At 68.3% G+C, this 55,348-nt stretch carries 54 protein-coding genes and 14 pseudogenes (1 of these 68 cut by a window edge); 33 read left to right on the forward strand and 35 right to left on the reverse strand.

All coding sequences use genetic code 11. From position 1 onward, the window contains the following. Positions 1-475: 475 nt before the first annotated feature. The 4 genes from ACZ4MU_RS31910 (at position 476) to ACZ4MU_RS31925 (ending at position 3,369) form a co-directional block, all read left to right on the forward strand. Positions 476-640, forward strand: a complete 165-nt coding sequence (locus ACZ4MU_RS31910) for a hypothetical protein (protein ID WP_467883033.1) — start codon at positions 476-478, stop codon at positions 638-640. Next, complete coding sequence (locus ACZ4MU_RS31915) at positions 625-1,413, forward strand: class I SAM-dependent DNA methyltransferase (protein WP_467883034.1); 789 nt, start codon at positions 625-627, stop codon at positions 1,411-1,413. Before ACZ4MU_RS31910 ends, ACZ4MU_RS31915 begins: the two co-directional genes overlap by 16 nt. Positions 1,414-1,673: 260 nt before the next feature. After that, the gene (locus tag ACZ4MU_RS31920) at positions 1,674-1,913 is read left to right on the forward strand and encodes a hypothetical protein (protein WP_467883035.1); all 240 of its coding nucleotides are present in this window, start codon (positions 1,674-1,676) and stop codon (positions 1,911-1,913) included. An 895-nt stretch (positions 1,914-2,808) separates the two neighbouring features. After that, entirely contained in the window at positions 2,809-3,369 is a 561-nt protein-coding gene (locus ACZ4MU_RS31925; protein ID WP_467883036.1) for a nitroreductase family protein, read from the forward strand. Here ACZ4MU_RS31925 and ACZ4MU_RS31930 read toward each other — a convergent pair. The 5 genes and pseudogenes from ACZ4MU_RS31930 to ACZ4MU_RS31950 form a co-directional block, all read right to left on the reverse strand. After that, positions 3,355-3,879 carry a transposase gene (locus ACZ4MU_RS31930; RefSeq protein WP_467883037.1) on the reverse strand — a complete coding sequence of 175 codons (525 nt, stop codon included), beginning with the start codon at positions 3,877-3,879 and terminating at the stop codon, positions 3,355-3,357. The genes ACZ4MU_RS31925 and ACZ4MU_RS31930 overlap by 15 nt on opposite strands. Before the next feature lie 284 nt (positions 3,880-4,163). After that, positions 4,164-4,520 (reverse strand): darcynin family protein, encoded by a 357-nt coding sequence (locus tag ACZ4MU_RS31935; protein WP_467883038.1) that lies wholly within the window; start codon positions 4,518-4,520, stop codon positions 4,164-4,166. Between the two features lie 597 nt (positions 4,521-5,117). Next, positions 5,118-5,459: pseudogene (locus tag ACZ4MU_RS31940) on the reverse strand (IS6 family transposase); the annotation flags it as partial. Positions 5,460-5,646: 187 nt separating this feature from the next. Continuing rightward, positions 5,647-6,198 (reverse strand): EF-hand domain-containing protein, encoded by a 552-nt coding sequence (locus tag ACZ4MU_RS31945; RefSeq protein ID WP_467883039.1) that lies wholly within the window; start codon positions 6,196-6,198, stop codon positions 5,647-5,649. A gap of 134 nt (positions 6,199-6,332) precedes the next feature. Further along, positions 6,333-8,642 (reverse strand): molybdopterin-dependent oxidoreductase, encoded by a 2,310-nt coding sequence (locus tag ACZ4MU_RS31950; RefSeq protein WP_467883040.1) that lies wholly within the window; start codon positions 8,640-8,642, stop codon positions 6,333-6,335. Positions 8,643-9,058: 416 nt separating this feature from the next. Here ACZ4MU_RS31950 and ACZ4MU_RS31955 point away from each other — a divergent pair. The 5 genes and pseudogenes from ACZ4MU_RS31955 to ACZ4MU_RS31975 all read left to right on the forward strand — a co-directional run. Then, positions 9,059-9,734 (forward strand): annotated as a pseudogene (locus tag ACZ4MU_RS31955) (IS5 family transposase); the annotation flags it as partial. 491 nt (positions 9,735-10,225) lie between these two features. Beyond that, on the forward strand, positions 10,226-10,840 hold the full coding sequence (locus ACZ4MU_RS31960; RefSeq protein WP_467883041.1) for a hypothetical protein: 615 nt from the start codon (positions 10,226-10,228) through the stop codon (positions 10,838-10,840). A 9-nt stretch (positions 10,841-10,849) separates the two neighbouring features. After that, positions 10,850-11,239: a hypothetical protein gene (locus ACZ4MU_RS31965; protein WP_467883042.1), complete on the forward strand. Its 390-nt coding sequence runs from the start codon at positions 10,850-10,852 to the stop codon at positions 11,237-11,239. Positions 11,240-11,423: 184 nt separating this feature from the next. Beyond that, positions 11,424-12,116, forward strand: a pseudogene (locus ACZ4MU_RS31970) (transposase). Positions 12,117-12,228: 112 nt separating this feature from the next. Continuing rightward, positions 12,229-12,726, forward strand: a complete 498-nt coding sequence (locus tag ACZ4MU_RS31975; RefSeq protein WP_467883043.1) for a DUF6924 domain-containing protein — start codon at positions 12,229-12,231, stop codon at positions 12,724-12,726. 405 nt (positions 12,727-13,131) lie between these two features. On the opposite strand, the gene ACZ4MU_RS31980 is transcribed toward ACZ4MU_RS31975, so the two are convergent. Then, entirely contained in the window at positions 13,132-13,698 is a 567-nt protein-coding gene (locus tag ACZ4MU_RS31980; RefSeq protein ID WP_467883044.1) for an RICIN domain-containing protein, read from the reverse strand. 906 nt (positions 13,699-14,604) lie between these two features. Then, entirely contained in the window at positions 14,605-14,970 is a 366-nt protein-coding gene (locus ACZ4MU_RS31985; protein ID WP_467883045.1) for a putative quinol monooxygenase, read from the reverse strand. A gap of 60 nt (positions 14,971-15,030) precedes the next feature. On the opposite strand from ACZ4MU_RS31985, the gene ACZ4MU_RS31990 reads away from it, so the two are divergent. After that, the gene (locus ACZ4MU_RS31990) at positions 15,031-15,390 is read left to right on the forward strand and encodes a MerR family transcriptional regulator (RefSeq protein ID WP_467883046.1); all 360 of its coding nucleotides are present in this window, start codon (positions 15,031-15,033) and stop codon (positions 15,388-15,390) included. A 322-nt stretch (positions 15,391-15,712) separates the two neighbouring features. Further along, the gene (locus tag ACZ4MU_RS31995; RefSeq protein ID WP_467883047.1) at positions 15,713-16,144 is read left to right on the forward strand and encodes a VOC family protein; all 432 of its coding nucleotides are present in this window, start codon (positions 15,713-15,715) and stop codon (positions 16,142-16,144) included. 70 nt (positions 16,145-16,214) lie between these two features. Here the strand turns inward: ACZ4MU_RS31995 and ACZ4MU_RS32000 are convergent. Continuing rightward, a pseudogene (locus ACZ4MU_RS32000) lies at positions 16,215-16,612 on the reverse strand (transposase); the annotation flags it as partial. A 314-nt stretch (positions 16,613-16,926) separates the two neighbouring features. Here ACZ4MU_RS32000 and ACZ4MU_RS32005 point away from each other — a divergent pair. The 5 genes from ACZ4MU_RS32005 to ACZ4MU_RS32025 all read left to right on the forward strand — a co-directional run bounded on the left by ACZ4MU_RS32005 (position 16,927) and on the right by ACZ4MU_RS32025 (position 20,605). Continuing rightward, the gene (locus ACZ4MU_RS32005) at positions 16,927-17,754 is read left to right on the forward strand and encodes an IS110 family transposase (RefSeq protein WP_467883092.1); all 828 of its coding nucleotides are present in this window, start codon (positions 16,927-16,929) and stop codon (positions 17,752-17,754) included. 409 nt (positions 17,755-18,163) lie between these two features. Beyond that, positions 18,164-18,934 (forward strand): TauD/TfdA family dioxygenase, encoded by a 771-nt coding sequence (locus tag ACZ4MU_RS32010; protein ID WP_467883093.1) that lies wholly within the window; start codon positions 18,164-18,166, stop codon positions 18,932-18,934. A gap of 532 nt (positions 18,935-19,466) precedes the next feature. Further along, on the forward strand, positions 19,467-19,919 hold the full coding sequence (locus ACZ4MU_RS32015) for an ankyrin repeat domain-containing protein (protein WP_467883048.1): 453 nt from the start codon (positions 19,467-19,469) through the stop codon (positions 19,917-19,919). A gap of 364 nt (positions 19,920-20,283) precedes the next feature. Further along, positions 20,284-20,424, forward strand: a complete 141-nt coding sequence (locus tag ACZ4MU_RS32020; protein ID WP_467883049.1) for a transposase — start codon at positions 20,284-20,286, stop codon at positions 20,422-20,424. Positions 20,425-20,440: 16 nt separating this feature from the next. Beyond that, complete coding sequence (locus ACZ4MU_RS32025; RefSeq protein ID WP_467883050.1) at positions 20,441-20,605, forward strand: hypothetical protein; 165 nt, start codon at positions 20,441-20,443, stop codon at positions 20,603-20,605. A gap of 112 nt (positions 20,606-20,717) precedes the next feature. Here the strand turns inward: ACZ4MU_RS32025 and ACZ4MU_RS32030 are convergent. From ACZ4MU_RS32030 to ACZ4MU_RS32080, 11 genes and pseudogenes are all read right to left on the reverse strand, one after another. After that, positions 20,718-20,936: pseudogene (locus tag ACZ4MU_RS32030) on the reverse strand (NAD(P)-binding domain-containing protein); the annotation flags it as partial. Then, positions 20,933-21,291 (reverse strand): annotated as a pseudogene (locus ACZ4MU_RS32035) (enoyl-CoA hydratase/isomerase family protein); the annotation flags it as partial. The pseudogenes ACZ4MU_RS32035 and ACZ4MU_RS32030, both read right to left, overlap by 4 nt. A 922-nt stretch (positions 21,292-22,213) precedes the next feature. Then, positions 22,214-22,704, reverse strand: a pseudogene (locus ACZ4MU_RS32040) (helix-turn-helix domain-containing protein). 51 nt (positions 22,705-22,755) lie between these two features. Next, positions 22,756-23,082, reverse strand: a pseudogene (locus tag ACZ4MU_RS32045) (helix-turn-helix domain-containing protein); the annotation flags it as partial. Positions 23,083-23,090: 8 nt separating this feature from the next. Continuing rightward, positions 23,091-24,107, reverse strand: a complete 1,017-nt coding sequence (locus ACZ4MU_RS32050) for an NADPH:quinone oxidoreductase family protein (protein ID WP_467883051.1) — start codon at positions 24,105-24,107, stop codon at positions 23,091-23,093. 45 nt (positions 24,108-24,152) lie between these two features. After that, complete coding sequence (locus ACZ4MU_RS32055; protein WP_467883052.1) at positions 24,153-24,518, reverse strand: MerR family transcriptional regulator; 366 nt, start codon at positions 24,516-24,518, stop codon at positions 24,153-24,155. A 78-nt stretch (positions 24,519-24,596) separates the two neighbouring features. Continuing rightward, positions 24,597-24,725, reverse strand: a pseudogene (locus ACZ4MU_RS32060) (dehydrogenase); the annotation flags it as partial. Between the two features lie 484 nt (positions 24,726-25,209). Next, positions 25,210-26,085 (reverse strand): ribosome-inactivating family protein, encoded by an 876-nt coding sequence (locus ACZ4MU_RS32065; protein WP_467883053.1) that lies wholly within the window; start codon positions 26,083-26,085, stop codon positions 25,210-25,212. A 55-nt stretch (positions 26,086-26,140) separates the two neighbouring features. Further along, positions 26,141-27,058 (reverse strand): Crystal protein ET79, encoded by a 918-nt coding sequence (locus tag ACZ4MU_RS32070; RefSeq protein ID WP_467883054.1) that lies wholly within the window; start codon positions 27,056-27,058, stop codon positions 26,141-26,143. A gap of 124 nt (positions 27,059-27,182) precedes the next feature. After that, entirely contained in the window at positions 27,183-27,407 is a 225-nt protein-coding gene (locus ACZ4MU_RS32075; RefSeq protein ID WP_358991193.1) for a hypothetical protein, read from the reverse strand. 115 nt (positions 27,408-27,522) lie between these two features. Continuing rightward, positions 27,523-30,477 carry an AfsR/SARP family transcriptional regulator gene (locus tag ACZ4MU_RS32080; RefSeq protein ID WP_467883055.1) on the reverse strand — a complete coding sequence of 985 codons (2,955 nt, stop codon included), beginning with the start codon at positions 30,475-30,477 and terminating at the stop codon, positions 27,523-27,525. Positions 30,478-31,718: 1,241 nt separating this feature from the next. Between ACZ4MU_RS32080 and ACZ4MU_RS32085 the strand changes: the two genes are divergently transcribed. From ACZ4MU_RS32085 to ACZ4MU_RS32095, 3 genes are all read left to right on the forward strand, one after another. Next, positions 31,719-33,143, forward strand: coding sequence for a PP2C family protein-serine/threonine phosphatase (locus ACZ4MU_RS32085; RefSeq protein ID WP_467883056.1), 1,425 nt, complete (start codon positions 31,719-31,721; stop codon positions 33,141-33,143). Continuing rightward, complete coding sequence (locus ACZ4MU_RS32090; RefSeq protein WP_467883057.1) at positions 33,140-33,508, forward strand: STAS domain-containing protein; 369 nt, start codon at positions 33,140-33,142, stop codon at positions 33,506-33,508. The genes ACZ4MU_RS32085 and ACZ4MU_RS32090 overlap by 4 nt, the downstream gene beginning before the upstream one ends. A gap of 579 nt (positions 33,509-34,087) precedes the next feature. Next, positions 34,088-34,525, forward strand: coding sequence for a hypothetical protein (locus tag ACZ4MU_RS32095; RefSeq protein WP_467883058.1), 438 nt, complete (start codon positions 34,088-34,090; stop codon positions 34,523-34,525). A gap of 546 nt (positions 34,526-35,071) precedes the next feature. On the opposite strand, the gene ACZ4MU_RS32100 is transcribed toward ACZ4MU_RS32095, so the two are convergent. The 3 genes from ACZ4MU_RS32100 to ACZ4MU_RS32110 all read right to left on the reverse strand — a co-directional run bounded on the left by ACZ4MU_RS32100 (position 35,072) and on the right by ACZ4MU_RS32110 (position 37,376). Then, a complete protein-coding gene (locus ACZ4MU_RS32100; RefSeq protein ID WP_467883059.1) occupies positions 35,072-35,626 on the reverse strand; it encodes a hypothetical protein in 555 nt (184 codons plus the stop codon). 394 nt (positions 35,627-36,020) lie between these two features. Continuing rightward, positions 36,021-36,329 (reverse strand): hypothetical protein, encoded by a 309-nt coding sequence (locus tag ACZ4MU_RS32105; RefSeq protein WP_467883060.1) that lies wholly within the window; start codon positions 36,327-36,329, stop codon positions 36,021-36,023. A gap of 843 nt (positions 36,330-37,172) precedes the next feature. After that, a complete protein-coding gene (locus ACZ4MU_RS32110; RefSeq protein ID WP_467883061.1) occupies positions 37,173-37,376 on the reverse strand; it encodes a hypothetical protein in 204 nt (67 codons plus the stop codon). A gap of 112 nt (positions 37,377-37,488) precedes the next feature. Between ACZ4MU_RS32110 and ACZ4MU_RS32115 the strand changes: the two genes are divergently transcribed. The 8 genes and pseudogenes from ACZ4MU_RS32115 (at position 37,489) to ACZ4MU_RS32150 (ending at position 43,198) form a co-directional block, all read left to right on the forward strand. Then, positions 37,489-37,701 carry a hypothetical protein gene (locus ACZ4MU_RS32115; protein ID WP_467883062.1) on the forward strand — a complete coding sequence of 71 codons (213 nt, stop codon included), beginning with the start codon at positions 37,489-37,491 and terminating at the stop codon, positions 37,699-37,701. Between the two features lie 531 nt (positions 37,702-38,232). Further along, positions 38,233-38,370, forward strand: coding sequence for a hypothetical protein (locus ACZ4MU_RS32120; RefSeq protein WP_467883063.1), 138 nt, complete (start codon positions 38,233-38,235; stop codon positions 38,368-38,370). 260 nt (positions 38,371-38,630) lie between these two features. Beyond that, entirely contained in the window at positions 38,631-39,782 is a 1,152-nt protein-coding gene (locus ACZ4MU_RS32125) for a pentapeptide repeat-containing protein (RefSeq protein ID WP_467883064.1), read from the forward strand. An 863-nt stretch (positions 39,783-40,645) separates the two neighbouring features. Further along, on the forward strand, positions 40,646-40,900 hold the full coding sequence (locus ACZ4MU_RS32130) for a hypothetical protein (protein WP_467883065.1): 255 nt from the start codon (positions 40,646-40,648) through the stop codon (positions 40,898-40,900). Positions 40,901-40,909: 9 nt separating this feature from the next. Beyond that, positions 40,910-41,211 (forward strand): annotated as a pseudogene (locus ACZ4MU_RS32135) (transposase); the annotation flags it as partial. 429 nt (positions 41,212-41,640) lie between these two features. Next, entirely contained in the window at positions 41,641-42,156 is a 516-nt protein-coding gene (locus ACZ4MU_RS32140) for a hypothetical protein (RefSeq protein ID WP_467883066.1), read from the forward strand. Positions 42,157-42,189: 33 nt separating this feature from the next. Then, a complete protein-coding gene (locus tag ACZ4MU_RS32145) occupies positions 42,190-42,546 on the forward strand; it encodes a hypothetical protein (RefSeq protein ID WP_467883067.1) in 357 nt (118 codons plus the stop codon). A 268-nt stretch (positions 42,547-42,814) separates the two neighbouring features. After that, complete coding sequence (locus ACZ4MU_RS32150) at positions 42,815-43,198, forward strand: SH3 domain-containing protein (RefSeq protein ID WP_467883095.1); 384 nt, start codon at positions 42,815-42,817, stop codon at positions 43,196-43,198. Positions 43,199-43,297: 99 nt separating this feature from the next. Here the strand turns inward: ACZ4MU_RS32150 and ACZ4MU_RS32155 are convergent. Together ACZ4MU_RS32155 and ACZ4MU_RS32160 are read right to left on the reverse strand one after the other, a co-directional pair. Continuing rightward, positions 43,298-43,497 (reverse strand): annotated as a pseudogene (locus ACZ4MU_RS32155) (transposase family protein); the annotation flags it as partial. Between the two features lie 124 nt (positions 43,498-43,621). Further along, entirely contained in the window at positions 43,622-44,092 is a 471-nt protein-coding gene (locus ACZ4MU_RS32160) for a hypothetical protein (protein WP_467883068.1), read from the reverse strand. Positions 44,093-44,896: 804 nt separating this feature from the next. Between ACZ4MU_RS32160 and ACZ4MU_RS32165 the strand changes: the two are divergent. Further along, positions 44,897-44,983, forward strand: a pseudogene (locus ACZ4MU_RS32165) (tyrosine-type recombinase/integrase); the annotation flags it as partial. Between the two features lie 336 nt (positions 44,984-45,319). After that, complete coding sequence (locus ACZ4MU_RS32170) at positions 45,320-45,859, forward strand: SMI1/KNR4 family protein (RefSeq protein ID WP_467883094.1); 540 nt, start codon at positions 45,320-45,322, stop codon at positions 45,857-45,859. Positions 45,860-45,922: 63 nt separating this feature from the next. On the opposite strand, the pseudogene ACZ4MU_RS32175 reads toward ACZ4MU_RS32170, so the two are convergent. From ACZ4MU_RS32175 to ACZ4MU_RS32185, 3 genes and pseudogenes are all read right to left on the reverse strand, one after another. Beyond that, a pseudogene (locus ACZ4MU_RS32175) lies at positions 45,923-46,024 on the reverse strand (IS5/IS1182 family transposase); the annotation flags it as partial. Positions 46,025-46,412: 388 nt separating this feature from the next. Next, positions 46,413-46,697 carry a hypothetical protein gene (locus tag ACZ4MU_RS32180; protein ID WP_467883069.1) on the reverse strand — a complete coding sequence of 95 codons (285 nt, stop codon included), beginning with the start codon at positions 46,695-46,697 and terminating at the stop codon, positions 46,413-46,415. Between the two features lie 129 nt (positions 46,698-46,826). Beyond that, positions 46,827-47,291, reverse strand: coding sequence for an MMPL family transporter (locus ACZ4MU_RS32185; protein WP_467883070.1), 465 nt, complete (start codon positions 47,289-47,291; stop codon positions 46,827-46,829). Positions 47,292-47,366: 75 nt separating this feature from the next. Between ACZ4MU_RS32185 and ACZ4MU_RS32190 the strand changes: the two genes are divergently transcribed. Then, complete coding sequence (locus ACZ4MU_RS32190) at positions 47,367-47,750, forward strand: hypothetical protein (protein WP_467883071.1); 384 nt, start codon at positions 47,367-47,369, stop codon at positions 47,748-47,750. Positions 47,751-47,798: 48 nt separating this feature from the next. Continuing rightward, positions 47,799-48,059: a transposase gene (locus ACZ4MU_RS32195; RefSeq protein WP_467883072.1), complete on the forward strand. Its 261-nt coding sequence runs from the start codon at positions 47,799-47,801 to the stop codon at positions 48,057-48,059. A gap of 173 nt (positions 48,060-48,232) precedes the next feature. Here the strand turns inward: ACZ4MU_RS32195 and ACZ4MU_RS32200 are convergent, their stop codons facing one another. The 4 genes from ACZ4MU_RS32200 to ACZ4MU_RS32215 all read right to left on the reverse strand — a co-directional run bounded on the left by ACZ4MU_RS32200 (position 48,233) and on the right by ACZ4MU_RS32215 (position 49,899). Next, positions 48,233-48,622 carry a hypothetical protein gene (locus ACZ4MU_RS32200; protein ID WP_467883073.1) on the reverse strand — a complete coding sequence of 130 codons (390 nt, stop codon included), beginning with the start codon at positions 48,620-48,622 and terminating at the stop codon, positions 48,233-48,235. A 169-nt stretch (positions 48,623-48,791) separates the two neighbouring features. Continuing rightward, the gene (locus ACZ4MU_RS32205) at positions 48,792-49,001 is read right to left on the reverse strand and encodes a hypothetical protein (protein ID WP_467883074.1); all 210 of its coding nucleotides are present in this window, start codon (positions 48,999-49,001) and stop codon (positions 48,792-48,794) included. Positions 49,002-49,021: 20 nt separating this feature from the next. Then, positions 49,022-49,531, reverse strand: coding sequence for a transposase (locus ACZ4MU_RS32210; protein WP_467883075.1), 510 nt, complete (start codon positions 49,529-49,531; stop codon positions 49,022-49,024). Then, positions 49,528-49,899, reverse strand: a complete 372-nt coding sequence (locus ACZ4MU_RS32215; RefSeq protein ID WP_467883096.1) for a hypothetical protein — start codon at positions 49,897-49,899, stop codon at positions 49,528-49,530. Before ACZ4MU_RS32215 ends, ACZ4MU_RS32210 begins: the two co-directional genes overlap by 4 nt. Here ACZ4MU_RS32215 and ACZ4MU_RS32220 point away from each other — a divergent pair. Further along, positions 49,883-50,005, forward strand: a pseudogene (locus ACZ4MU_RS32220) (transporter); the annotation flags it as partial. The gene ACZ4MU_RS32215 and the pseudogene ACZ4MU_RS32220 sit on opposite strands and share 17 nt — an antisense overlap. Before the next feature lie 687 nt (positions 50,006-50,692). After that, on the forward strand, positions 50,693-51,328 hold the full coding sequence (locus tag ACZ4MU_RS32225; protein WP_467883076.1) for a helix-turn-helix domain-containing protein: 636 nt from the start codon (positions 50,693-50,695) through the stop codon (positions 51,326-51,328). Between the two features lie 7 nt (positions 51,329-51,335). On the opposite strand, the gene ACZ4MU_RS32230 is transcribed toward ACZ4MU_RS32225, so the two are convergent. The 4 genes from ACZ4MU_RS32230 to ACZ4MU_RS32245 all read right to left on the reverse strand — a co-directional run. After that, positions 51,336-52,253, reverse strand: a complete 918-nt coding sequence (locus ACZ4MU_RS32230; RefSeq protein WP_467883077.1) for a UbiA family prenyltransferase — start codon at positions 52,251-52,253, stop codon at positions 51,336-51,338. Positions 52,254-52,353: 100 nt separating this feature from the next. Continuing rightward, a complete protein-coding gene (locus ACZ4MU_RS32235; protein WP_467883078.1) occupies positions 52,354-53,328 on the reverse strand; it encodes a hypothetical protein in 975 nt (324 codons plus the stop codon). Beyond that, a complete protein-coding gene (locus ACZ4MU_RS32240; RefSeq protein ID WP_467883079.1) occupies positions 53,307-54,668 on the reverse strand; it encodes an ATP-grasp domain-containing protein in 1,362 nt (453 codons plus the stop codon). Before ACZ4MU_RS32240 ends, ACZ4MU_RS32235 begins: the two co-directional genes overlap by 22 nt. Positions 54,669-54,679: 11 nt before the next feature. Beyond that, positions 54,680-55,348 carry the 3' portion of an FAD/NAD(P)-binding protein gene (locus ACZ4MU_RS32245; protein ID WP_467883080.1) on the reverse strand. Its footprint extends 816 nt past the window's final position, so the window shows 669 of its 1,485 coding nt (coding positions 817-1,485); the start codon falls outside the window, past its right edge — the gene reads right to left on this strand; it ends in the stop codon at positions 54,680-54,682.

Consider the following 55,348-nt stretch of genomic DNA (forward strand, 5'->3'; position numbering starts at 1 on the left):
CCGTTACGAGAAACGGGCCTACACCTACCTCGGCACCGTCACCCTCGCAGCCCTCATCATCTGGCTCCGAACATGATCCAAGAAACAGTGCCTAGGTGTCGCAGACGTGCATCGCCGGGGCGGCGCCCACATGTTCCTACAGACACGTACCCGAGGGGCCTTGTAGATTTGGGACGCCGAAACGCGAGGCTCCTTGGTCCCGCCAGGCCACCGGGTCGTTGCCGGTGAGGGGGGGGCGATGACCTGGTCGGCCGTGGGGAAGTCGGCGGGGTCGACGACCTTGTTCCACTGGGCCCGGTCGCGGCCACCGAGAGGTGGAGCGGTGTGGTGGCGGTTTCGAGGTACGGGCACCAGGGGGGCAGGGTCCGCTGGAGGTCGGCCACAGGAAAGGGCCGGCCGCACTGTGGCGGGGGCTATCGCTCGGTGCCAGGCCAGGTGGTGGTCTGATGGGCGGCCGGGTCCCAGGTGACGATGGTTGCGCGACGACGGCATCCTGCGGTACCTCACTGATGAACAGTTGCACGAGGTCTTCGAACCTGCCGGATACCTCGGCGAATCCGTGTCCCTCGTCGCCGAAGTCGTCACGACGGCTCGGCAGTGGCTCAAGGAAACGGAAAGGGCCGCATGGAAGCCAGCCTGAAGAACATGCTCTACGACAATCCCGAGTTGTACGAGAAGATCTACGACGGATCCGGCCACGAGATCCCGCGCATGTGCGCGGAGCTGTTCGGCGGTACCCCCAAGACGCTGCTGGACATCGGCTGCGGCACCGGACGCGACCTCGAATACTTCGCAGGCCAGGGGACCTGCTGTACCGGTGTCGACTTCCAGCCCAACATGATCGCCTACGCGCGCGACCACCGGCCCGGCATCGACTTCCAGACCGGCGACATGCGGGTGTTCCGGCTCGGCACGACCTTCGAAGCAATTACGTGCGTCGGCTGGGCCCTCGCCAATCTGCATACTCCCCAGGACATCGACTGCGCCATGGCGACGTTCGCCGCCCACGCCGCGCCAGGCACCATGCTCTTCCTGCACCTGCCCAACGCGATCGGCGACCTCGACGGGCACGGCATGCCGACCCGCTTCGTGATCGACACACCTTCCTTCCAGGCCACGGCCAGTGCCACCTACCGTCTCGACCGCCGCCGCCAACTCCTGTCCCGTGAACGGGTCTGGTCCGTCCCCGGCCGGCCTGACCAGCAGGACTTCGTTCGCTTCCGGCTCCTGTTCCCCATGGAATTGGAGCACTACCTCGCCAACCACGGCTTCACTGTGACGGGCATGTACGACAACACCGCAACCGAGGACAGCGCCCTGGACGGCTTCGCGCTGTACGTGGCCGCGCGGTTCACTGGACAGGTCAGTACAGCTAGGACTTGTCCCGCCGACTCCTTGCCGTTGCGCTTCTGAGCGAGCTGATCCTGGCCGACCCCGGGCCGCTTCCTCATACCAATCAACGGAGCCGCAGGAGTTCAGTCGCTGGCCACATACCGGGATCGCGGACAGCTCGACCGGCACGTCCTCGGTTATCCGTACTGTGCGTCTCCATGAGATTGACTGATAGCCGACAACCTCCACCCCAACGCGCACCCGGACGCCACGGCCTTCCGTGACCTGATCCGGCTGGCGGCCGCCCTCGCTCGCCTGGGGCCGGCGGTCCGCAGCCGGACGTGGGTGATCACCCGCCACCACGCGATGCTCTGCGGGTCCGGATCCAGCAGAACGCGTCCGGCAGGCTGGCTGGGCTCGGCCCCAATGTCATGGCCGGCCGGTACCGCGCGTCCCGGGACGTCAAGGGCACCGTGAGCGGCGGCTCGGTGTCCGCCGAAGTGTTCACCGACACCCCGCAGCAGCGGCGTCTTGAGTATGGGTTCGTCGGCGTCGACTCGCTCGGCCGGCAGTACCGGTAGCCGCCCCACCCGCACGTGGAACCGGCCGTCCAAGAGACCCAGCCCGCCTTCCTCGCCGCGCTACGAGACGGGATTCTGGGACGACGCCCCCGCCTCCCCCTCACCAGGGCCCCTCAGCGCTGTTGCGCCTGGGACCGGCAGGTCCTGTGGCCACGCGGGATCGCCCGCGGCGCGACCGGCTCACCAGCCGGCTTCCCGTACTCGATCCCCGACAGCCTCAACGGGCTCTTCTCGGGCCCCTCGTAACCGGACTGGCACGCCGACGCTGCCTGGAGCTACCAGGTCACCGCCGTCGGAGACCGCGCGGATCAGGTCGAGTGGCTGGCCGACCAGACCAGGAACGCCCTCGTCCCGCACCCCGACAGGCTGGGGGACTCCTCTGCACGTGCCGGGGATGGAGGTCATCGACCGGGAGCTGCTCCTGGAAGACGGTGGAGATCCGGTTGATGGCGCCAGGAGCAATATCGTCTCCTGCGTACAGAGGTTCACGATCACCGTGACCGCTGCCTATCGAATCGTTCCACCTCACCGCGGAGGCCCGTGCCGACGCCCGTCCCCCCAGCCCGGCGCAGCCCCTTGAGAACTGTTCCCGGTGCTGGAGCAGGAGTTGGACAAGGGGCTGCTCGCCCACGGCTGGTCGGACAGCCATGCTCGTGAAAGCACGAGGTTGAAGAGGCATGTCTGGTCGTCGGCGGTCCTTTGGGGACCGGCTCCCGCTGTGACCTCCGTTGCTCTGGCGGCCCTCGCAGACGAAGTGGCGCCGCTAGGGGGCGTATTGAGTCGTGATCTGCAGGTTTGTTCAGCGCGTGGATCTTCGACCCGGTAGATGGTCTGGCGTGGGAGGTGCTCGCGGCCGGCCGGAATACGTACGCGCGGTCGCCGGTTGCAGCGGAACATGCACCATCCTCAAGAGCCGCCCAGAGGCATACATCCACTGCTAGCCGGACGCTTTAGCCCCTACCGGTTCGATCCGTCCGCGGTCGTCGATGACCACGCCCTCGGGTTGCTGTTGGAAGCCGTGCGGTGGGCTCCCTCGGCGGGGAACTCCCAGCCGTGGGGCTTCTTCACCAGCAGGCCCGGTGAGCCGGAGCACGACCGTGTTCTCCCTCACCTTGCACCGAGCTCGGCCCGCTGGGCGACGGACGCGAGTCTGCTCGTCGTCACCCTGACGCGGCGGTACGTCGATGACACCCAGCTGCTCTACTCCGAGTTCGCGGACTACGACCTCGGCCAAGCCATCGCCCACATGACTGTTCAGGCCCAGGCCATGGGGCTGGCCGCGCACCAGTTCCGGGCCTTCGACCTGGAAGGGCTCACCAAGGAGCTGGACCCGAACCCGGGGTGGGCGATCGTTTCCATGGTCGCGGTGGGCAAGGCGGTCGGCGGGCCGCCACAGGGCCGTGCTCGGCACAGCGTCGCCCACTTGCGCTCTGCTCCCTGGTCACCGGTGGAGTAACAGCCGAGCTTTGACTATTGAGCGGTCCTGGTGAGGTCTTGGATCCAGATATCGAGCCATGCAGGTGAAGCTCGGCGAGGTAGCTTTCGGGGGGTCTTGTCGAAGCGCGTCGCTATGTCCCGGCATGCCTTGAGCTTGTTGATCAGGCGTTCGACGGCGTTCCTCTCCGTGTAGAGCTCGGCATCGTGGCCGACGGGCCGGCCGGGAGCCCTTCTTCTTCCGGTTGGCGGCTTGGTCCTTCTTGTCGGGGATCACGGCCTTGATGCCGCATTTGCGCGGGTGGACATGGTTACCGCGAGACGAGTACGCCTTGTCTCCGGCCATTGCGTCCGGCCGGGTGCGGGGACGGCTGACCGGCCCGCGGACCCGCACCTTGTCCAGGACGGGGATGAACTGCGGGCTGTCCGTGGCCTGGCCCGCGGCCAGGACGAACGCCAGCGGCTGGCACTTGGTCAGCGGCCAGGGGAACCTTGCTCGTCTGGCCGCCCCGGGAACGCCCCAGAAGAGCAACCCTCAGCCGGGGCTTGCGCCGACGCCGGGTGCGCCACTGTGCCCGTTGTTGGCGGAAAGCGATATCGATGAGCCGTGACACCATTTGGGTGCTTCGGTGGGGGGCTGGGAGTGCTTTGCGTGGCGAGGGGGCGCCGGTGCCACCGAAGTCCAAACCGGCACCGACTTTACCGCGTGACCCTCACCCAGGCCCGAGCCGCTGCCCAGGACGCCGGCTGACCTCACGCCACGGTATCGAGGCCGTTCGTCCTCGGCTTCGCCAGTCAAGGCAATTAAAAGGCAGCTCAGCTGCGCTGTCCGGTTCGTCGTTCGTAGTCGGCGAAGCCGTCCTCGACTGTCGGCAGCACCAGCTCCACCCGGAAGTAGGGCACGCTCCACAGGGGGCTGTCGCGCGGACCTTCGAACAGGTCGGACCACGAGGTCAGGTCGTTCGTCGTGGCAACAAGGACGTCGGACGGAGCGGCGGCCCATGCTTCAGCGTCGAACCACCGGACTTGGACATTGTCGTGTGTGGCCAGCAGCGGCTGCACGTGATCGGCGATGATCTGCTGACGTTCAGGGCGCCCCAGTGCGAGCCACGCGGGCAGGGCCGTGAGGTGGACGAATATGGTGAACCGCGGCTGCGGTTGGATGGCACTCATACGCCCCATTGTGGATCAACGGCCGGCCGGAGCTCTCCGCGTCAGTCGAGCCGCATGGAGCGCGGGGCGGGTGTGCGTCAGCGGCTGCACGACAGTCATCCGCCCCGCGCCCGGGTCGCCCTGCCGACTGTTGTGACCACTGCGGCCTGTGAGGGATCGGCGGGTGGGTGGGTGCGGTCCGGACACCGCTGCACCGCCGCTGAGCAGGGGCGGCTCCACGGCCCGTAAAGGAGCTTGCTTCGTGGGAGGCCGGCGCGGCCTGACTGGCGCGTTACGACGCACAAGGCCGATGCCACGAGAATGCCCAAGCGAGCTCGCCGTACGTCGGGCGAGGACCCGTCCTTTTGCCCGGCCGGGTGTCACTTATCAGGTGTCACTCATCCAGATCGCGGTCGCCCAACGGCGGCAGTCGTAGTGACAGTGCCGGTCCGGTGAGGGGGAGAGGCGCGGCGCAGGCGGCGACGGGCTCGTTTCCGTCGTGAAGGGGTCAAGCCCACCAGGCGGGCGTGCCGCCCTCATGTGTCTGGTGCCGGGGTGTGGTGGACCCGGTTCCGGGCTGTGCGGACGGCGCGGTGGGCAGGTCGGCGACGTCGGTGATCTGCTCCCAGAGCGGAAGCCTTTCATCGCTCGTTTCCTGGCGGCGGCCTTGTCCCGCCGGTTCTGTACGAGGATGGCGAGTACGTTGCCGTCCTGGTCGACGGCCCGTGACAAGTACTTCAGCTCACCGTTGATCTTGATGAAGACCTCGTCCAGGTGCCGCTTGTCGCAGGTTTAGGGCCGACGACGGCGTAGTCCGTTCGCGTAGGCCTGGCCGAACTTGGCGCATCAGCGGCGGATGGTCTCGTAGGAGACGATGACGCCGCACTTGAGCATCAGCTCCTCGTCCGCACGGAAGCTGAGCGGGAATCGGCGGTACAGCCACACGCAGTGGGAGATCACCTAGACCGGGTACCGGTCGCCCCTGTACGACGGGGGTGCACTTCCCACGGACTACCCCTCCACCATGATCAAATCGGACAGCGTCCCACCCGATCAACCAGTGTGACAGCGCCGCCGACAGGACTGCCTGGCGTGAGGCCTGGACACCGGTGTCCCACGTCCGCAGTGGTGTGGGACACCGGGGGTGTCAGGAGGCGACTTTGCCGAAGAGATGGTTGGCAGGGGCATCCGGGTCGTTGCCGTAGAAGAACTCCGTGAGGGCCTGGTGGAACTCGTCGCGGTCCAGCCCGCCGGAGCAGTCCCGGTCCAGAGCGGCGAAGACCTTGGCGCAGTCCTCGCCGGGCACACCGGCGACCGCGCCGAACATCTGCTGGAACTCGGCCTGGTCGATCTTGCCGTCCGCGTTGAGGTCGACGAGGTCGAAGAAGCAGTTGCTGACCGGCGCGATCTGCTGCGGGTAGAGGGCGGGGTCGGTCAGGACGCTCCTGAAGCCTTCGGTCATCTCCCGCAGATCGACCTTTCCGTCACCGTCCTGGTCCATGGGGGCGATCACGTGCGTCCAGAAGTCGTCCATCCCCTCGGTGAGCCGGCGGGCGGTCGCGGCGTCCGGCGCGGTGTCTCGGGCGGCGATGTAGCGCTCGCTCATCGCGCGGACATCCTTCTGGGTGATGAACCCATCGCCGTCGATGTCGGCGCCCCTGAACCACTGGCCATACTTGAGGTCTTGAAGTGCAGTCACGACTGCGCACAGTATTCATGCGGTTACGTAAGCGCAAACGGATGGGTGGCGCCTCGCGGCGGACCGGCCAGGGGCGGCGCGCGTGACGGTGGCGGACCTGCGACACGCCCTGACAGAACAGGGAGCTTTTCGTATCAAGGTTCGAGGTGTGGTGGCGTGAAGGCGAGCACCTCCGGGAGAGGACCGTCGTAGATCTCGACGTCGACGAGCGCACTGTGCGCGCTCGGCCCCTGGGACAGGCGCGAGCACCCTCGATCCGCCGTGAGGGAGTTCGGATTGCCGTGGCGGTCCAGGGTTCTGCTCACGCCCGGCTGTGCCGGGTCCCACCATGCGCCGGTGGACAGCTGGATGACGCCTGGCATGACGTCGTCCGACAGGACTGCGCCCGCCAGGCAGCTGCCCCGGTCGTTGTAGACGCGGACGATCGTGCCGTTCTCGATGCCGCGGGGCGCGGCGTCCAGCGGATTGATCGTCACGGGCTCACGGCCTCGGATCTTCGACGCCAGGCTGTGGCCACCGTTGTCGTACTGGCTGTGCAGGCGTGAGGCGGGCTGATTCGAGATCAAGTGCAGCGGTAACCGGTCCGACAGGCCGCCACGGAGCCACTCCACCGGTTCGAACCACGCCGGATGCCCAACGCAGTCGTCGTAGCCGAACGAGTCGATCTCCTCGGAGAAGATCTCGATCCGGCCCGACGGCGTCGTCAGGGGGAATCGCTGCGGATCTGCACGGAGCGCCTCGAAGCTGCCGGGGAACGGTCCGCTCAGCGCCGGCAGCTCGGCGGTGGAGCTTCGCCAGAAGTCATCGAAGCCGGGCAGGGCCGCCTCGTCGCCGAGGCTGGCTCTCGTCTGCTCGTAGAGGTGGCGGACCCATTCGATCTCGGAGCGCGACTGCGTGAACTCCTGCTCGTATCCGAGCCGGCAGGCCAGGGCGGCGAAGATCTCGTGGTCGGTGCGCGACTCACCCTCCGGCTCGCGCGCTTTCGGCATCGCGACGAGGTGGGGGTCGCAGAATCCGGCGGCGAAGTCGTCGCGCTCCAGGCTGGTGGCGACGGGAAGGACGATGTCGGCGAACTTGGCCGTCGTGTTCCACCAGGCTTCGTGCACCACCACCGTGTCAGGAATCTGCCAAGCCCGGGCCAGCCGGTGGAGGTCCTGGTGGTGGTGGAAGGGGTTTCCTCCACACCAGTAGATCAAGCGGAGCTCGGGCAGGGTGAGGCGCCGGCCGTCGTAGTCGATGATCCTGCCCGGATGCAGCAGGGTGTCGGCGATCCGTGCGACAGGGATGAAGTCCGCAACGGGGTTGGGCACCCGGGGAATGGACGCCACCGAAGGGCGGCCGGGGGCGACGCCGGTCGCGTCCATCGTCGCGTAGCCCGCACCCCAGCCGCAGCCGGGCCGCCCCATCGAGCCCGCCATGGCGGCCAGTACCACTGACATCCAGATCGGCTGCTCGCCGTGGTCCGCCCGCTGTATCGCGTAGTTGACCATGATGAGCGAACGCTGCGCCGTGAGGCGGCGCGCGAGGTCGAAGATCGTGTCATGGCTGATGCCCGTGATCGCTTCTGCCCAGGCAGCGTCCTTGGCGATGCCGTCGAACTCGCCGGTCAAGTAAGAGGCGAAGCGGTCGAAACCGACGCAGCACCGGCGTAGGAAGTCCTCGTCGTGCCACCCGTTGACCAGCATCGTGTGGGCGATGCCGAGCATCGCGGCGGTGTCTGTGTTGGGGATGACGGGCAGCCATTCGGCGTCGAGGAAGCCGGCGGTGTCGCTGCGGATGGGACTGACGTTCACGAACTGCACCCCGGCCGCACGGCACTTTCGCTGCAGGTCCTGCGTCTGGTGCCGGGCCAGCCCGCCCGGGTTGATCTGACTGTTCTTGAGAGCCAGCCCCCCGAACGCCAGCACGAGCTCACAGTTCTCGGCGATCTCGTCCCACATCGGCATCCGGGACTGATAACTCCACGGTGCCCCGCCAATCACGTGGGGAAGGATGACCTCCAAGGCCGCGGTGCTGTACGTGTTGCGAGAGTCGGTGTATCCACCGCCCAACGCCAGGAACCGATGGAGTTGACCCTGCGCGTTGTGGAATGCGCCCGCACTCGCCCAGCCGTAGGAGCCGCCGAACACGGCGCTGTCCCCGTGCTGTGCACGCACTCGGCGCAGTTCCTCGCTCACCAGCGTGATCGCGTCATCCCAGCTCACCTCCACGAAGGCGTCCATGCCCCGGGCCGTGTCATGAGCGCGCGGCAGACCGTTCAGCCAGCCCTTGCGCACCGCAGGCCGTAACACGCGGGCGCTGTCGTCGGCGGCTGTCACCATTCCGGGGCCGATAGGAGACGGGGCGGGATCATCGTTCCTCGGCTCGATTCGCACCAGCCGACCGGAATCAACTACCGCGACGAAGCTGCCCCAGTGTGTTGCAACCGACATGCGTCGTTCCACGGTGCATCAACTCCATCTCTGAAGTTCCCCCGGCGCTCGGACAGCGGTCACTGACGCCACGGGACTCCATGTCAGTCGGCGGGCCGCAGGACACAGGCTCCCCCTGCCGCCCGCCGCCCAACCCTGTAGGTGTACGAACCTTCCAAGAGCGCACAGGAGACAAGGCGCAGCGACTCATATCAGGCAGCACCAGTACCTGCCGCCAAACGACGGCTCAATCAGCGAGTCGCCCAGGAGGGGCAGCGCAGAGGCGGAGGAGCCGTCCTACTGACCTTTCCGATGAGGTATTGGGGTGACATCACGGGTGTTTCGCACTACGCCGGTGTCATGCGGTATGCGCAAAGGGGAGGACTTACTGGCCCTAACAAAAGTGGTTGATCATGTGGCTGTCGGCTTGATCGCTCGTTGATGTGGTCATGGGGAAGCGTCAGTCGAGGCCGTGGATTGCGTCGGACGAACTGTGGTCGCTGATCGAGCTGTTGCTGCGCGAGCCGCCGCCGAAGCAAGTGGAAGGGCGGCCACGGGTGCCCGACCGTCAGGCCTTGTGCGGGATCCTGTTCGTCCTACCCACCGGCATCCAGTGGGAGTACCTGCCCCAGGGGCTCGGCTTCGGCTCGGGCATGACCTGCTGGCGGCGCCTGGCGGCCGGATCGAAGCCGGCGTCTGGGACCAGCTCCACCAGCTGCTGCTGAACAAGCTGCGGTCCATGAACCAGCTGGACTGGTTCCGGGCGGTGATCGACTCCTCCCACATCCGGGCGGCACGCAGGGGCGCAAAAGCGGACCCAGCCCGGTCGACCGCGCACGCCAGGGCAGCAAACACCACATCATCACCGACGGCCAGGGCATCCCGCTCGCGGTGACCCTGACCGGCGGAAACCGCAACGACATCACCCAACTGCTGCCGCTGCTGGACAAGATCCCCGCCGTTGCCGGCACTGTCGGCCGGCCATGGCATCGGCCCGACATGCTCTTCGCCGACCGCGGCTACGACCACGACACATACCGCAGGCTCCTGCGGCAGCGCGGGATCAGGCCCGTCATCGCCAGACGGGGAGAGCCGCACAGCACCGTCCTGGGCACCTTCCGCTGGGGCCAGTTAATCCACAGTCCATTAGGTGGCAAGGCCGGCAACGGCGCTTTGGCGTCCCGCCTTCTACCCGTTCTGCTGTTCCAGCTCAGACAGCCACGTAGACACGCGCACCTCCACCGCAGGGTCGATGAGCAGACCATGCCTCGGCTGCCCACCGCCTCCATCCGAACCGTTCGATGCCGGCTGGCCCGCCGCACGGACACGTTGGCGGTAAGGACCGACACGAAATGCCATCCGCTGCGCACGGTCAGCAGGCAAACCTCCGTGATAGGGAAACCCTTTCACTAGTTGTTGTCTCGTCAGGTCAAGACGATAGGGGAAACCTTGCTCTTTTGTCCCTCAGTGAAAAGCGCGTTAGCATCCGGTCTGCCCTCCCTCGGTGATACAAACCCACCCGCCGAGGGGTACACCGTGCGCGAGAAGAGACTCTGTGGAGACCTCATCGCTTCACGAGGGCCAGCCGCGCGCACCCTACGTACGGAAGGCTAAACGTGAACCGTAAGAGCTGGCGTATTCGCACCACCGTCATCTCTGCAGTCGTCGCAGGAGCCGTAGCCGTAGCCAGCGTCGGAACCGCAAACGCTGCGGTAGCCCTCGACAGTGGCAAGTCGAAGGCACTCACAGCCCAGAACACCCCGCTGGCCACCGCCAGGCTCAGCCTCGAAGAAGGCCAACTGGAACAACTCGGCTCCGAGGACGAAATCCTCGCAGCAATCGAGAACGCCTTCACCGTCATCGACGCCATCCCCGACGAAGTCCTGGAGAAGGGACAGGAAGCCACACAGCAGTGGCTCCAGAAGGAACTAGCCGCCAGCGGCCATGAGGACGCAGCGACCCGGAAATTCAGCGCCACCAAGTGCGGAGCGGGAATCCTTCAAGCCATAGGTTCCAACATCTTCGCTGTCGCCAAGATCTACAAGATGAAGAAAGCGATCGACAAGCTCGGCGGAATCAAAAAGATCGTCAACCAGATCCGCAGTGCAAAGAAGAAGGGCAAAACATTTAAGCAGGGCATCCGGGACATCTTCGAAGAGGCCGGCGCAGGCATGGGATCCATAGCCCTCGGACTCCTGGGAGTCGACGGCGTTATCAAGAACTGCTGGTGAGGAGACCCGGTGAACACCCCGGCAGAGGCTTTGCGGTGGGCATTTCTGTGCGGTGCCGCCACTCTCCTGGTCGCAGGCATCATCGCAGGCATCCGGAAACGTTCCATGGGAGCTAACTTTGGCGCAATCATCGCCCACACGGAGAAGGAGTGGTTCAGCGCTAACAAGGCCCTTGTCGCCATCGCCGCCGGCTACCTTGGTTCGCGGATCGCAGCACACGTCGGCGGAACATCCCCTGATGCGGGCGAAAGCCTCGCAATCCTCTTCCCGCTAGGCATCGTTGCCGCGTTCGTCGCGACCCGACTCGCGGCGAGGAGAGCCGATCACGCCATACGGATCATGGTGCTAACGCTCGTTGCTGCACCCATCGTGCTCGGAGTCGCCATGACAGGCTGGTAACGAGCACACCTCGGCTGCCTCCCGCATGGAAGCGCGGGAGGCAGCTGGGCGTCACGAGTTGCACCTGGTGCCCCAGCCCCACCGGAAGACCAACAGGCGCGGTCAGGTTTACGAGTTGGTGCGTGAGCTGGAGGTTGTCCAGCTCGCACTCGACCTGCCCTACGCCCTGGTCGAGTGGGTGACCATGCTCGTCGTCACCCGCGAGGGTGACCGTCGCTGCAGACTACCGCCGCACCAGCGTGCGCTGGTCGGCCTGGTGCACCTGCGCAGGCACGACACCTTTGCGTAGATCGCGTCCGGTTTCGGCATCTCCGTCAGCACCGCCCACGCGTACACGGCGGTCGTGATCAATCTGCTCGCCGACCGTGCGCCCGGCCTGCCGCGTTCGCTGCGCGAAGCCAGCCCTGACTACGTCCTATTGGGCGGCACCCTGGCGGAGTGAGACCGGGTCGGCGGCAGCCGGGCCGACTGCTCCCATAAGCACCGTCGGCACGGAGTGAACGTGCAGATGGTGACCGATCCGGCCGGACGGCGGCTGTGGATCTCGCCGGCACTGCCCGGCCGTGCCCACGACCTGACAGCGGCACGTATCCACCGGATCATCCGGATCTGCGAACGCCAAGGCGTCCCAGTCCTCGCCGATCGGGCCTACATAAGAGCCGCACCGTGGGTGACGACACCTCTCAGACGCCCGCCGGGCCGCCAGCTCACACCGACCCAGCAAACCGTCAACCGTGCGCTGTCTGCGGCCCGGGCACCGGTCGAACGCGGCGTGGCACTACTGAAGTCCTGGCGCATCTTCCGCAGATCCCGGTCCAGCCCGAATGAAATGACGTCAATCACCAAGGCCGTCCTCACGCTGGAGCGGCAACGCTGAAAACGCTCAGTCTGCGGTGGCGGCGCCGAGCTTGGGAGATTCGTCGCGAGGAGGCGATGTCAGTGCTCCGTGAGACAGTCGGGCGTTTGACCGAGCCTTACGGGAGGGGTGTATGCGGGTGTTGCCGGAGATTGCCGGACGTGATGAGTGGGCTGCTCTGATCATCAGGACTGACTACAACGATGAAGCCGCATGGCGGGCGGTGGTGGCGGATCTGACTCGGCCCTGGGGTGAGAACGGCGAGTTCGAGGCCCATGTTCACTTTGTCGATGATCCAGTCTGGGCCGAGGCCCCGCCCGACGAGGTCCTCGCTGCCGTCAGCCGGGATGAGAACCTGAGCGTGGTGTTCGTCGCTGACAGTGTGACTGTGCAGTCCGCCCATCGCGCGCTTCTTGCCCTCAACATGGGAGTCGAGGAGGAGGATCTCGACCCGATGTACTACCAGGAACTCATCGACTCCCCGATGCCCCGTGAGTTCCGTACCGTTCCGGCCGCTGTCCACGACGTTCATGCGAATCTGTCGATCGCGAACCTGGATTTCGAGGACTTTGCCGAGGCCGCGTCTACCGATCCCGAGGGTGTCCTCAGACCTTTCCACGAAGGCGTGTGACATCGTGTTCGTGTGACGTGATCCGACGTAGTAGAGCTCAATGACCGCTCGCGGCTCCCGCTGGCCGGCTTTACCGTCAGCCGGTTGCGGGTGGATTGAGAGCTGGGTCTGCGGCTGGGCGAGGACGCCTGGATCAGCATAGAAGCCGACGCCGCGACTGACCGCACGAAGTCCCGGTGCTCGGCGCCGTTCCCTCAGCCTGCGCCCCTGTGATGCCCGCGCCCGTGCCGTACATACAGCACTCAGGGCCGGTCGGTACGGCAGCGGCCCGAGGAGGAAGGACGCATCCTCGAACAGTGACCGCCCTGAGTTCCTTGATGGGAGAGCGGTCTGCGTCACTGTTGATCCGCCAGCCGACGGATGAACAGTGACGCTGCAAAATGAGCCCTCAGCCCAGCCAGGTGGTCAGTCGATGAACGCGAAGCGGTTGTTGCCGGCTGTGCTGCACGGCCACTGGATGAGGTCAGCGCCGTTGCCCTTGCTGGCGCCTGCAACATTCAGGCACTTCCCGCTCTTCTTGTTCTGGAGCTGGTACGTGCCGTCCGAGAACCCCTTCAGGTACCACAGGCCGTTCGCCTGCTCGTTGCACGGCCACTGGACGACCTTGGCCCCGTTGGCGGTGCTCCCGCCCTTGACGTTCATGCATTTCTGGCTGTGGTAGTTCTTGACCTGCACTGTGCCGTCACTGGCCGCGTAGAACCCCCACCAAAGGTTCCCCTGCGAAGCACATGACCACTGATCGAGCTGTACGCCGTTCCCAGTGTTCCACCCCGGCAGGTCGGCGCACTTCCCGGAGTGCACGAACTTCATGTAGCCCCAACCGTCACCGGCCTGAGGCGATAACTGCTGCCCCACAACCTGGCGCTCCACAGGACTGTCTTGGGCCGCGGCAGCACCAGCGGGCAACACCGTCGCGGCCAGTCCGGCAAGAACCGCTGATGCGGCGATGCCAGCCCTCTGAAGACTCAGCATAGTTTCCTCCGTTTTCCCGTCCGTTCGCACCGGCCCTCCCGGTGCGAATTCCACGGACGAGAACCTACGGAGCCCTGACTCGGCGCAAATCAACCCAGGGGTGGCAAATTCAGTAAACTCGCGTAGTAGCTGCCGTAAACTTTCACAGTAGTGCGCACGCATCCAGCACGACCCGTGCCGTGCACAAGCGGATAGAGCTCGTCCCGGCCGAGCCCCTACGGCGACACATCCGTTGGACGCCCTGGCGACCGGTGGGGCTGCCTGGCACTGCTCCTCGTCTTGCCGTGCGCGTCAGCCCAGCAGCCCCGTGCGCGTCAGGCGGCAGCACGGCACGTGGATGTGCCGGGTCAGATCGACGTCAGATCGACCAGCTCCGGGGAGCTCAGCGCGCACCGCCCGCGCGGGTGCGTCAGGCATCGGGCGGGTGTCTGTGCCGGGTGCCGGGGGTCGGTGTGGGGTCAGGGCAGAGCGATGGCACGGTCGGCTTGCGCAGCGTGGGGGAGTAGGGGAGTGGGCGTGGTCAGGTTGGGTGTGGCGGTTTGGGGTGTGGTGAGGAGGCAGTTGAGGAGGAGGCCGGTGGAAGCGTTGCTGAGTGCGTTGTGGCTGGCCGGAGTAGGCGGTCGTGCCAGTGAGCGGGCAGGGCGAGGGCGATGAAGGTGGCGTGGAGGCCGGGCAGGGTGAAGGAGTCGGCCGCGCAGACGTTGTCGGCGGAGAATTTCAGGACGTCGAACTGTGCGGAGTGGGGGCCGTGAAGGTCGAGGGCATCGAAGAGGATCCCGGGTTGGTGATGGGCAGGCTCGTTGTCACCAGATCGGAAGGCGTGTCACACAGGGCGGTCCGGAGGTCGTGGGGGTTGAGTCCTGCTCCGTGCGGTTCGCTGAGTGGCATCAGCCGCTGGGGTAACCCTCAGGCGGGAGCGGGAGCGGGAGCGGGAGCGGGAGCGGGAGCGGGTTCGGGGTAGGGGTAGGGGTAGGGGCTGAGCATGGTGTCGAAGTAACCCTCCGGGGCTTCTTCCAGGAAAGTCGACAGGTTTTCCAGGAAGGCGCGCAGCGGGGGCGTCGCGTTGTGCCGGTCCAGGTCTTCCTGTGAGCGCCAGACCTCGTACAGGAAGAAGCGGCCGTCCTCGTGCTCGTGAAGGTGGTACTGCAGGTTGCCAGGCTCTTGCCGGGTCGGTTCCACGAAGGCGGAGAGGGTGCGCCGGACCTCGTCCGCGTGCTCCGGCCTGGGCCGCAGGAAACCGTAGAGGGCGATGGGGCGATCTGTGTTCGTCATGTCCCTCAGGCTAAGATCTCACATCAATGTGAGGTTCAAGGGGTTTGTGAGGGGCACCACATGAAGATCGGTGAGCTCGCCGCCGCGACGGACACCTCAGTCCGGCTGCTGCGCTACTACGAGGAGCAGGGCCTCCTGGAGTCCTACCGCCTTGACAGTGGCCACCGCCGCTACAACGACAGCGCCCTCGCCGTGGTCCGCCGCATTCGCGCGCTGCTGGACGCCGGCCTGCCGACGCGGGTCATCCGCGACCTGCTGCCGTGCGTTCGCCAGGACGGCACGGTCGCCGGATGCAAACTGGAGACCCTTCAGGAACACCTTCAGGGTCTGGACGAACGGATCTGCGCGCTGTCGGAAACCCGTGCCTCTCTGGCCGGGCTCATCTCCGCCACCGAAGCCCGCGAGCCGGCACTCGGGTAAGACCGCCACCACTACCGCGCATCCGCGGTGACGTCGATCCTCTCGCCGGGACAACGCGGAGGCTCGCGCAACCTCTGGCCTGCCGTCCCGGCCAGGCTTCAGTCTGTGCGAAGGCCGTCCCTCTTTTCCCTGCAAGCCGAGGACCGGTTTCCGTGAAGGCCAACTCGTTTACGACCGACACCACCTCGCATCTCCCAAACCAACTGACAGTCCCGCAGGTCAGAGGCCTCCCTTTGCCCGGAGCGCGACAGGACTGTCCTCCCGGCAACGTGTGGATCCACCCGCCCGGGGAGGGGGGCAGGGCCCCTGTTATCGTGCGTCGATGTCAACGATCAAGCAGTTCCAAGTGACCTTCGACTGCGCGGAACCCGCGCGCCTCGCCGCGTTCTGGTGCGAGGTGCTGGGGTACGTCGTGCCGACAGTCCCGGAGGGCTTTGCCACGTGGGAGGAGTACCACCGCTCGCTGCCGCCTGAGGACGAGGTCTACTTCGCGTGTACTGATCCTTCGGGTGTGGGCCCGCGCGTGCTCTTCCAGCGAGTTCCCGAAGGCAAGGTCGTCAAGAACCGGGTGCATCTTGATGTGTGGGTCGGCACAGGGCTCGAGGGTGACGAGCGCCTGGCCACACTCGAAGCAGAATGCGCACGGCTGATGGCGCTCGGCGCGAAGCATGTGCTGACGCAGCGCGCTGATGACGTCAACGAGTCGTGCATCACGATGCAGGACATCGAGGGCAACGAGTTCTGCTTGGCCTGATTCTTCTCCGGGACTGCGAGGGGGAGCCGTCTCCCGGGGACCTCTCAGGTCTCGTATACGGCAGGAGCCTTCCCGTGAGCGCGAGGTCGTGCAGCCGGGCGACGGCCGAGCATGGCGTGTAGGACGCCGTCGCCCCTGAGACGGCAGTCGCGGAGGATCTTCCAGGTCTTCATACGGGCGAAGACGTGCTCGACGCGGGCCCGGACCTGTTTGTGCGAGGTATTGTGCTTGCGCTTCCAGCCCGGCAACTCTTCGCTCCGGGCGCGGCGGTGGGGCATGAGCAGGCCGGTGTCCCGATAGCCGCCTTCGGCTATCGGGAGGGTCCTGACCACGGCGGCCTTCGCGCCGGACTCCTCCCCATGCCCGGCAGTCGTTGCGATTGCCGGGCAAGGGCTCACCGACCACAACGACCAGGCGGGTATTCGCGTCGATGACGACCTGGCGGTTGGTGGAGTACCGGTAGTTCTCATAACTCATCGGTGAGCCCGAGCACGGCAGTGCAAGGGCCTCCATGCGAGGTGGAAGCCTGCCGCCTTTCGGCCCTGGATCCCTGTGTACAGACCGGCTATGCCTGGCCCGCGCCCTGCCGGTGGAGACCTTCGGTAGTTCCGGGACCTTGATCTGTCGTCAAAGACCGGTCCTGCCTGCCCGGCAGGAGCTCGGGTACCAGCTTTCATGTCCTCAGCCCCCCGACGAGGCCACCTCTCAGCAGTTCGCGAGCCATGAGCTCTCCAGCAGACCGAGGTCCCTGTCGGTCGCTGGAGACACGAATGGCTCATGAGATGACGTGCCTTGAGTACTTTCGTGAGAGCGCCGCGTGCTCCGCACAGGTACGACCTGCTGATTCATACGGAGGCACAGGGTTGAACAAGATCTTCTGCGGCATTGACTGGGCGGAGGGGTACCACGACGTAGCCCTGGTCGACCAGGACGGAACCCAGGTCGGAAAGCTACGGATCAGCGACGACAGCGCCGGCTTCCACGCGCTGATAGAACTTCTGGCCCAGCACGGTGACACCGCAGCAGAGCCGGTCCCGGTCGCCATCGAGACGCCGCCCGGGCTTTTCGTCGGTTGCTTGCGGGCCCACCGGTCGCGAGATCTACGCAAGCCATCCACTGGCGGGGGCACGATATCGCGATCACGCTCGCGTCGCCCGAACCACGTCAGACGCAGCGGACGCCCGGATTGCAGCCAACACCTTGCGGACCGACCGGCACGCCCGCCGGCCTCTGCCCGACGACAGCGAGGCCGGGAGCGGGCTGTCGCCGTCCTGGCCCGCGCTCACCAGGACGCAATCTGCGACCGGCAACAGATGATCAACCGGCTCCGGTCACACCTGCGCGAGTACTGTCCAGCCGCTCTCGCTGCCTTTCACGGCCCTGGAGAACCCGGACTCGACTCGCCAGGCGCCCGCGTGATCCTGACCGCTGCACCCACGCCGACCGATGCCGCCAAGAGTCGGCCAGGAAGCGGGGATGGTGGTCGACCCGTCAGCCGTCTCCTCTTGGAGGGGACCGAGACGAGGGACCATGGGTACGCCGATCGGATCGACAAGGAACAGCGGCAGTCCGTGGAGCGGCTGGGCACCGGCGGCGGCCTCGACACGTAACGCCGCCGCCCACCGGTCGCGCTTTGTCCAGAGGGGCACTGGTGCCAGGGTGCGTGCTTCGTGCGCCGGTGCTTCGCGCCTGGGCCGAACCCGAGGGGTAGGCAATCATCAAGGGACTCGACGTCCGCGCTTCACCGCCACGCGGTGGGTCGGGCTGCAAGGCCGCAACTGGCGTCGTGACCGCATGAGCTGAGAAGCCCCCGGTACTGCCCGATAACCCAGTTGATGCTGCCACGCACGCCGCGGAGCGCCAGCTCGGGGATAGGAAGGCTTTATGGAAGAAGCATCTGGTGGTGCGGAACGACGTTGGTGGGACCACGCCACGCTGGACGACGAGGACTGGCTGATACCACCGCTGCTGAGCCGAAGGGGTGGAAGCTACAGCACGGAGGAGGCTGAACACGTTGTCATGCCGAAGGGGCCCGCCCTGTCTTCGTCCACGCCTGCTTTGAGCGAAGAAGCGGCGCGTCGTGTCCTGTCAGCCTTGTCGCACAGGCCCGGGTTCGCCGCCCTGCGGGGTCTTGGAGTGGACGGGCTCAGCGATGAGGCGTGCGCCGACTTGTGCCGGTCGGTGATCTCCGTAGCGGGAGCACCTCGTCCCAGGGAATCCGCCGCGCCGATGGACGATCTCCTCACCACGCCGCAAGCCTCAGCGAGCGCAGACGGAAATCGCGTTGGTGTGGAGGTGGCGGCGCTGGCCCCGCACACCGACCGGGCCGGCCCGCCCGGACCACCGCGTTTCCTGGCCCTGCTGTGCGTCAGACCCGCTCCCCAGGGCGGGGAGACCGTGCTGATCAGCGGGCGCAGCGTCCATCAACGGCTGCTGGACTGCCGGCCTGCGGTCTTGCCGGAGCTCTACCGTCACTTTCACTTCGGCGCGGAGCCCGCACTTGCCCGCACCGCCCCCGTCTTTACCCGGACCGGGAACCGTGTCTCAGTGCAGTACAACCGGTATCAGATCGAACGCGGCCACCAAGCCGTCGGCCGCCCGCTGACACCGGCACAGACAGATGCTCTCGACGCGTTCGACGAAGTACTCCGCGACCAGACCCTGCTCCAACGCCTGCAACTGCGCCGCGGGGACCTCCTCCTCCTGAACAACTACACGGTTCTGCACGGTCGGACCGCCTACACCGACCCTCACCGGCAACGCTGCCTCACCCGAGCCTGGGCCGACTGACGCAGCACCGACGAGTCCATCCCTGCTGGGCGGAACATAGCCACCGACGCCGGTTACCCGAGCCGGCGATCCTGCGGACCATTGTTCCTCCCCGCGCTACACGTCCACGTGCAGTGCGGGAGGCTCGCATGCCCCTGCACCCATCGCCTACGGAGACCCCATCAACAACGCACCATCTCCCGCCACCAGTCGCCCCCAACCCGCGGGAGCCGGAAGACAGGAGTCGACCGTCGCTACTCACGGCGCCCCCCGAAGACAGCTCACTCAAGCGGCTTGACACTACATAGCAGGCTCAGGGGTATCGCCTGCAGCATGTGAGGCGACGCAATGGAGACGAAAACGGCCCTCTAGGGCTCCGCGGGCAAGATGCGTTACGTGACTTCGCCGTATGCCTGTGCATTGCGGGCAGTTGGCGTCCGCAGCGTCACTGGGCTTGATGCTCGCTCCGCAGTACAGGTGGCTGCCGCCCCCCACGGGCGTGACAGGCCCCAGGCCATCTCCCCGTGACGCGCAGCCGTTAGCCTTGATGCTTATGAACCAGCGGAAAAGGAAAAAGCTCTCCCGTCATCTCTTCGGTGCGACTCTGATGGGTGACGTCGCGCGTGTGAAGATGGTGTTGCGGGCTGGGCTCGACCCCAGCGAGCCGTACAGCGATGGCACCACCCCTTTGTATCTGGCATCCGTCACCGGAGAAACGGACATCGCCCGTCTTCTCCTCAAAGCCGGCGCCTCCCCCAACGCCGAGAGCGGCGGGGGAATGGGCTCGGAGGGCACTGCGCTGTGCGCGGCCGCGTGCTGGGGACGCGCTGCAACAGTGCGCGAACTGTTGGCGCACGGCGCCGATCCCAACCTGCGCGAAGACCACGGAACGGGCCGCTCCCCGCTGGAGTGGGCCAACGAAGGCCCTCACCCTGAAACCGCCGAGCTTCTCATGGCAGCGGGAGCCACCTCCCACAAGAACGCCCGGACAACCCAGGGCCCATAAAAGTCCATGGTGGTTGCGAAGGTGTGAGGGATCGCATCAGGCGGCAACCGGCTGCCGACTGCCCGCACCTTCCAAAGCCATTCCGTCCGCGGAGATCGCGGAACTGTCGGAGTTCTGCAATGCCACGGTGCGGATCATCCCGTTCTCGGCACCGGCCTACCGCGTGACGTCCGGCGGGTTCAGGGTCCGGGACTGGGACTCGGCCCCAAGGCCCTCCCGGGGCTGGCCGTGGCCGTCACTACGGCGTCGCCCACGATGCACGTGGTACAAGCCCAAGGTGGTCAAACAGTTCGCCCGCCGTTTCGACTTCCTCCCTGCAGGGCTTTGGCGGACCTTCCACGGCTGCTAATCGATCGGCGGCGACGTGGTCCTGGACAATCTCTGTGCCCACAAGGGCGAAACCATGCCGCGCTGGGCCAAGAAGCACTGGGTCGAGCTGTGCTTCGCCCCGGCCTACGCGTCCTGGGCGAGGCTGATCGAGATCCACTTCGGTCCGCTGCGGTAATTCACCGTTGCCGATAATGGAATCGCAGGAGGTGTCCATGCTCGCCCTGCACCTGCTCCAGTCCGCCCTCGTGCACGTCAACACGCTGGTGATGCAGCAGGTCCTCGCCGATGAGGAGTGGGCCGACACGCTCACCGATGCCGGCGGCGGGCCCTGTCACCACTGTTCTGGACGCACGTGAACCCCTACGGCCGGTTCGAGCTGGACATGAGCAGCCGCCTGGAGCTGGGCCTGGTCTCCCCGGCCAGGGCGGTGTTTGGCCCACGCAGCCCGCAGGGCGATGCGGCATCAGCCACCATGTTGTTGCAGATTTTTGCGGCCTGGCCGGCGCCCGCGGCGCGCGTGCACGACCTTCCTGCCCATGGCGCCGAGCAGCGGTTCGGCGGCGGCCGCGAGGCCAGCAGGTCGGCCGCGAGGTCGAAGCCCAGGACGCAGTGCCCGGCCTTGAGGAGGTTGGCCGCCATGGGGCCACCCATGTGGCCGAGCCCGATGAATACGACGGTGCTGATCACCGGACGACCTCCCACGATGATGTGGTCGCGACAAGCCGGAGCTCGTTCGCGTCGAGCGGGGCGAAGAACCTGTCCACGTCAGCACGGATGACGTCTTCCAGCGTGGCCGGGGACCAGTGCGGATCGCGGTCCATATCGATGACCTGGCCCCGAGTGCCCTCCACGAGGTCGGGCGAGGACAGGGCGCGCGTGAGACGCGGTACTCCTGTTCCAGCACCCGCTCCAGCGGTCCGAGCCCCCGGGCCCGGCGGAGCGAGGCCAGGGTGACTTTGACCGCCGTGGGGGACTTAGCCAGGAGGATTTCGGTCGCGTCCTTCGCGGCGGGCACGCCCGACGCGGGCAGCCGCGCGACCACGTACCCCTGCAGCAAGGAGTGCACCGGGTCGGTGGAGCCACTTCTGTTGCTGTCCGGCTCGTTGCGTCGTACGTCATGTTGCTCGCGTCCACTGTCGGCACCGGCTACGCCATCCGCTGGCGCGTCGAACTGAGAGACGGGCTGGCGGAGGGTCAGAGGAAGCGGCCGCTGGCGAGGTAGGGCGCGGGGACGGGCGTGCCACGGGCGGCGATATAGCCTTCCTGGCCGATGCCGAGACGTGCGGCGCCGCTCCACTGTCGGCACCGCCATCCGCATACCGCATGGTCGTGGCGCACAGCAGGGATCACGCTGTGTCAACCCCGACATCACGCAGAAGAGGCCAGTAATGCAGTGTTGTCAGTCGCCATGCCCACGACCGGATAACAAAGCTCCAACCCTCCCGATACCTGCCTCAGCGGGACCAGACCACGCTGACCTGCTCGTCGGGGCAACCTGTCAGCGGCCGACTCAGTGCGTCCCGTTCGGCCGGGGGTCGATGCTCAGTCCCCAGCTGATTTTGTCTGCCCCTCAGTCCGTGACGTACTGACAGTGATAGCCCAGCGCTGGCGGCGGCCATGTGGACGGATGTATTCCACCCTCGACCGGTTCCAGGCAACAAAGACAGCGATCAGGGCCCGGTGGTCGATGCCGCGCTTCTTCGCGTCGTCGAAGTACAGGCCGTCGTACGGCGAAAGCCAGGTGCGGCCGCGGCCTCCGGGGGGCACGGCGCGACTGCCGTCCGTCGGACTGTACGTCAGGACGCGCTTCCGTCGGAGAAAGGAAACGGCGGTTCGCCCAACCATCTGGTTCAGTGAGCCAAAGCTCAGTCGTTGTCACCGGCGAAGCCGGATGACATGGCGAAGGAGACCGAACGAAGCAGCGTGTTTGTCACCGACAAGGCAACGCAGCTTGTCACAGCCGCTCACCCCGCAGCCCTTCTGTCACCAGTCCCGCGAGCAGCGGTTGCAGAGGTGCGCGGCCGTTGGCGCTCACCTTGCGGTCCGAACATGATCAGGTACTCGACCGGACCGCCGGGGCTGGAGTTCGCCACCCCGTGCGGAGTGCGGGCGGGTCCTCGAGGGCGGGCAGGACGTGCTTGTGGGCGTGCAGCCCGCCGACGTACCGGGTCAACGGCACCACCGCCTTGGCGTCGCCGAAGCCCAGCGGCGCCACAGCGCGCCGCTGGGCCGCTGGGGCGGGTGCTGTGCCGGCCAGCTCGTCCAGGGAGACGCCGTACTCCTTCGACTGCCGCAGGAGAACCTCCAGCGTGGGCTTGCGTCGGCCGGTCTCGATCCGGGACAGCGTGCTGGGCGAGATGCCGGTCGCACAGCTGACACCGGCGAGCGTCGCGCCGTGGTGCTCGCGCGCGGCCCGCAACGTGGCCCCATCGAGGCCTCCGCCGGCACCGGTCACGCCACCCCGTCCCCGACGCTGACGCCCGGGCGGTCGGTTCGCACGAGCGAGTAGATGCCGCGATACGGTGCGGCGTCTGCGCGAGATCCCCTCAGCTTGGAGTTCGAATCCGATCCGGGTTGCCGACCGCATCTCGGTTCGGTGGAGGCCTCGGTCCTGGCCATGACGTCAGAGCTCGTCGCTTTCGGCTGGCGTCCGGGTGTTGAGGAACGGTCCAGGACCGAGTTCACCGTGCTTACGGTAGCGATTGACCCATTGCGACGCGCAGGCGCGGGAGATGCCCATCTCGGCGGCTACGCGCGCGATCGGGCGGAGCTGACATCGCTGCACGAGTCGCGGCCGCCCGTCGGGGGACAGTGGAGCATTGCGGTGAAGCACAGGCATTCCTAACGCCAGGGATCGAGGGCGAGCTTGCCCTGGGTCTGGCCCGCTTCGAGTTGCTGCAGCACTGCTCGCCCCTCGGCCAGGGAATGGATGTGGGGAGTGCCGGGCGGGTACACACCGTGGGCGATGAGCGTCTCGATTTCGAAGAGCAACGACTGGTAGATGGACGGGGCCGCGACGGCAAGCGCACCGATGTGCAGACCCTTGACCTGGACCTGGTGGGTGAAGACGAGGTCGTGTGTGGTCAATGTGGCGTCGCCGGAAGCGGCGCCGAACACGACGATGCGTCCGGTGAAGGGTTTGGTGACCGACAGGCTGGCCTCGAACGTGGCCTGTCCCACCGATTCCAGGACCAGGTCGACTTCGCCGGTGAGGCGGGTGATCTCCGCGGCCAGATCGGGGTGTCGGCTGTCCAGGACCTCGTCGGCACCGAGGGCTTTGACAGTGTCGTGTTTGGCTGGTGACGCCGTTGTGATTACGCGTGCACCGTAGTGGCGGGCCAGGCGGACAGCGGCTTGCCCCACTCCGCCGGCCGCGGCATGCACGAGCACCACCTCCCCGGTCTTGATCTCCCCCAACGGCTTCAGTGCCGCCAGCGCGGTGGCCCAGTTCAACACGAGGCCGAGGGCTTGGGCGTCGCTCCAGCCGGAGGGCACGGGAAGCACCCCTGCGGCCGGCATCGTCATGTACTGCGCGAAGGCGCCCGGACCGGCTCCGACGACGTGGGCGCCGAGTTGCAGCGGGCTCTCGACGTCGGGGCCGACACCCACGATCTCGCCGGCGGCCTCGAAGCCCGCCACATAGGGTGTCTGCGGCCCGCCTCCGTACGTTCCATGGGTCTGCATGACGTCAGCGAAGTTGACGCCGGCGGCGCCCACGCGGATCAGATACTCGCCGGGTCCCGGGGTGGGGCGGGGCTGATCGGTCGCGATGTCCAGACCCTTGGTGCCCCGGTGCGACCGCTGGACCAGCGCTCGCATCGTCTGCTCGGCGCCTTTCTGCTGCTCCTTGATCTCCATGCACGGAACGTAGGAGCCTGACACTTGTGTCAAGGTCAAGTGGCGTCAGAGATCAGCACGGCGGGCCTCGCGAAGGTAGGCGTCGAGTGCCGCCTGCTGATCGCTGAGAATCGCTATACGTGCGGCGAGCCGATCTCGATGGCTCTGCACCTCGTGCAGGAACTCCGCGCACACCACATCCGTGCCGATATCAGACTCGTCAGTGAGGCTGGGCAGGAATTCCCTGATCAACCGCACGGGCAGCCCGGACTCCAGCAGCGAGCGGATGACGAGCACTCGGTCGATCGTGGATTGGCAGTAGTCGCGGAAGCCATTGCTGAATCGGCCAGGGACGATCAAGCCCTCGTCCTCGTAGTGCCGCAACGACCGCGCACTCGCACCGCTGACTCTGGAAGCTTCGCTGATCTTCATACCCGGAGACAACGCCCGGGAGCACGGCGATCTTCCGACACCCATCGCTACGACGAAGTGCAGGCCTGCTCAGGCGTCAACAACCTCATGCCCCGCAACAGCTAGGGCCCCGGCGACAGCGCGGCCAATGCCGGAACTGTCACCGGTTACCACGGCAACCCGTCCGTTTTGCGAAAACAGTTCGTAGAGGCAGGTCTGCGCTGTCATGGCCCGAATCCCAGACGGCGAGCCCTCGGTGACAGCGGCCGGGCAGTGCAGGTCAAGCGGTCACTTCCGCGACTGGGCTTGCTGGCCTCTCAGGGACTGGACGCATGTGACCCCAGCCTGACGATGTTCAGAGGGCAGAAACAGTGCACCTTCGGAATAACCCCTCCCGCCAGTAATCCACGAGATCGAGCGCGGGGCACTCTCCCAGCACTACGGCGCCCCTGCGCTCGCCTTCCGGAAAGTGAAGGGTGACGGCTCCCGGCCCCGCGGCTACTGGTGGATCATCGCCCCGTCTCACAGGCCATTGCGGTTGCCGAACAGCTCACCTGGCACGACACCAGGCGACACGTTGCCCGCCTGACCCCGCCTGACCCCGCCTGACCCCGCCTGACCCCGCCTGACCCCGCCTGACCCCGCAGGGCCTGCGCTCCGGGCCCACCCGCCTCGCGGGCGGCCCGGAGCGGTCCCGCCGGGACCGGGGGGATCAGTGCTTGGTCGACAGGAGCATGACCAGGACGTTGCGGATGTCCCGGATGTTGCGGAATGTGCGGCCACCCACGGTCCGCGGCTGCGGCTGCTCGCCCCGGAGCAGCTGGCGGGTGAAGCCCGTCAGGGCGCTCCAGTCGTTCTCCAGCTCGATGTTGTCGGTGGACTGGCGGCCGCGGTCGCCGCCGTCCGGCATCGCGCTGAGGATGCTTTCGTACACCGGCCGGAAACGGGCCGCCTCGGACGTCGCGGTCACCATGGTGAGTGCGGCCGTGGCCACCCTCCGGTTGTCCGCCGTGCCCGACCTGTTCGCGAAGTCGTAGAGGTCGTTCAACTGGGAGACGAGCGTGGAACGTTCGAAGGTGAGATGAGCGCGGTCGACGGACGAGTTGGCTTCGAGGTGCCCCTGCTGCGTTCCGTACCGGCCGTTGAACGGCAGGATGCGCGAGGAGCGGCCCATCTGGCGGCCGAGGTCGAAGTCGTTGAACTGCACCACGTCCCCGCCATCGACCGAGAACCCGCGCAGGTAGAGGTTGTCGGCCGTGTAGTGGAGGCTGACGTAGCGGTTCCCCGGGAGCTGCACGCGCAGCGTCACGATGTCGGGGCTTGTGCTGGTCTCCAGCAGCGTCGGGTCGGCTTGGAGGTGGTGGCCGACCGCTGTGCGCAGTCCGGCGATGACCCGGCCGTAGGTGGTGCGGACCGAGGCGTCGTCGGTCTGGGTGAGGTCCCAGATGTACGGTGCCTGGATCGCCTGGGGCCCCACCGTGGCGGCCGCCGTCGCCACAGAGGCGTGTACGTCGGCGGCCTGCGCGGCGGGTGCCACGCCGGTGAGCAGGGTGGCGGTGAGCAGGAGAGCGGGTATTTCCTTGCGCATGGTGTTCCTTAGGAGAGGGAGGGCGTCGAAGGGCCGCTCTGTGGCGGCCGGCCGGTCAGGCCGTGCGGATGCGGAAGGAGACCTGCGCGTTCTTGCCGCCGCCGCCCGACTGGTCGCACGCGAACCCGGTGGGTACGTTGCAGGTGTAGCTGTTGCCGCCGGAGAACGGGTTGTTCCAGCTGATCGAGACGATGCCGCCTTCCGACATCATGTAGGAGGCCCGTCCCTCGGTGCCGGTCATGAAGCCGGAGGACTCACTCTTCCAGTAGCCGCTGGCGTTGGGGTTGATGAGCGAGGCCGGCAGGGAGTTGTCGCTCCAGACGCCGTGCGACAGGCTCGCCCCGGTCCGCACGAGCGCACGGCCGGAGTCGTTCAGCAGGTTGACCGCGGTGCTGCGCACGGGGGTGGCGGCGGCGACGGCGGATGCCTTCAGCGTCGCGGGGCCGCCAGTGAGTGTGATGCGGACGGTGGCGTTGTTGCCGCTGCCACCGCTGATCGTGCACTGGTAGCCGGACGGTGCGTCGCACCAGTAGCCGTTGCGACCGGAGTACGGGTTGTTCCAGTGGATCCGCACCTCGTCCGCGGTGCCCGCGATCCGGTAGTTGGTGTATCCCTCGGTGCCGGTGAGCATTCCACAGGAGTGGCTGCCCCAGGAGGGGCTGGTGTGCTTGGCCACGTAGTCGGGCGGGAGGTTGTCGTCGTCCCAGCAGCCGTGGGAAAGGCTGGAGTAGGTGCGGATCAGCTGCTGGTTGGTGCTGTTGCTGAAGGCCACGCCCACGCTGCGGGCGGAGGACGCGCTGACGTCGGCGGACGCGCCGGCGGCAGAGGACACCGAGGAGGTGGCGGGGGCGGCGGTCGCGGCCTGCGCGGCCGGGGCCAGGCTCACACCGGCACCGGCGAGAGCGGTCACGGCCAGGGCCAGGGTCCGCAGGCGGGTGGGACGGCGGGTGGAACGGGGGGAGCGTACGAACATGGTCGACATGCCTTCCGAGGAGAGGGATTGGGGGGCGCCGCAGTCGGGCGGGGCGCCGGCCGGGCTGACGTGCCGCGCTGACGGGCGGCCGCCGGCCCGCCGGGTGACCGGCCCGGCTGGGGGGTCAGTTCACGTAGTACAGGTCGAACTCGTCGCGCCCGTTGTCCACGCACTCGTAGCGGCTGAACAGCCCCATGCCGACACTGAGCGAACCCGCCGCGCGGCAGGAGTCGTACGTCTTGTAGTGCCCGCCGAAGTAGCGGTAGTCGGCCGCCTGCGCCGACTGGGCGGCGGCGCCGCCGAGCAGGAGGGCTGCCAGGAGCAGGGATCCGGTAGCGGTCGTTCGCATGCGCATGAGCCAGGTCCACCGTTCGGTGTGTGCCGCGTGCGGCTGTGTCTGTCAGGGACGTGACGAGCCTGTCGCTGCCCGCCGACGTTTCACCGACGTACCGCTGACGCTTCGCTCACGCCCGCCGCTTCCCCTCCCCGGCCCGGGCCGCCAGTGCCGCACGGCGCTCGGCATACTCCCGGGCGCCGGTGATCCGCGAGAGCAGTTCCAGGGCCTGCCCGGCCGTATCGTCGAGCCGGTGCACCTCCGCCTGCCCCGCCGACTCCTCCAGCTCCGCCAGCGCCTCGGCGGTGCGGCCGAGGTCCCACAGGGCCTGCCCGCTCTGCAGGCGCAGCCACGCCCGCCCGACGACCTCCTCCTCTCGGGTGAGCGCGAGCGCCTGCCGGGCGTGGGCAAGCGCCTGCTCGGGGCGCCCGGCGTCGAGGGCGAACCTGGCGAGGTGCTGCAAGGCCAGTTGCTGGGTCGGCAGATGGCCGCAGCGGACCGCGAGTGCCAGTGCGCGCAGGCACTGGGTACGGGCGTGCCGGGGCTCGCCCGCCCGGCCGTAAGCCATTCCGAGGTTGATCCGGGCCGTCGCCTCGGAGACCGGGTCGGTGGCCATCGTGGGGGCCGGCTCCAGCCGGCGCAGGGCCTCGGGCAGCCGGCCCTGCTCGATCAAGAGCCAGCCGAGTAGTGCGCGGACGCGTGATTCGCCGTCCGCCCCGGCCGCGTGCGGGTCGCGCTGTACGGAGTCGAGCGCGCCGGTGAGCAGTGGGCACCACTCGTCGCGCGGGCGCAGGACCATCAGCGGCCACTGCAGGATTCCCAGCCGCCAGGCCTGGGCGTGCAGGTGCTCGGCACGCGCCGCCTCGACCACCCGGGCGAGCAGTTCACGCTGCTCGGCGTACCAGTCCAGGGCCTGGGACCGGGAGGCGAACTCCGCGTGGGAGGACGGCACCCAGGTTCCGGGCGGCAGGGAGCAGCACGCCTGGGAGCCCGGTTCGGCTGCCTCGGTGGCGGCCAGGCAGGTGTGCAGCAGCAGGTCCACCAGCCGCCGCAGCGCGCCGTCCGCGTCCGGCCCGGCCGGGGCACCGTCTGACCGCTCCCCGGTGGCGCGGGCGTACAGGCGGACCAGATCGTGCAGGGACCAGTCGCCGTCGCGCCCCTCCACCACGAGGTGGGCGCCGGCCAATGCGTCGAGCGCGCGCAGCGCGGCCTCCTGGGTGGTGCCGGCCAGGGCGGTCGCCGCGTGGAGGTCGATGCGCCCGCCCGGGTGCGAAGCGAGTGCGTACAGCATCCGGCGGTCCTCGGGAGCGACGTGCCGCAGGGAGGCGCCGAGCGCGGCGCGCGGCCCCTGGTCGTCGAGGGACAGCAGGGCCAGTCTTCGGTTGCCGTCCAGGAGTTGCGCGGCCATCCGTTCCAGGGAGGCGTCCGGCTGGTAGGCGAGGCGGGCGGCCACCACGCGCAGGGCCAGCGGCAGTCCGCCGCACAGTTCGGCCAGACGGCGGGCGGCGGCGGGCTCGGCGGCGACGCGCCGGGCTCCGAGTACGGAGACCAGCAGGGCCGTGGAGTCGCCGTCGTCCAGGATGTCGACCGGTACGGGCCGGGCGCCCTCGGAGACGACGAGGCCCCCCAGCCTGCCTCGCGAGGTGACCAGCGTGACGCAGCCGACTCCGGCGGGCAGCAGCGGGCGTACCTGCGCGGAGGAGCCCGCGTCGTCGAGTACCACCAGGAGGCGGCGGTCCGCGGTCAGCTCCCGGTAGAGCGCGGCGGCGCCCTCCGCCGAGTCCGGGACGTGCTCGGGGGCGACGCCCAGGCGTCGCAAGAACTTCTGGAGCACGACGTCGCCGTCCGCCGGGCCACGTGCTCCGAAGCCGCCCAGTTCGGCGAAGAGCAGGCCGTCGGGGAAGTGGTCGGCGTTCCGGTGGGCCCAGTGCACGGCAAGCGCGGTCTTGCCGACGCCCGCGGGGCCGGTGACCAGGCAGACGGAGGAGTTCTCGGCGGCCAGCGCGTCCAGCCGGGCGAGTTGGCCGGCGCGGCCGGTGAAGCCGCCCGGGGGGCGCGGCAGGGCGCCCCGGCCGGTGCGAGCCCCGGGGAGGGGCGTCGTCGCTGCGACGGACGGCGCCTCGGTCGGGGCCGGGGGCTGGGAACACGCCGCAGGGGCCGGGGCGTCGGGGCCCGCCGGGGGCGCGGAGCACGGTGCCGGGGCTGGTTCCGGTGCCGGGACATCGGGGCGCGCCGGGGCCGGGGTTTCGGGGCAGGCCTCCGGGGTCGGGGGCCGCAAGAGCGCCGCCTGCACCGAGGTCTCGGCGCGCGTCGCCCGGGCAGGTCGCTCGCGCGGCGGGGTCGGTGGCTCGTCGCGCAGCACCTCTTCGAATGCCTGGGCGAGCCGGGGGCCGGGGCACACTCCCAGCTCCTCGGCGAGCAGTCTGCGCGTGTGGTGGTAGCGCTCCACGGCCTGGGCCCGGTGACCCGCCCGGTGCAGGGCCAGGACCAGGGCGGCGGCCAGCGATTCGCGCAGCGGGTAGGCGCCCGCTTCGGCGCTCAGCTCGGCCGCCGCCCGCTCGTGCCTGCCCATACGGGCGTACGCCTGCGCCAGTTGCTCCACCGCGCCGACCCGCTCCTCCTCCAAGGCGCGGGCCGCGTCCAGCAGCAGGGGGCCGGCGGTGGTCCCAGTGAGGGCGGGGCCCTGCCACAGCGCCAGCGCCTGGTGCAGCAGCCGCACCGCCTCGGCGGCGTCCGGCAGGGCCCCGGCCCGGTGCACCAGTTCCTTGAAGCGCGCGCTGTCCACCTTGGCGGGCGGGGTGCGCAGTTCATAGGCGCCGGTGTGGGTGATGAGGTCCACGTCGTGTGCGGCGCCGCCCGCCTTTGCGATGAGAGCGCGTAGCCGGGAGACATGGCCCTGGACGACCGAGCGCGCCCGGGTCGGCGGCTCGGCTTCCCACAGCGCCTTGCCCAGGGCGGTGACTGGAACGGGCCGATTGGGCAGCAACAGCAGGGCTGCCAGCAGACTGCACCGCTTGGGCGGCCCGAGCGCCAGCCCGCCCGACTCCGTGTCGATCCCCACCGTCCCCAACAGCCTGAACTCCATCGCGCCTCCTCCGAGCTTGCCTGCAACCCGAAGAGGACAGGGAGTGACCGTCGGTTGTCACGGAGCGAGAACGCGCCGCCTCCTGGCCGAAAGCAGCCAGGTCAGCGGCCGGGTACCTGGCCCGTCCGTCGGCCGCGCGCGGGGCGTTGCCCAGGACCAGGCCTGCGGCGGTCGTCCGGGCGACCTACGCGGTGAGACGCTGCCGCACCTCGTGCATGCGCTCGAAGACCTCGTTGCGGCGGGTGGGGCACTTCTCGATCCGCGCGGCTCATTCGCGGGCGTCGTCCTCGAAGTCACCCGGGCGCTGCGATCACCGGGGGGCATGCAGGCCCACTTCAGCGGCCCCGGTATCGCGCTGGAGGTCACGCTCGGCAGACGGCAGGAGCTGCCGACCCACGAGGCGCACACCGCCGCCCTCACGCGACTCTTTCGCCACACCGCCGGCACCGTCGGCGCCCGCAGCACGCCAGGAGGCGGCCGGTGCTTCCACGGCGACGGGACCGGGCTTGCCCAACACCTACGGGAGCCGCCTGCCGGGGCACGAGGGAGCGGCACGCAAGAGGAACGCCCGCGCCCCGGGGGACGCCCTTCTGGACGGCACGGGGCGTGGGCGGGCGCAAGGAAATCGGAGGCTTGGGCCGGTACGGGCGCAGGCAGGCGAGCGGTGAGCGCCGGCCCTTCTCCACCGTGGGCAGCTGCTCCCAGTCGACCTCGGGGTGTTCGGCGGGCACCGCGTCGACGGTGCCGTGGTGGAGAGCGCGATGTCGACGGCTCCGGCCCGGCCGGAGCCGAAGCGGATCTGGATCGACTGCGGGGAGCGGACCCATCCGAGCCGCGCCATGTGGTCGAAGTCGGCGCGTCGCACCCGGAGCGGGCGGTGGCCTGCTCGGGTCCGAGCGGGGTGTCGGCGGCGACCAGGTCTGCCAGGTCCTCGCGTCGGCAGACCTGGTCGACCTGGCCGGGGCGGTGCAGCGTCGGCGGCCGGGTCCGCGCTTGCGCCGCCCAGCAGGCTGCGGTCGACGAACGCCGGACCACGAAGGCCGTCACGTTTCGACTTTCCGTGATCACTGCGCCGAGTTGTGGCTGTTTCTGTGAAGCTCGTTGTCGGGTCGGGTGCGCTGAGGCATTTCGGTACAGTGCTGGGGTGCTGACTGTCTGGTCGGCGCCTTCCTGGGGGGATGAGCGAGACGAGGGTTATGCCGGAGCAAGCGAGTCCGCCTGCGATAGCACCGAGCGGGCCTGTGGCCACGTCGGCCGAGGCGGCACGGTTGGCGGCGGTGCGCCGTTACGACATTCTCGATACCCCGCCGGACGGCGCCTACGACAGAGTCGCGGCGCTGGCGGCACGGTTGTTCGAAGTGCCGGTGGCGACGGTGACGATCGTGGACGAGGACCGGATCTGGTTCAAGGCCACGCACGGACTGGAGGGTGTCAGCGAGATCGGCCGGGATCCGGGCCTGTGCGCCTCGGCGGTCCTGACAGATGACACCACTGTCATCCCCGACACTCTGCTGGACCCGGTCGCCTGCTCCAACCCGCTGGTCGCCGGGCCGATGGGAATACGGTTCTACGCCGCCGCTCCGATCATCACCGCCGACGGGTACCGGCTGGGCACGGTCAACATTCTCGACACCCGCCCCCGCGAGATCAGCGAGGCCGATGCCTCCACCCTCGGGGACCTGGCTGCGGTAGTGCGTGACCAGCTGGAGCTGCGGCTGTCGGCGTTGCGCGTGGTGCGCGCCGAGCAGGAGCGCCGCAAGGTCGAGCAGGAGAAGCGCCAGGCGGAGGAAGAGGCCCGTCGGCGCGCGGAGCGGGACAAAGCGGCCATCGCCGCGTTCGCCTCCACCCTGCAGCGCACCCTGGTGCCCCCGGCACTTCCCGCTGTACCGGGCCTGGAACTGGCCTGCCATTACAAGACCGCCTCCCCGCAGGAAGTGGGCGGTGACTTCTACGACGTCTTCCCCGTGGGCGGGGGCCGGTGGGCGTTCTTCCTGGGCGATGTGTGCGGCAAGGGCGCCGAAGCCGCCTCGATCACCTCACTGACCCGCTACACGCTGCGGGCCGCAGCCCTCGTCGACGCGGACCCCACGGCCGCGCTCAAAGCCCTGAACACTGCGCTGCTCCTGGACGCGGCGGTGGGGACACGCTTTTGCACCGCCGTCTTCGGCCTGCTCGATCCCGCCCGGGATGGCGGTTTCACGGTCACGCTGGCCACCGGAGGCCATCCGCCCGCCTACCACCTGAGCCCCACCGAGGAAGGCGGTGTACGGGTGGAGGCGGTCCGCGCCAAGGGCGGCATGCTGGTCGGCGCGTTCGCCGAAGCCGCCTTCGCCTCACGCACCCTGCACCTGGCACCCGGCCAGGGCCTGCTGCTCTACACCGACGGGCTGACCGAGGCCCGCACCGCCGATGGCCACATGCTCGCCGACACGGGCCTTACCGACTTCCTGGCCCGGCGGCCGGCGCCGGTCAGTGCCGGCGCCCTGATCGACGACACCGTCGCGCTCCTGGACACCCTCCCCGACACCGAACGCGACGACGTGGCCCTGCTGGCCCTGTCCGTCCCCACCCCCGATGCCGCTCCCGCCGGTATCACCACCACCGCCCACAGCGCCGCCGCCCCGACCGCCGACGTCTCCGTCGGGCAGGAGAACCCACGCCCATGACCGACGCATTCCACATCGACGTCCCGCACACCGACGGCGCCCTGGCCGTGATCGCCCTGTCCGGCGAGTTCGACATCGCCGCCGCACCCGCCGTACGGGCCCGCGCCCTGGAACTCATCGCGAACGGCCACCCTGACCTGGTCGCTGACCTCTCAGGCGTCACCTTCTGCGACTCCTCAGGGCTGGGCGCCCTCGTCGGCATCTGGCGCTGCGCCAAGGACGCCGACGGCTCGCTGACCCTGGCGGCCATCCCCGACCGGCTGAGCCGCCTGCTCAGCGTCACCGGGATGGATACCCTCCTGCCCACCTACTCCAGCGCCGAGGCCGCGCTTGCCGCACGCCAAAGCAACCGCACCACCGCCTGAAACCCCTCGCTCGCCAGGGCGGCGCCAACAGCTGGCTAGCACTGCCCAGCCCGGCCACGCAGCCTGCACACCCCAGCCGCCGAAAGTGCGCACCACTCCGCTACCGGGCGACGTGCTCGCTGGCAGGCCGTTCAGACGCTCTCTACTGAACTTGAACGCGTGATGTGGGTCGAATCCTGGTGGCGGTGCCAGGGTCAGAGACCGCCGGCTGTTGCCGGCTCGGGTTCAGGAAGATGGCTGTAGCCAGCGCCGCGCCATGGTGAGATCGACCTCGACGTCATCGCTCCAAGAGGGGCCCCAGTGCTTACGGGCGCACACTGGGGCCCCCGGTTTTCCAGGCAATCATGAGAGTGGCCGCGAATGCAGTCGTGGACGCGATCAGGGCCCGCGCAGGGAGTGTGACGAAGAGTCACGTGTGTAGGGTGCCGCTCGGGGTGCCTGAGTCGAACTCAGCAGCCGAGGGGTTTGGCTACTTGTAGCCCAGGTTGGTCTGGCCCGGAATCACCTTGCCCGCGATGCGCAGGTTGCCGTTGGGTCTGTGCGGCCGCCGCCGCGGACCCATGCCTGGACGAGAAGATCGTGGCCGCCGCCATCTGCGCCCACTGCCTGGACATCAGCGAGCCGACGACCGTGCGTGGTCTGGAGTCCGGCTACCGCCTCTACACCGCCTGGTGGGCCCTGTCCGACCTCCCCGACCGCCGCCCCCCACCCATCCCTGCGCCCGATCCGGACCGGCAGCCCCCGGCCGATCCCGGCAAGTCGGCCGCGCCCCGGTACCCGGGCCAGAACGTGCGGGAGTGGGAGATCCCCCGCATCCCGTCGCAGTACGAGTCTGCTGTCCTTGCTGGCGTGATGGTGCGGGAGGAGCTACGCACCGCCACTGTGCAGGATCGGGCGTACGACGTCGTCGCCCACCAGCGGGCGGCGATGCCCGAGGAGCTGCTCGCGCCCCGGTCACGGGGGTCGAGCACGACGACCAGGAGCCGGAGGTCGGAGACCGGGAGGCGATTGATATGAAGGCGCTGCGGGCCCTCCGGGAGTCCCGCACGGACGTGGAAGCCCTCGATCTCACGGTCGAGCGGCCGCGCCGCCTCCAGGATGCCTTCACTGCGGCGGCCTACAGAGCCCGCGCCACTACGGACCACTACGCCAACCGGGGCGATGCCGACGGAGTGCACTTGGTGCGCGAGGACGACCACGGGGCGCACAGCCCGCATCAGCCCGGCACGCACCGCGGCCGGGGGCCCGGCCTCCCATCGGTTCAGCATCGTCGACGAGTACGCCCACAGGGCGGCATGGGGCAAGAGGCATGCGGCGTGTCAACGGGAGATGCTGTGTGAGATGTCCGGAGGGTATTCCATGGACAGGGTTCACTGCGGCTCGACGGCGGCGATCAGGTCGCCCGCAGCACCGGTGGCTATCACCCCCCCCGGCCGCCGGACTCTCGCGACGCCTTGGCGGCGGCGTCCCTGTGACCCGCTCCCTGGCGGAAGGCACGCCCGGCCGAGGTGCGATGCGGCGGTGCATTGGCGCCGGCCCGGCCGAGGTTCGGCATTCGTGTGCTCAGTTGGCCGCCCCACCCTGCTGCCATTCACGAGGCCAGTTCCCGGACGGAGGCGGGGGTCCGCCTACCCCCAGGTCACGTCGGGCAGAGGCATAGAAGATGTCGCGTTTCTGGCTGACCTGCCGCGAATCGTGGGTCCAGCCCCCCGGATCGTGCCGCCGCTCTTCCACATGCCGCCCCAGCGCCCAGATTGCCTCGTGCCACGACCGCGCTGCGGCAACGGTCGTCGCGTCACCGACCAGCAGTACCGATTCCCACAGTGTGGCCCGGCGCGCTTCGGCTTCGGCGAGAAGGCGCAGGCCTTCAGCGGGCTCCAGTGGATCGACGATGTGCGTATACCCCAGCGACCCCAGGGTGGCACCGATGCGCTGGGTGACCCAGATCTGTTCCTTCAGCGCATTGCCGTACCGCGCATACACCTCGAACTTCTTCTCATGCCAGCGCTCGGTTTGCGTCCGGCGCCAACGAGCCCTTTCCGTGAGCATCGTGGTGGCGTACGAACCAGCAGCGCCGACTCCCACGCCCAGCAATGTGGCCACCTGATCCAGAAACACGCATTACCCCCGCAGTCGATGTCAGCGGTCAGGCTGCCGCGCCAGAGTCCGGCTCCCGATGCCTCGGCCGGATTCCACCAGTCTCAGCCGAGGAGTTCCCGCTCGGGCACACGGATACGGGCATCGGAGCGGATGGTCGCGGAGAAGACGAACAGGTGGCAGGCGAACGGTACGTGCCTGTATGCCCCGTTGCGGCCCGCGGGCAGCCACGAAAAGGCTGTAGACAGCCTTCACGCCGTGGCTGACGACGGGGGTGGACCGCGCTGGACCGCCACGCGCACAATGCGGGTGCGGCCGGCCCAGTATCTCCGACCGCACCCTGCCACCACGGTGGCCTTCGTGTGATGAGGGCTTATGTGCCAGATGCTTTGTAGCGCGCCCTCTGCTCAGGAATTCAGCACTGGGGGAGCATGTTCTGCGCCCGCCAGAAGTCGGTGTCGCTGAGGTTGACCATGTTGACGTAGACGTTGCGGTGGCCGCTGTCGTCGTCAGTTCGCAGCCACGCACCGGAGATGTGTCCGTTGTTGGAGTACCAGTCTCCCGCGGTCCAGCAGTAGAAGTAGTTGCGGCCCGCGTACAGCGTGCCCGCGTGGCTGTGCAGGTTGGGCTGGTAGTGGGACCACTGGGTCACCGAGGTGGTCAGATACACCTTGGCCTGGGCTCGTGCCGGCGCGGCCTGGGCGGGAGTGAGAGCGGAGCCCACAGCCAGCACCCCGACAGCGGCGGCAATGCAGCCAGCGGCCCGGACGGAACGATTCTTTCGCATAACTTCTCCCCGACGTGCACTTCCCCCGATGCGCGCCCGTCCGCTTCGCCAGTCGAGCGATGGACGTGCTGCGCTCAGGAAACGACTCAACTGATCTATAGACCAGTCAAGTGGGAGCGTAGGTCCGTCGGGTAGCGAAACGGTTCCCGCACGGTCACAGGCTCGTCCCCAGCGTCCCCAGCGTCCCCGCGCACAGCGGCACACGTCACGCCGGCCTGCCGGGGGCGTCGAGGCCGGCGCTCCGCGCCTGGCTCTCCTCCCGGGGTCCGGACCAGCGATGGCTACCGCCGCGCTTGGTTGGATGCATGAGGCGATCGGCGCGCAAGTGTGCGGAGCATGAGGAGAGCGGTCGTATGACGACGGTGGAGACCAATCTGGCTTCCAGGCTCGGGTTCCAGCCTGGCGCGGTCGTCCGGGTGGTCGGGTACGGCGATGACGCCGACCACGTAAACACTTCCGACGTACACAGGGTGAATCCGACAGTAGGCGTCGGCGGGCGAACGCCCGGGGCGAGCTTCTTGGCACGGGACGCCGCCGCCCGCTGTGCTGTGCGCCCTCCGGCGAAGGGGAACTGGGTGAAGCTGGGTGTCGACGGCGGAGGGGGCGGGACGGACCTTGCGTCGGGCGTCATGTTTCCATGCCGATTGCGACCTGTATGCGCATAAATGCGATCAACGTGCGCGTTGTTGCGACGTCATGACCGTTGGCGCGGCACTGCCGTATGTCCATAGTGGTAAGAGAGCCGTTGGCCGAGTCGGCTCGCTGACCATTGCTGCGAGCTCACCGTTCGGAGGTGGGGAGCGGGTCCAGGCTGGGGGTATACCCCTGGTGAAGGGGGCCGAAATGCCTGATGAGCAAGCGCCGGTCGGATTTAGGGGAGGAAATGATGTCTGCGATGAGGAAACTGAGCACGATCTGCAGCTTGAGTGCGGTCGCAGCCCTGGCGATGGGAATGCTGACGGCCGGGCCGGCCTCAGCAGACATTCGCGCGGCCTCCTGGCCCAATGACACGTACTACGTATGTGCTGACTACTGCGACGGTGCTACGCAGGGCGGGGTCGTCTGGGGCAACCGGACCTCGAAGCTTCAAGGTTGGGTGGAGGCATACAACGGCACCGCAACCGTCTACTTCGACGCCTTCGCCGGTTCCACCAAGGTCGACAGTGAGTCCAGGACCTCCAGTGGCCCTGTGGTCCCCTACAACTTCTACATCGGCGACCCCGATCTGCCCGGCGGCGTCGATCGGATCAGGGTCCAGGTGTGCGCGCCTCGCGGCTGCGGCGAACAGTTCAACCTGATCAGGGACTGACGCACCTTCCGTAGCCGTACGGGCTGCCGCACAAATGCGCTGGAACTCCCGCGGCATCCTTCGGGGAGGCGGAGGAATGCTGGGCGACGCAACTGGCAGGGCCGGTTTGTTCTGCTCCTCCCGCCCGCGCTGAAGTGGCGTTTTGCGGCGAATCGGATCCGTGAGGGCCGGTGTAGAGGGGGAGCGGTTGAGCGTGCAGGCCACGCAGGAGAACGTTCCCGTCCGGGGCCCGGCAACGGCTAAACAACGACGTCCGGTCTGGGCGGGTTAGCTCGGCAAAGACGTGGCGGGAGGCTACCTGCTGAGCCGTTCTCAGGCATCCCGGCGCCGTACGGCGAGCACGGCGACGGTCACCGAGACGAGTGCAGGCGCCGAGTGTGATCCAGGAGCCCGTGATCGTGGCCGGATATCTGCCCAGGCTGGCGTGGCCCTCGGGGTTCAGTGCCAGCCGGGCCTGTGCGGCCAGCGGTAGGTGGTTGCCTATTTCCTTCAAGAGCCGGTACCTCTCGCCCCCCGCATAGCATGGGCAGGATGAAAAGCATTCCCACGACAGCGACGATCGAGGCCGTGGCGTGTCGCAGGACAGCGCCGAACGCCAGGTCGATCTGCGCGCAGACCGGGATCACCAGCGCGTATGCCGCGACGGCCCGCAGGCAGCCGGGGTCGTGAAGGGAGAGTCCGGCGTGGCGGGAGGCGAGCATCGCGTTGGTAGTGAAGAACGATGTCACGGAGAGGAGTCCCGGCGCGCTGGGCGTGGTCGGGGGATGAATTTTCATTCTTATGCCGTCTGGGTGTGGCATCCGGTGCGACACCTAACGCGACAGCGGGCCGAGTTCGTAGCGTTGACGGCTCTGGAGCAGCGGCGGGTGAGGGTGCGGCGGGCGGCGGCCTGGCGGCGCCGGCGTCAGGCCGCTGGGCTTGTGCTGGGGGTGTTCGCGCTGGTGGTGGGCCTGCCCGTGCTGCTCTGGCGGGGTCCTCACCTGTTCGACGGCAAGTACCTCGACGACGCCGAACTGCGCAAGGGCTCCGCCGCCCTGGTCACCGGCTTACGGACGTCGCTGGTTGCACTGGTAGCCGCGCTTGGCGCAGGCATCGCGCTGCTCTACACCGCTCGCACCTACCGCCTCACCCGCCGCGGTCAGATCACCGACCGTTTCACCAAAGCACTCGAACGCCTCGGCTCGCCGGAGATCTATGTCCGCATCGGCGGGATTCTCGCCCTGGAGCAGATCGTGCGAGACGCACCCGAGCAGGCGGCCACGGACGCTGCCCGGGTACTGGGACACTTCATCCACGAACGCGCCCCCAAGGCCCTGTCTGCGCCGGGCCATCCGAACGGGCCTGAGGGTGACGGGCGCCCGGCGGAGGAACCGCTGCCCAGCCGACCGGACGCAGACGTCCAAGCGGCACTCACGGCCCTGACCCGGCCCGAGTCCCGCACCCACGTCGATCCCCGCGAACACCTCGACCTGGCAGGGCTGCATCTGGCTGGAGCCGACCTGAGACACGCTGACCTCACCCAGGCCTGCATGCGCAACGCGACGCTGGCTGGAGCCGATCTCCGGAACGCCATTCTCACCCAGGCCCGGTTGCGTAACGCGACGCTTGCGGGCGCCAATCTCGAGGGTGCGGCGCTGACGGAGGCCAGCCTCGTGGGTGCCACGCTGACCAGCGCCAGACTGAGCCATGCGACGCTGTTGAAGACCAATCTATGGGACGCGGACCTGAAGAGGGCGAATCTGATGGGTGCGACACTCACCGACGCCTACGTGCGGGCTGCGAACCTGACAGGGGCCTACCTGGCTGGTGCGACGCTGACAGGGGCGGACCTGTGCGGGGCCGTGCTGAAGGGGGCCTACCTGGCGGGTGCGACCCTGGAGAGGGCCAACCTGTGGGGTGCGACGCTGGCGGGGGCCACCCTGTGGGGAACAGTACTGGCCAAGGCCAACCTGGTGGATGCGACGCTAACGGCTGCGAAGAACCTCACTGTCGAGCAGGTCAAAGCCGCCCGGGTGACCGAGCGCACGGTCCTGTCTGCGCGGTTCTACGCGTACGTGGGCACGGCCGAGGATACGGAATGAGCCCCCGGTGCTCAATGTTCAGTATGGTCTCGCAGGCCTGGTTCAGAAGCAGCTTGTTAACGCCGCCCGCCCCACCGCTGCTTGGCCGGGGTGCTCAGCTCTGACCGGCGGCCAGCAGTGGGTCGCGCGGGAGCTGGAGGCGACGGCGGCCGGTCTGGCTGCTGCGGCCGCGCTGGGCGAGACGGCGGGCGCTGGATCACGGCGCCCCGTGATGGCCGGCTGCAGGATGAAGGCTGTCCATCAGTGCGCCCCTCCGCGTCGACAGTCAGGCTGGTAGCGAACACGCCAGCCGCTTCCTCGCCCCCGGAGGCATGTGGCACCAGTGGAACGACGCCTAGTCCAGGCCCTCGCCGCCGAGCGGTTCATGGACGAGGAGGTGGAGAGGCAGCCGGACCGAGTGGTGTTCAGGGCTCGGGTGCGGGCGAGGGCTGCGGTCTGCCAGTGCGGTGAGGGCTCGGCGCGGGTGCACGGCCGGTACATATGCTGCGTGACGTCGCCGCGGGCGGTCTCGGTGTCGTGATTGAGTTATGTGTGTGTCGTTTTCGCTGCGAGAACGCCAGGTGTCCGGCGGTGACGTTCGTTGAGCAGATCGGGGGACTGACCACACCGCACAGTCGCTACACCCCGCCACTGCGGGGGATGTTGAGGCAGGTCGGCCTGGCCCTGGCGGGCCGGGTGGGAGCCCGCGTGGCGGCCGCCATCGGTATCCCGGTGGGCAGGGACACAGCGCATGTCAGAGCCGGAATCCAGGAACTCGTTTAGCCAGGCGTTGTGTTGGCTGTCCAGCGATCGGACCGGGCCCGGCCACGCGCCTGCTGTCGGCCCCCAAGCCTCCGTCGGTCCGTGAGGTCACCTCCTGGATTATGACGCACCGCGAGCACCTGCGGGACGAGAACACGGCCTGGTTGCACCGTCTGCGCGAGCGCGATGAGGAACTGGACCGGCTCACCGGCCACGTCCGCAGATTCGCCGCGATGATGACCGGCCGCCACGGCGACCGTCTCGAGGACTGGATCACTGACGCCGAGCACGACACCCTGGCCACGCTGGCGTCATTCGCCCGCAACCTCCGGCACGGACCCCGACGCCGTCCGCAACGGCCTGACCCTGCCGCATAGTTCCGGAACCGTCGAAGGCGAGCCGGTCCACGGCACCGGCCCGACATGCTCTTCGCCGACCGCGGCTACGACCACGACACATACCGCGGGCTCCTGCGGCAGCGCGGGATCGGGCCCATCATCGCCAGAAGGGGAAAGTCGCACGGTACCGGCCTGGGCACCTTCCGCTGGGTCGTCGAACGGACCATCTCCTGGCCGCACGGCTTCCGCCGCTGCGGTTCCGCTGGGAACGACGCGACGACATCCGCGAAGCCTTCCTCGGCCTCGTCCTCTGCCTCATCACCTACCGCCACGTCCAACGCCTTTGTTAGGGCCAGTTAGTGCGTGTTTGAGTACCTCGGAAGGCCAGGTCAAGGCGGATGCGTGACGCCTGGGGCAAGAGTTGCCGTTCCGGGAAAGCGTCACGGTGACGGCACTTGATGACGGACACCGAGAGCACTTTGCGCCTTATGCCAGAAAAGTCGATGATCACCGCCTAAACCGTCTTCGTCCAGACAGGTCACGAATGCCGACTCGCCGGTTCCTCTGGGGCCGAAGGTCCTGACAGATCAGGACCTTCGGCGGTACTTCACGAACGCCGACCTGCCTAGGGTCTTGATCACAAATCAGGGGCTCGAGCCGACGCCGTTGCTGACTTCTCGTCAGAGGCTGCGCGGAAGGGGCGGGTCAGCTGGCCGCACTTCGCCTCACCGCACCAGCGGCCGTTGTCCCTGTCACAGAAGTTCCGACCAGGGATAAATATGTTTTCTGCAACTAAGAGCCGTTTACTGGTGGCCTGTCTTGCGGGTATGACCAGTGGGGCGCTCTTGGCTACCTCGGCCCACGCTGCTGGTGCCGCAGGCCCCCCTGAGCCCCGCCGAGCCGCGGCAAGCGAAGCAACACCTCCTCTCACCCCGGAACAGCGGCAGTTCATCGAGGACGGCATGGGCTCGGAAGCTCTTGCCGAAATAACCAAGGCGATGAGCGAGCGGCCAGCAGGCACGGGCATCCCGCAAACCAGGGCCTTTCCTGTCGCTGCTGCCGCTATCGGTGCGGCGGCGTGGTGCGCGAAGGGCGCCGTGGCCAGTATCCGCACATCCGTTCCCAGCGACATCGCAGCTGGCGAGGCCTCAGGCAAGAAGACCTACGTACGCAACGCCATCCTCGGATGCCTCGGCGGCGAGATAGGCGGCTGGGCCTGGAAGGTCCTGCCGAACTGGGTGAAGAACAAGGCTGTCAATATGGTCATCGTCTTCATCATCAAGTACATCCGCTAGCACCGCCCACTACGAGAAGACACAGAGACCGTCATGGCCTACGCGCTCATCTTCAGCTGCTTTGCCGTACTGGCGGTGGCAAGCCTTCTGGCCGCCCGCGTCGGCTACCGCGGCCAGGCCTGCAACAGGGCCGTCGGATACGACGTTCCTGCGGCAGTGAAGAGGGATCCCGCACTCGAAAGGCAAGCGAACCGACTGCTCGCGTTCTGGTGCACGGGCGCAGCGCTGCTCAGCCTGGCACCTCTGGTGCCCATCGGCAGCGTTCTGCTGAGCGGCGGCGGGAGGCCGGTCCCCACTTGGGGGCTGATGGCTTTCGCGGTCTACGGTCTGGCCGTTGTGGCCGTGGCGGCCTACCCCTTCGAAAAGATCAAACGCCTCTCCGGTGACTGAGCCGTAGCGCTGTACGGAGGGAGGGACGATCTGGTGCTGTCGGGTGCCTGTATTCGCGGGCACCCGACATCTGTCCTTTCTCGCCGAAACCGGTCGATCCTGAGCAGCTGAGCAGGAGCAACCAGCTTTGAGAAGGTTCGCCCCGATGGCGTTAACGTCGTGCGCGGCTCCGGTGTTTTTGAGCGGTGACACCGCTCGGCCAGGCCCGGGCCTGCTCCTACGTACGTGTTCCGCGCCCAGAACCGACGACGCAAGGGGAATCGATTCCATGACCGTCACAGCAGCACACCGCACCATGTCACCGCGTCGCTCCGCCGCCCGCACGGCGGCCGTGGCGGCCCTGTCCGCCGCCGCGCTCCTCGGCGGCGGTCTCACGGCCCAGGCCGCCGCACCCGCCCGCACGACGCGCGCGGCTGTGGAGTTCGCGCCGGCCGGTGTGCCCGCGACCCTGTGCTACTACAGGGTCAATGCCAGCGGCGGTCTGCTGATCCGCAGCGGTCCCGGCACCGGCTACTCGGTCGTCGGGTCCTACGCCAACGGCTCCACGATCCTCGCGTCGGCGTCCACCACCAATGGTTTCCGCAAGGTGGGTACCAACCGCTGGGTCTCCTCGGCGTACACCGTCCGCATCACCAGCTATCCCTGCGAGTGACAGGGACCCGCGTCGAGAACACCTTTTCCCAGCCCTCTTCAACGGGCCGCCGGCCGTCGGAAATCTCTTCGGCGGCGGACGGCCTGTCCGCTGCCTCCGGGCGGTGGACTCGCTGATCCCGAACCCGGCAGCGACCTTCGCCAGGGTGGTGTGCTCGCGCAGGTTTACACCAGTGCCACCATCGCGCGCTGGGACGGACGGGGCTTGCAGCGCCGGTCGCCCTCACGGGTGACGATCAGCATGGTGACCCACTCCCCGAGTGCGTGCGACAGGTCGAGTGCGGCAGGATGGACGACCAACGAGGCCCCCGAGCAATGTAATTGAGACGTCAGACATCTCGATCAACAGCCGAGCCCTCGCTCGTTTCGCTTCACGGGCCGTCACCCGATCGGTGGCCACATCGAAGAAGCTCATCGAAGAAGCTCACTGGCGGAGCCAGTCCTCCCGCGATCTGCGGTACGCCGAACGGAGCTTGCGGCCCGCGGTCAGGGCGAGGGCTGTGGCCGCCAGAACGAACATCGCCACCGCGCAGCTCACATGCGGCGTTGACTCTCCGTGGGAAAGGGTCAGGATGCCCCCGCCGACGGCGCCCAGGGCCAGGCCCACTGCCGGTGGCCAGCGGTCGGTGACCAGGCCCATGATCACCACCACCATGGTCGGCACCCCCAGCAAGAAGAACGCGACGGCCGACGTCCAGTGGAAGGTGTCCGTCATGCAGCCGCCGTGCCGTCCCCGTACACAGTCGTCGGTGATCCCCACGGTCGCGGGATCGATCCAGAAGTCCACCACGGCCCAGGCCATGGCGAACGTGACGGCCGCACCGACCACGATCCACCACGGCTGCCGCCAGGTGTCCTCGATGTCCCCGCCCCCGGACGGACCCTGACCGCTCATCCTGCCTCCCCCGTATGAGCCGATACCGCGACTATACGAGGGCGCACTCCCGCTCTACTGCCACCCCCGCGGCCGCTTCGGAGCCACCCCCCTCAGGGTCAGCTCGTTTGCCCCGCGGGTATGACGATGACGGGGGGATCTCGCGGGTGGACCACACGCGGTGATGCCGCCGGTCATGGCGGTGCCGATGGTGACGACCTCGTTCGTGGTCGTCTGCGAGCTCTGCGCCGCTGTCCTCTGACGTCGAAGTTGGAGGCGCTGGAGTCGGCTGGACTCCGGCGCTTGGCTTTCGCTGCCGTCGGCCCGTACACCGACCGCGGCGTCCTCGCCCGGCAGGTCACCCGCGAGGAGAGCAACGCCGCGCTGGACGGTGCCACGGGTGATGAGAGTGGCCGCGAATGCAGTCGTGGACGCGATCAGGCCCGCGCAGGGAGTGTGAAGGAGAGTCACGTGTGTACGGTGCCGCCTGATAATGATCTCTGAAATTGGCTCTGACCGGAGTTCCGTGATTCGCAGGTCAGCGAAGGACTGCGGGAACGTTTCGGCAGGGGATTGTCCGTCATGGGGGTCTGTCCGCTGGAAGATGTGCTGTCCCCGGAGATCGATGTGCGGTTGGATCGTGTCGTGTTTCCGCGATCACAGTGCCAGCCAGTAGTGGTAGTTCACCGACGGGCGCATCACTTCGGGACGTCCTGACCATCTACGGGCCGTACGTGGACCCCGGCCATCCGATCCAGACCTGGGACACGAACGAAGACCCCACGCCGGCTCCTGATGTACTGCGAGCTGAGTCAACGCTCGCGCTCCGAACCGGCGCTGACGATGCGGGTGTACGCGCACCTCATGCCGTCGAGCCAGGAACGAACCCAGAAGGCCATCGCCAAGGTGTAGCTCGCCGAAAACGATCAGATGTGACTGAGCGTTTTCAGCTTCGCCACTCCAAGGTGACCTCATGGTCCTCGCTTGAGTCCTGGAAGCTCCTCGGCTGGGCCCGTCGGCACGGTGGGTTTTCTGTGAAAAGTCGCGGGCGGTCACTTCGCTGAGGGGCTGGCTCCGCACTTCGGGGCGGAAGACGATCGCGGGGAAGATAGAACGCATGCTCGAAGTATCATCCCTGCAAGGTTCTCCGGCCGTACTTCCCGACCTCCGCAGTGGCGTAGTCGGACGGAGGCATCCCTGTGGAGAGGACAGAGGGCGATGAGTGTGGCTGAGAGTTGGTCGCGTGTGATGAGTCTGCTTCGGGAGCACGCGCCGGCCGATCACGCGGATCTGCCCGGGCCCGCTACGGAGCAGATGCTCGTGGCAGCCGAGGAACGGATGGGGATCCCCCTGCATGGGGACCTGCGGACGTGGCTGTTGCAGAACAGTCTGGATCTGCCGGAGGAAGATTTCGACGACGAAGTGCAATGTTGCGGTTTCGACGGGTTCCCCGACGAGGGAAGCTTCTTTCTGGGCATCCGGGCGATGGAGAGGCTCTACGCGAACCGCTCCACGTCCTGCGGATTCGACCCTCCGGACCAGCCGGACTACCCGTTCTGGCGTAACGAGTGGATCCCGTTCCTGTCGGACCAGGACGGCTGGATGGGAAAGTTCATCGACGTGAGGGACGGACGTATCGGCAGATGGTTCGTGGGTGGGCCCACGGTCACCGGCGAGTACGAGTCGATGGCTCACTACTTCGACTCCGTGGCGGAGATGCTGACGAGGATCGGCGCGGGGGACCATCCGGTCTGTTCCGTTGCCGAAGAGCGACTTGTCTGGTCGTGAGACGGTTCCCAACTGGACGACGGCCATTGCCCATCCGTCTTCCCCCTGGAACGGCAATGAGATTCACCAGTGTTGACGTTCCAGGGTGAGGATGGCTGCAGCGATGACGGTCGTGCGGTTGGGGCTGCAGCGGGCCCGGCGGAAGAGCTGCCAGGACTTCAGCCTGTACGTCGACAGCCGCGGCCACCTAATCGCCCACGACCGGATCTACCGCCCCTACGGCCGCTGCGACCTGTCCGGCATACGCGTCATCGATCAGGCCCGCCCTTAACTCCCGCTCCCTGGTGCGGTCACGCCGCGTGGGCGCGTGACCCGTCCCGGCCAGGGAGTGGGGTTCAGCCGTTCCGGTCTATGGGTGAGGGCCATTCCCCCGGAACGGGGACACGCCCGGCCGGGGGGCGCAGAGTGAACTCATGCCCCCGGGCGGGCCGCGATCCCACAATGCGCGTCAGCGCTCCCGCTCCTGACCCCGTGCCGCTCACCACTCCCCGGCGGCACGGCTCCCCGGCCCCGGTCGGCGCTTCCCCCGAGCGCCCGGCCGGGGCTCTCCACGTCAGTGCCTGTTCCGCGGATTCAGGTCCATGGGGATGAAGGCGCAACGGGTAACCCCTGCCGTGAGCATCGCAAAGCCGGGATCGTGGGTGTCATGCAGACCACACATCTGAACGGGCCCGGTCTCGTGGCCGTGGTGATCCGTTCGATCCGCGCCCGCCACGAGGGCGCGGACGATCTCGTCACTGATGACCTGTACCTCGACCTGCGGCGCGCTCTGCGGAATCCGGCCGATGACCCCGCGATGCGCTACCGCACCGGCCTGGACGGCGACGTCCGGGCCCACGTACTCGCAACCCCCCGCGCCCGCATGCGGGGGCTTGGGCTTGGAGCCACCCGCGCATCAGCCGGTTGCTGTCACCGTTCACCGTGACACAGGCGGTGGGGTGCGGGTGGTGACCTGGCAGCCGGGCGGTCAGCCCTTCGCGGGTTCACTTTGTGCGGCGCGCGGGCCGCCACTACGTCGTCGGCCGATGTGTGCCGGCCTCCACCAGTTGGCAGGGCCGAGAAGTGCCATGACTGAGGGGACGAGGATTCCGCGGACCAGGACTGCGTCGAGGATCACTGCCGAGGCGATGCCCACGCCCATGAGTTTGAGGATGGTGACGTGGGAAGTCGTGATGGCAGCGGTGGAGAGGGCGAGGGCAGCTGCGGCGGAGGTCATCAGCCGTCCGGTGCGGGAGATGCCCTTGATGATGGCTGCCTGGTTGTCCAGGCCGCGGTCGAACTCCTTCCTGATCCTGCCGAGGAGGAAGCCCTCGTAGTCGATGGACAGACCGAACGCGACGGCCAGGGTGAACAGCAGCAGACTTGCGTCGAGGGTGCCGGTGACCGTGAACCCGCCAGCACGTTCGCCCCGTGTCCGTACTGGAAGGTCCACACGATCAATCCGGTAACGGTAGTCAAGCTGATGACGGCCACCGCGAGCGCTTTCAGGGGGGCCATTGCCCTGTGGGTGAACGCAGTGAGCGCGGCCAGCAGGAACACACACATCGCTACTGCCACCCAGGGCAGCGCGCCGCGCACCGCGTCTATGGTGTCGGTGATCTGCGCGGCACGGCCGCCTACCAGGACCGGTCCCGGCGCGGCCTCCCACGATGACCAGCCCGAAGGCGGCCCGGTCCCTGAGGGCCGCGACCGCGAAGAGCTGGACATCCACGGACGGCCACGGCTTCTGGTCGCCCGCACCCGCGAACGCCACCAGCAGATCCACGAGCGCATCGAACGCGGCGACAGCCTTCGAGCCATCGCACGCGACCTCCAGCTCAGCGGCGGCACGGTCAACCGCTTCGCACGCGCAGCAGAAGTCGATGAACTACTCCTCGCAGCCATCCACTGACCCGCCCTGATCGACGACTACGCCTCTGCCTGCACCATCGCTGGATGGATGGCTGCACCAACGCTGCCGCGCTCACCAGGGAAATCCAGCGTTTGGATGGCCGACGTCCGCCTCGACGGACAACGCGAACTCCGCATCCCGGCCAACGGCATGCGACGCGACCGCGCGGCCATCCAGGCCGCACTCACCACGACCTACACATCCGGAGCGGTCGAGGGCAGCGTCACCCGGATCAAGCTACTGAAGAGACAGATGTACGGCCGCGCCAACGTCGATCTCCTACGAAGCCGCATCCTGTTCTCACCATGATCAAGAACCCGAGACCCCCAAATTAGTGACAGCGCCAGGTTCTGTGGACCGGTCACGCTGCGTCACTGGTCGGCGCGTGGGGGCGCGGCTCCAAGGAGAGCTCGGGGGGTAGCCGGAGCTCCGAGCTACCGCCCGGGCGCTTCAGGGGCGCGATCATCCCAGAAGCTGCGCGGTCAGCGTCGGCCGCCGCCGATGCGGCGGTCGTCGGCCAGTGCGGTAAGCGGGCCGAACTCGCGGGCAAGCTCGTTCCACGTCAGAACCTCGCCACAGCGGGCCGGGAACTCCTTCGGGTTGAACTCGGGCATGGTCCAGGTGCCAGTGCCCCGGTCCCGCAGCCACAGGTCCCCGTCACCGTCGACCACAGTCGGCGGGACCGGTACGGGCTCGGCCTGATCGATGGGCTCCCAGGTGACCCGGCCGGGGTGGGAAACGCGGCGCAGCTCGGTGGTGGCCAGCCGCGCGGCCAAGTCACGGGTGGACTCTTCGGCGTCCTTGACCGACTCGAGCCGGAATGCGTCGTCAAGTACGGGCAGGGCTGGATTCTTGCTGCGCTTTGAACTCATACGCTGACTACCTCCGGTGGGGGGGCGTCACATCCGTTGTGGCACCCCGTAGAGGAACACGGTATCCGAGGCGGGAGCCCGGCCGACTACGACCACTGTCCAGATGGCACACCGGGGCGGTGGGGCTAGGTGCTGGTCCTGGACGTGGCGCAACCCGCAGTGGTAGCGCTCAGATATGGCTGTCCGGGTCTGAGAAGGTGAGGCCGGCGGGGGCGAGCGGGCGTCGGGCCGGGGCGGGTGCGGGCTCGCCGGGCGGCTGGCGGAAGTCGGCGGCCTGCTCGACCGGCATCAGCCGGCGCCCACCCGCCTGGGCGGGTACGGGAGCGCTGGAAGTGGGCTCGGAGAAGGCGGGCAGCGAGAGCGGTCGACGGTCGGTCATGATCCCTAGTGCTGGATTCCTCAAAGGAGGTACACACATTGTCGGCGTAAGAGGCGAGTTGATGGTGCGGGCCGCCCCCATACCCAGGGCCGGGCTCGGGTGTTGAGCTGGGCTGTTGCGAGGCCGGTGACTTGGTCGATCTCGGGTGGCCCGGCGAAGGACTGGCCGGCGAGGGCGGCCTTGCCGAAGATGCGCCACCAGCCTTCCTGGAGGTTGAGCCAGCAGGCGCCGACGGGAATGAAGACGTGCCGGATCCTGGGGTGGCCCTCCAGCCAGGTCCGGGTGGACAGGCTGTCGGTTACCACGTAGATGTCACCGAGAGGGTTGGCTGCCTCGACTTTCGGAAGAAACTGCTGGTAGAAGGCACTATTGCGGGAGGAGGCGGTCATGGCGGTCTCGTGTCCGTCCCGTATTCGCAGCGCGCCGTAGACCCAGGTCTTCTCCGGCCCGCGGCCGTAATCGACTGCAGACTTGTTGCGGTGGCCGTCCGGCGACCAGCCCGGCGCCGACGGGAATGTGGGGGGGATCACCGGTCCGAGCTCGTCGGAACGAGTCGGCCGGCGCTCTCCCACTGGTGGACGAGGGCCGCAAAGATCGGTTCGCCTGCTCGTACACCGTAGATCGTGATCTTGCTGGTTTGGCCGCGGCGGATGGTCCGGCCGGAGGCGCGTGCCTGGCGGACGGCCTCGTCTCGGGTGGTGCTCTGGTGGTTGGCGAGCAGACCGGGCAGGTCGAGCACTACATCCGGCTTCGACACCGACGCGGGCTGCAGCTCGCCAGGGCCCGCAGTGGGGACGTCGAGCAGCTCAGGCAGTTCGCGGGCGCTGGCGGCGTCCAGGACGCGGCGGATCGTCTTGGGCGCCACCCCGTACCGCCGTGCCAGAGCCGGCGACTTCACCCGCTACGACGCGGACGCCGTGCGTGAGCACCGGCGTGCGGTCGACCTGGTCCGCTATCGGTACTTCGGCAGCGGCCACTTCGGCCTGGAGGCCGTGGCCTCCGTCAGGCCGGCGCCGGAAGCTACTCCTTCGACCACGCCACCGGCCACGTCCTGGACCGCCTGTGGACGGTCGCCCTGGCGTTCCTGGCCAGCGCGGCGGCGGCAGCCGTGGTCGTGGGGCGACGGGCGCAGGGCCAGGCCGGGGGCGAGGACACGGGGGCGGAGACGGACGCCTCCCCGGAGGCGGGGACCTCCGCGTAGCCCTCCGTCCCGTTGCCTGCTGCGCGGCCCGAGCGGGGTACCGCACGGGCATCGGTATCGAGTCAGCCATTCGGTTCATGTGGGCGCGTTGTCGCACACAAGGGGGCACCTCCCTCCTGCCTGACGCAGTGCCAGTTCGTGTCCAATATGCGGGACTTGTCATTGTCACGAGCCTCACCTGCCCATTACGCTGCCCTCTGACCAGGGCTTATCCGGCGGATGAGCCTGGTTCGGTAGCCCTTGGGTGATCCGAGTGGGCAAGGGGGCGGGTGCGTACAGCTACGCCCGGTTGCCCCCTGCTCGAGCACAGTGATCAAGTGGAGGATGCATGAGTCTCGGCCCTCATTCGGTAAGTCGCCTCGCTGTCACCGTCCCGGAGCGCTCTGTCCGAGGGAGAGCCGCGGCGGACGGCGGTCACCGGAGGGCCGCGCAGGCGTTGCGGGCCGCCATACCTGAGGTGCTGGAGAGCTATCAGGCCGGCCTTCAACGTGTGGGGAGTGTGCTGGCCGAGCGGCCCGAGCTGTGGCGGTCGTGCCAGCGTCAAGCGGTGGCGATCATGGAGGACTGCATCGCCGCCCTGGAGAACGGATGCCTGCCCGAGACCGCGGAGGCGGAGGAGTACACCAGGCTGCTCGGCGCGAACCGGGCCCTGCAGAGGATTCCCGTGGCGGAGTCGGTGCGCGCCACCGAGGTGCTGTGGTCGGCCGTTCAGCCCGCCGTTCAGCTCGCCTCGATGTCCGCACCGCCGCAGCAGCGGGTGGTGATCTGGCAGAAGGCGAACGCGGCGTTCAGGGCTGCGACGTCGGTGCGGCTCTACGCCGGAACCCAGGGATACGACGAGACGCGCGATCGCATCCTTCCGTCCGCCGATGCCCGCCTCCGCGAGCCGCAGCCGCGCACGGCTGCCGGGCCGGCGGGGGAGGGGAGCGCTGATTGCCCGGACGGACTGACCACGCGGGAGCGGCAGGTCCTCGACGCGGTGGCCTGCGCTCTTACCAACCGGCAGATCGCCCGCAAGCTGGAGATCAGCGAGGGGACCGTGAAGCGGCACCTCCACAACATCTTCAACAAGCTCGGGGCGACATCCCGTATGGACGCCGTGCTGAAGGGCGCGGAGCGGGGATGACTCTGCGTCACCGGGCGGTTAGGAGCGTCACGAGCATGACCACGTTCGCGACGTACTGCGTGACCATGAACGCCCGGTAGGCGCCGCGCCGCGCGTGCCGGGTGTGGTGCTCGGTGTGCCCCGTGCGAAGGCAGCGCACGATCACCCATCCGGCGCCGAGGGCCAGCGGGACGGTGCCCGGCAGGACTGCGGGCGTCCAGGTCCACGCGGCGGCGGGCGCGCCGAAGCCGACGACCGCGGCCCCCGCGACCGCCAGCCGCCGGGCGACGAGCGGGCCGCGGGTGGCGGCAAGGGTGCGCCGCCCGGCCTGCGCGTCGCCCTCGGCGTCGCTGAAGTCCTTCACCACGGCACCGACCAGGGCCATCCATGCGGCCATGGCGCCGGCGAAAACGAGAGCGGGGGCGTCGAGGCCGTTCCCGGCCGTGGCCGCGCCACCCGCATAGGACGTCCAGCCGAGGCCGAACACCACGAGCGCGCACGGCAGGCTCGCCCGCTTCGCCGCCAGGGGCGGTGCGGAGTACGCCCAGCCCAGTGCCAGGAAGACGAAGACCCAGCCAACCAGTCCGGGGACCGCGGCGGACAGCCCCAGGGCGAACACCGCCGCCGCGAGCACGATCGCGGCGGCCCGGCGCAGGGAGAGGTCGCCGCGGGCGATGGGGCGGTCGGACCCGTTGCGGCGGTCCTCCTCCACATCCATCACGCCGTTGAACAGGTACGCGAAGAGGCTCGCGCAGGACCAGGCGGACGCTCCAACCAGCAGCCGCAGGAGGTCGATGTCGTCCCGGGCTGCGAAGACCGCTCCCGTCACGAACCGTAGGAGGAAGGCGAGCTGGACGGCCGGACGTGCTTCCGTCCAGCACAGGCGGACCGTACGCACGGTGTGGTAGGTGCTCGACGGTTTGGCCGAGTGAGGAACGTCAGGCATTTGGGTGAAAGCAACCATGGGCGGGAGCGTAGAAGGCCCCCCGGCGCTTCGGGGCCTTCTACAACCAACGTTGGATCAGTGACACAACCGCAAGGCGCTGTCATAAACCCCTGGTTGAGGCCGCGCCGTCGCTCTCCTTGGGCAGCTCGGGGGCCGTGACCACTCGGGTGCGGGGGAGGCGGTGTTCGACGCGGACCACGGCGGTCGCCACGAGGAGCAACAGGGCGACGGCGAGCGTGCCCGGCACGGTCAGGGGATGGCCGAGGGCGCCCTGCACGAGGTAGGCGAGGCCCGGTTGGGTCGCGAGCAGGGCCATGGTGACCGGGGCCGCGGTGCGCTGGGCGCCGATCTGGAGGGCGTAGAGCGGGATGACCACGCCGCCGAAGGCGACCAGGGCGGTGACTCCCCACTCCAGCCGCGGCGGCTCGGCGAGTTGGTCGCTGGTCAGGGCCAGGGCGGCGAGCACATAGGTCAGGTGGAAGCGGTGGGCCATCACGACGGACGGCGCGATTCCCCGTTCCCCGAGCCGACGGGAGAGCCGGGCGAGGACCGTGGCGCCGATCCCCGCGAGCAGCGCGAGGCAGGCACCGACGGCGCTCGTGGCCGGGCCGGACTGCCAGGACGAGGTGTCCAGCAGAGAGGGCTGCACGGCTGCCGCGGTGAGCACGGAGGCGACGAACAGGCCCACCGAGCGGACCCAGGAGGCGGCCGGCCGGGTCTCTCCCGACAGACGGGCCAGGGTGCTCGCGGCCAGGGGGCCGATGCCTGCCATCAGACTGGCTGCGAATGCCGCCGGTACCCACACCAGCGCCACATACAGGCCGAGGAAAGTCACCGCGCTGGCCACGTTGAGCACAGCGAACGACCGCCACTCGTGGTGACCTGACGAGATTTCAGCAGACCCGCGGCCCGTCGTGCGGTTTGTACGGCCGGCCGTCAAGAACAGCAGGGTGCAGCCGAGGAAGGCAAGCAGGGAGAAGCGAAGGCTGTCACCGCTGCTGATGCGGCCGGAGAGGAATGCCTCGGCGGCGGCCTGCATCAGTACCGAGAACGCTATGAGGGAGTGTGCGCGCACGATCGGGCAACCGCTCCTTCGGGTCCGGGGGCATGGTGCGGGAGGGTAGGGGCGTCGGCCATCCGGTAGAAGGCGTCGTCGTCCTCCAGGTGGTGGACGAACTCCAGCGAGTTGCGCAGCAGGTCCTCGTCCTCGTGGACCAGGTAGGCGATGCCCGCGGCCCCGGTCGTCAGGGTCGGGTCGGGGATTGCGGCGCCGGTGGCGGGCAGTCGGTCGATGGAGTGGAAGCCGGGCAGGCGCCGCAGAGTGCGCGCACCCTCCACGGAGGCGAGCACCCCGTCGCGGAAGCCGCGCAGGAAAATCTTGGCGAGGGTGCGGCCCCCGCCGTAGGGGAGGTCGAAGCGGCGGGCGAACTCCTCGGGCCTCAGGAAACGTTCGGCGACCAGGTGCTGGTGGCTGTAGCCGAAGGCGGCGTGGTACGGGTCGGGGGTCAGGGAGGGCCCCATGACGCGGGAGTTGACCTCGACCAGTCGTGGTCCGGCGGCGGTGAGCATCACCTCGGTGTGGGCGGCGCCTTCCTTGATGCCCAGGGCGTCCAGACAGCGCAGGACGTAGTCGGTGAGTGTGTGCTCCCGCTCGTCGAGCTCCGGACGGGAGATGATGTGGCGCAGCACGGGGGAACCGTCGCGGGTGTCGATGCGTTCCCGGTAGACCTCCGTGACCAGGTGGCGGCCGGCCATGCTGACGGTGTTGACGATGTACTGGGTGCCCGCCAAGTACTCCTGAACCAGCAGGTCGGTGTTGGTCTCTCCCATGAGGTTGGACCGCAGCAGCGTGGTCTCGACGGCGGTGTGTGCCTGGGCGCGGCCGGTGACCACGGTGCAGCCGTCGCTGCCCGCACTGTCCCGCGGCTTGATCACCAGCGGTGTGCCGGGAGCGGTGCCCCACGCGTCGAGCACCTTGTCGAGTTCGGCGACAGAGGCGATGGTCCGGGTGCGGGCGGCCGGAACGCCGGCGTCCTCCAGGGCGCGCACCATGAGTTCCTTGTCGCGGCGGGCGGCGGCCAATCGGTGCTCGTGGTGCGGGAGTTCCAGCACATGGGCGAGCGCGTCGGCGAACCGTACGCCCCGCTCGCTCGCGGCGATCACCGCGGCGACCGGATGGGCGCGCAGCAGCTCGGCCGCCTCCTGTACCGCGCCGGGGCCGTTCTGCGTCAGCAGGTGAGTGTGGGGGCCGGTGTCGAGGGCGTGTTCGGCGTGCAGGGCGGCCTCGTAGAGGTGAAGGACGCGGGCGCCCTCCTCGCGGAAGGCGGCGGCGAGCTCACGGCCGGTGGAGACGGGGTCGACGAGTACGTACACGAGGATGCCTCTCGTAGCAGGAGGTCGGGTGGTGCTGTGCATGCCTGAAGGGGTCAGGAGGCGGCCAGTGTCCGCGCGACTACCTCCGCCTGAGCCGCCGCGGTCCACAGGTAGTTGACTATGGCGGTGCGGGCCCCGCCCGCGGCTCCCACCATCCAGATCCGCTCCGGTCCACCGTCGCCGGGCGGCGTGAGCCTCAGGTGGGCGTCGGTCGGGGGCGGAGCACAGTCGGCGGAGCAGGCGGCCGTACCGAAGGCGAGGAGGTCGGGCCCGTGGGTGCACACGGCGGGGGGCCGGTAGCCGGACGCCGCGACCACATGGGTGTAGTGCTCGGCCCGCCCCTCGGGATGCCACCGGGCGTGCCAGCCGCCGCCGGGCGCGGGGGCGAGCACGGGGGTACCCCGCCGTACCGTGAGGCGCCCGGCGAGCCCGTGCTGCGCCAGGCTTCGGGCGCTGGAGACGGGGATGGCCGAGATATGGCGGGCAATCAGGGGGCGGAAACGGGCGAGCAGGCGGTCCCGGTCGCGGTGCGGCCACCCCCGCGTCCAGTCGTTCAGGGCCTCGATGAGTTCGGCGATGACGGACTGCCAGGCGTTGGCGCCCGCCTCGGTCTGCCGCAGTTCGGTGCCGAGCCGCTGGAGGGCTTCGGGCTCGGTGCCGAACTGCTTTCCCAGGGCTGGTGAGGGGCCCGGGGACGCCTGGCGCACGGCCCGGACCAGGAG

It is taken from the genome of Streptomyces sp. NPDC026377 (genome assembly GCF_055567715.1).

Excerpts from the sequence above, each read along its gene's own strand:
- ACZ4MU_RS31915 (WP_467883034.1), top strand. The coding sequence starts at position 625 with ATGGAAGCCAGCCTGAAGAACATGCTCTACGACAATCCCGAGTTGTAC.
- ACZ4MU_RS31925 (WP_467883036.1), top strand. The coding sequence starts at position 2,809 with ATGCACCATCCTCAAGAGCCGCCCAGAGGCATACATCCACTGCTAGCC.
- ACZ4MU_RS31935 (WP_467883038.1), bottom strand. The coding sequence starts at position 4,520 with ATGAGTGCCATCCAACCGCAGCCGCGGTTCACCATATTCGTCCACCTC.
- ACZ4MU_RS31975 (WP_467883043.1), top strand. The coding sequence starts at position 12,229 with ATGCGGGTGTTGCCGGAGATTGCCGGACGTGATGAGTGGGCTGCTCTG.
- ACZ4MU_RS31980 (WP_467883044.1), bottom strand. The coding sequence starts at position 13,698 with ATGCTGAGTCTTCAGAGGGCTGGCATCGCCGCATCAGCGGTTCTTGCC.
- ACZ4MU_RS31985 (WP_467883045.1), bottom strand. The coding sequence starts at position 14,970 with ATGACGAACACAGATCGCCCCATCGCCCTCTACGGTTTCCTGCGGCCC.
- ACZ4MU_RS31990 (WP_467883046.1), top strand. The coding sequence starts at position 15,031 with ATGAAGATCGGTGAGCTCGCCGCCGCGACGGACACCTCAGTCCGGCTG.
- ACZ4MU_RS31995 (WP_467883047.1), top strand. The coding sequence starts at position 15,713 with ATGTCAACGATCAAGCAGTTCCAAGTGACCTTCGACTGCGCGGAACCC.
- ACZ4MU_RS32005 (WP_467883092.1), top strand. The coding sequence starts at position 16,927 with ATGACGTGCCTTGAGTACTTTCGTGAGAGCGCCGCGTGCTCCGCACAG.
- ACZ4MU_RS32010 (WP_467883093.1), top strand. The coding sequence starts at position 18,164 with ATGCCGAAGGGGCCCGCCCTGTCTTCGTCCACGCCTGCTTTGAGCGAA.
- ACZ4MU_RS32015 (WP_467883048.1), top strand. The coding sequence starts at position 19,467 with ATGAACCAGCGGAAAAGGAAAAAGCTCTCCCGTCATCTCTTCGGTGCG.
- ACZ4MU_RS32025 (WP_467883050.1), top strand. The coding sequence starts at position 20,441 with ATGGAATCGCAGGAGGTGTCCATGCTCGCCCTGCACCTGCTCCAGTCC.
- ACZ4MU_RS32050 (WP_467883051.1), bottom strand. The coding sequence starts at position 24,107 with ATGGAGATCAAGGAGCAGCAGAAAGGCGCCGAGCAGACGATGCGAGCG.
- ACZ4MU_RS32055 (WP_467883052.1), bottom strand. The coding sequence starts at position 24,518 with ATGAAGATCAGCGAAGCTTCCAGAGTCAGCGGTGCGAGTGCGCGGTCG.
- ACZ4MU_RS32065 (WP_467883053.1), bottom strand. The coding sequence starts at position 26,085 with ATGCGCAAGGAAATACCCGCTCTCCTGCTCACCGCCACCCTGCTCACC.
- ACZ4MU_RS32070 (WP_467883054.1), bottom strand. The coding sequence starts at position 27,058 with ATGTTCGTACGCTCCCCCCGTTCCACCCGCCGTCCCACCCGCCTGCGG.
- ACZ4MU_RS32075 (WP_358991193.1), bottom strand. The coding sequence starts at position 27,407 with ATGCGAACGACCGCTACCGGATCCCTGCTCCTGGCAGCCCTCCTGCTC.
- ACZ4MU_RS32080 (WP_467883055.1), bottom strand. The coding sequence starts at position 30,477 with ATGGAGTTCAGGCTGTTGGGGACGGTGGGGATCGACACGGAGTCGGGC.
- ACZ4MU_RS32090 (WP_467883057.1), top strand. The coding sequence starts at position 33,140 with ATGACCGACGCATTCCACATCGACGTCCCGCACACCGACGGCGCCCTG.
- ACZ4MU_RS32110 (WP_467883061.1), bottom strand. The coding sequence starts at position 37,376 with ATGTCTGCTGAGGCCGGCCCGGCCGTCAGCATTCCCATCGCCAGGGCT.
- ACZ4MU_RS32120 (WP_467883063.1), top strand. The coding sequence starts at position 38,233 with ATGAAAAGCATTCCCACGACAGCGACGATCGAGGCCGTGGCGTGTCGC.
- ACZ4MU_RS32130 (WP_467883065.1), top strand. The coding sequence starts at position 40,646 with ATGACGCACCGCGAGCACCTGCGGGACGAGAACACGGCCTGGTTGCAC.
- ACZ4MU_RS32140 (WP_467883066.1), top strand. The coding sequence starts at position 41,641 with ATGTTTTCTGCAACTAAGAGCCGTTTACTGGTGGCCTGTCTTGCGGGT.
- ACZ4MU_RS32145 (WP_467883067.1), top strand. The coding sequence starts at position 42,190 with ATGGCCTACGCGCTCATCTTCAGCTGCTTTGCCGTACTGGCGGTGGCA.
- ACZ4MU_RS32150 (WP_467883095.1), top strand. The coding sequence starts at position 42,815 with ATGACCGTCACAGCAGCACACCGCACCATGTCACCGCGTCGCTCCGCC.
- ACZ4MU_RS32160 (WP_467883068.1), bottom strand. The coding sequence starts at position 44,092 with ATGAGCGGTCAGGGTCCGTCCGGGGGCGGGGACATCGAGGACACCTGG.
- ACZ4MU_RS32170 (WP_467883094.1), top strand. The coding sequence starts at position 45,320 with ATGAGTCTGCTTCGGGAGCACGCGCCGGCCGATCACGCGGATCTGCCC.
- ACZ4MU_RS32195 (WP_467883072.1), top strand. The coding sequence starts at position 47,799 with ATGGCTGCACCAACGCTGCCGCGCTCACCAGGGAAATCCAGCGTTTGG.
- ACZ4MU_RS32200 (WP_467883073.1), bottom strand. The coding sequence starts at position 48,622 with ATGAGTTCAAAGCGCAGCAAGAATCCAGCCCTGCCCGTACTTGACGAC.
- ACZ4MU_RS32205 (WP_467883074.1), bottom strand. The coding sequence starts at position 49,001 with ATGACCGACCGTCGACCGCTCTCGCTGCCCGCCTTCTCCGAGCCCACT.
- ACZ4MU_RS32230 (WP_467883077.1), bottom strand. The coding sequence starts at position 52,253 with ATGCCTGACGTTCCTCACTCGGCCAAACCGTCGAGCACCTACCACACC.
- ACZ4MU_RS32240 (WP_467883079.1), bottom strand. The coding sequence starts at position 54,668 with ATGCACAGCACCACCCGACCTCCTGCTACGAGAGGCATCCTCGTGTAC.